Source organism: Enhydrobacter sp. (assembly GCA_025808875.1).
GTDB lineage: Bacteria > Pseudomonadota > Alphaproteobacteria > Reyranellales > Reyranellaceae > Reyranella.
This window is the reverse complement of sequence record CP075528.1, coordinates 3157583-3214363: the sequence shown is the minus strand read 5'-3', so window position 1 is coordinate 3214363 and position 56781 is coordinate 3157583. Positions and strand designations below refer to the sequence as shown.

Sequence of the window (56781 nt, the reverse complement as noted above, 5' to 3'; positions counted from 1 at the left end):
CCACAAGGCCATCGGCCCGGGATTGTCGCGCACGGCCTTGAGCGATGTCGCGATGGCCGTGCCGACACCGACGTTGCGATCGAGCAACAGCGGGAACGACACCACGCTGATCGCCAGCACCGCGATCGCGAACAGGAACCCCGTTCCGACGCCGGCCAGGATCATCGTCCAGCCCGCGTGCGTGGTGACCGCGTCGCGTGCGAAGGCGAGGGCGGAAACCGGGGCGTCGGGCCCGAGGGTGACGGTGTAGATCAGCCACGCCGCCCATAGCCAGAGCGCGAACAGGCCGAGCAGGATGAGGCCCAACGCCAGAATCGAGCCGAACGACGGCGAGCGCGCCACGGCGAAGGCGTCGGACCATCCTCGCGCAATGCCGAGCTCACGCCGCCGGCTCATCTCGTAGAGGCCGACGCCGAACAGTGGCGCGATCAGGGCGAAACCCGAGACCAGCGGAAAGACCAGGGGCAGGAACCCGTAGTCGACGGCCAGGCGCGAGATCACCAGCCCCGCCACCGGATAGATCATGCACAGGAAGACGACGTCGGTGCGGCAGGCGGTGAAGTCGCGCACGCCCCGGGCAAGCGCCTCGCGCAGGTCGGCCACGGCGATCGGTCGGACGACGGGTGGCGCTGCGTCGTGCGTTTCCCACGCGCCGTCGATGCTGCTGGCGGCGTTCTCCAGGACGTGGCCTGTTCCCTTGAGTTGGTCCCAGCCCCATTCGATGGGATTGCGGATGTGGTTTTGCATGGCCATGGCTTCCTCCCGAACGAAAGAGTTCGAAGGGCCGCGGGCCGATCATGGCTGGCTGGCCAGTATGGTCGCCGGTCACGAGGGAGCCGCGATCCAACCACTGGCTTTAGTCTACCCCAGGTCGGCCCGGAGCGACAGGGCTCGGTTCAGAGGCTCAGGGGAAGGCGCAGCGGCGCGGCGTGGCGCGAATCTCGCGGGCGCGCCGTGACGATCCAGCGCAGCGCTGGAAAGCGCCGCTTGGCCGCGAGGTAGAAACTCAAGCCGTTGCCGTCGTCGAGCGTGACGTCGCTGACGATCGCATGCAGCGGATCGTCGCCTTCGGCGAGAGTGTGCAGGTGCGATTGCGCTTCGGCGAGGGAGCGGCACGCAACGACCTGGTCGCGGCAATCGAGCATGTGGCCGACCATCGCGGCGCGCCGGCCGTCGTCGGCATCGATCAGCAGCACGTTGAGGCCGCCGCCGACGCGGCCGTGATCCTGCTCGATGCGCTCGGCAAGGCAACCGATATCGTGGTGGGCCGGCAACAGCACCCAGCGCAGGCCGCGGAAGCGCGCGCCGAGCGCCCGGCGGAACTCCGTGCCGCCCTCGCTCTCGAGATGCTCGGCCATCACGACGACGTCGGCCGGCGTGTCGGGATGCTCGACGAAGCGGACGATCTCGTGCGCTTCCTCGATCGAGCTGGCGGGCGTCACACGATGCCCGCAGGCCATCAGGTGGCGCAGGATGGCGACGCGGCGATGCGCGCTGTCCTCGACAAGCAGGATATTCATCGTGGGTCCGTCCGCTCGAAATGAACTGGATGAATGAGACGATTGAAAATGCGCGACTCGTCCGGCGACGAGGACAATGCTGTGATCAAACTGTGGCAAAGCACGCGGCCCGTTGTCACCAACAAAACGCTCCGAATCGGCGACGAGCACTTTCGCGCCGCGCGAATCTCGCGCGGCGAGCGGAGAAGTTTCAATGCCTGTGATTGTTCTGCGCTACTGAATGAATCGCAGATACTGGGCGACGAAGTCGCAGCCGACGTCCTTGGCGTAGGCGTCGATCAGCTTCTTCGTGACCGGCCCCGGCACGCGCCCGTCGCCGACCGGCGCGCCGTTGAAGCTCTTCACCGGCAGGATGCAGAGGCTCGTCGAGGTGAGGAACATCTCCTCGGCGTTGGCCGCGTCGAACAGGTCGATGTCGCCCGCCGTGCAGGCGATGCCGAGGCGCTTGGCCATGTCCATCGTCATCTGCCGGCTGACGCCCGGCAGCACGTAGCGTTCGGAGGGCGTGAACATCTCGCCCTCGCGTACGACGAAGATGTTGCTGCCCAGGCCCTCGGCGAGGTTGCCGTTCTCGTCGAGCAGGATCGCCCAGGCGTCGGGATTGAGCGCCTTCACCGGCTTCTCGGCCATGATCATGTTGAGGTAGTTGTGCGTCTTGGCGCGCGGGCTGAGCATCGACGGTGCCGTCCGGCGCGTCGTCGTCGTGATCACCTCGGCGCCGTCGCGGAACATGTGGGCGCGCTTGGCGAGCGGCAGCGGCAGCACCTCGATCACCACGTTCGGTCCGGTGTGGTCCCAGCCCTCGTCGCCCACGGCATCGACGCCGCGGCTGACGCGCTGGCCGACCCACCAGTCGCCGACGGCGGGCCGCAGATGCTCGTTGCGTGCCACCACTTCCTCGCTGTGCGCGACCATGTCCTTGGGGCCGATGCCCGGATCGATCTGCAGGTAGCGCAGCGAGCGGTAGAAGCGGTCGATGTGCTCCTTGAGGCGGAATGGCTTGCCCTCGAAGGTGCGAGTCATGTCGAAGGCGCCGTCACCGTACTTCCAGCTGCGGTCGCGGAACGGGATCATGACCTGGTTTTCCGGCATGAACTTGCCGTTGAACCAGGCGATGCGTTGGTTGCTGAGCTGCTGGGCCATGGGGGGGGTCTCCTCGGGGGGCAGGCTATCAGGGCTTGCCGCGCGCGAGAAGCGCATGCAGCAGGATGGCGCCGAAGGTCGCCGTGCCGATGCCGCCCATGGCGAACTCGTGGAACCGGAGGGTAAAGTCGCCGGTCCCGAGCACGAGCGTGATGGCGGCGACGACGAGGTTTCGCGAGCCGAGAAAGCTCGGCACGTGCCCACCGGTGACGACGAAGAAGATCAGGGTCGCGACGCCGGCCATGAGAATGGCGACGTTGGGATCGAAGCCCATGAGCAGCGGCCCCAGCACCGTCGCGCCGAACATCGCGATGACGTGCTGCAGACCGAGCACCGCGGTCTGGGGCCAGGGCAGGCGCTCGCTCGGCGCGACGACCAGGCCGTCGACCGGCTGCCTTATCGTCCATCGAAACATGCTTCCCCCTCGACCGCTTGCGCGGCGCGTCATTGGCGCGAATATGGGGCAGGCACCTGTGGAGAGAGCGATGAATCTGCCCAAGAGGGTCCGACTGGTCGAGGTCGGCCCGCGTGACGGACTGCAGAACGAGGCGCGGCCCGTGCCGGTCGAGGCCAAGGTCAGGCTGATCGACGCGCTGTCGGCCGCCGGCCATGCCGCCGTCGAGGCCGGCAGCTTCGTGTCGCCGAAATGGGTGCCGCAGATGGCCGACACCGACCGGGTGATGGCGCAGATCAGGCGCAAGCCCGGCGTCGGCTATCCCGTGCTGGTGCCCAACAAGCAGGGCATGAACGGCGCGGTCGAGGCGAGGTGTGAGGAGATCGCCGTCTTCACCGCCGCCTCGGAAGCCTTCTGCCGCAAGAACACCAACTGCTCGATCGACGAGAGCTTCGAGCGCTTCACCCCGGTCATGGAGGCGGCCCGCAAGCACGGCATGAAGGTGCGGGGCTACGTCTCGACGGTGATCGCCTGTCCCTACGACGGCAAGGTGGCACCGGCGAAGGTGGCGGAGGTCTCGGACCGCCTGTTCCGCATGGGCTGCTACGAGGTGTCGCTCGGCGACACGATCGGCGTCGGCACGCCGGCGGAATGCGTCGCCATGATCGATGCCGTCGCCGAGAAGGTGCCACGCGAAAGCATCGCGGCGCACTTCCACGACACCTACGGTCAGTCGCTGGCCAACATCCTGGCGGTGATGGAGCGTGGCATCGCCGTGTTCGACACCGCGGTCGCGGGCCTGGGCGGATGCCCCTACGCCAAGGGCGCGTCGGGCAATGTCGGCACCGAGGACGTCATCTACCTGATGAACGGGCTCGGCATCGAGCATGGCGTCGATCTCGAGGCGATCGCGAGCGCCGGCCGCGACATCTGCGCCGCGCTTGGCCGCGAGCCGGCGTCGAAGGTGGCGCAGGCCCTGAAGGCCAGGATGGCGGCGTAGCGATCGTGCGCTTCACCCATATCGGCCGGCCGATGCCCCGACGCGAGACGCGCCGTCTCGTGACGGGCGGCGGCCGCTTCGTCGACGATCATGCGGCGAAAGGCGAGCTGCATGCCGCCTTCCTGCGCAGTCCGTATCCGCACGCCGCTTTCGCCTTCGGCGACCTCGCCGCCGCGCGCGGGTTGGCCGGAGTCGCCGCCGTCCTGACCGCCGCCGACCTGGATCGCGTCTGCCGGGCGTGGCGCTGCGAGTCCAAGGCCTTCCCCGGGCTGGTGTCGCCCGAGCAGCGCCCGCTCGCCCGCGACGAGGCGCTTCATCAGGGCGAGCCCGTCGCGCTGGTGCTCGCGACCTCGCGCGCCGTCGCCGAGGATGCGCTCGAGCTGATCGACATCGACTGGCGCGAGCTGCCATCGGCGACGGACCTCGCGACGGCGCTCGCGGCTGACGCGCCGCCCGTCCAGCGTGGCCTCGGCTCGAATCTCGCCTGGTCGACCGAATGGCACACCGGCGACGTCGACAAGGCCTTCGCCGACGCCGCATTGGTCGTCGAGGAGACCTTCACCTTCGAGCGCCACACCGGCGTGACCCTGGAATCGCGCGGCGCCTTCGCCCGTTGGGATCGCGCCGCCGGCACGCTCGAGGTGCGGCTGTCGCACCAGATGCCGCACCAGATGCAGCTTCACCTCGCGCAGTTCCTCGATCTGCCGATGTCGCGCGTGCGGGTGATCTGCGGCGACGTGGGCGGCGGCTTCGGCGTGAAGATGCACGTCTATCCCGACGAGATCGCCGTCTGCGCCGCGAGCCGGCTGCTCGGCCGGCCGGTGCGCTTCCAGGCCGACCGGCTCGAATCCTTCGTCTCCGACATCCACGCCCGCGAGCACATCGTCCGGGCGCGCATGGCGGTCGACGCCGAGGGCAGGATCGTGGCGATGGACGTCGACGATCTGCAGGGGCTCGGCGCCTATTCGATCTTCCCGCGCTCGAGCACCGCCGAGGCGATGAGCGGGCTGCGCGTCATGGGCGCACCGTACCGGTTCGCCGACTTCCGGGCGAAGCTCCGCTGCGCGCTGCAGAACAAGGTGTCGACCGGGCAGTTCCGCGCCGTCGGCGCGCCGATCGCCGTGTCGGTGACGGAGCGGCTGGTCGACCTGGCGGCGCGCGCCCGCGGCGAGGACCCGCTCGACTTCCGCCGGCGCAACCTGATGCGGCCCGAGGACATGCCCTGCACGGCGGCCGCCGGCAGCCATCTCTTTGGCCTGTCGCACCACCAGTGCCTCGAGAAGCTGGTCGAGCTGATGGACCTGCCGTCGCTGTGCGCCGAGATCGCCGAGGGGCGCAGGGCGGGCCGGTTGCTCGGGCTCGGCTTCGCCAGCGCAGTTGAAATGACCGCGTCCGGCGTCGAGTCCTACGGCCGCGCCGGCGTGCCCGTCGCCTCGATCGACAGCGTGACGGCGACGCTCGAGCTTTCGGGCGAGGTGACCGCGAAGGCATCGGTCAGCGAGATCGGCCAGGGCGTGGTGCAGGGGCTGGCGCAGATCATGGCCGACGCCGTCGGCGTGCCGGTGTCCATGGTGACGGTCGAGAGCGGCGACACGGCGACAGTGCCGCATGGCGGCGGCGCCTGGGCCTCGCGCGGCGCGGCGATCGGCGGCGAGGCGGCGTGGGGCGCCGGTGTCGCCCTGCGCGCCGAGATCCTCGGTGCCGCGGCGGCGCTGCTGCAGGTGACGGTGGACGCTCTCGATCTGCGCGACGGCGAGGTCGTCGATCGCGAATCGGGCGCGCGCCGCATGAGCGCGGGCGAGATCGCCCATCTCGTGACCTTTCGCGGCTTCGAGCTCCCGAAGGGACTCCAGCCCAGGCTCGGCGTCACCCACACCTACCGGCGCGAGCAACATGTCTTCCTGCCCAACAACGGCATCCAGGCCTCGCTGGTCGAGATCGACCGCGCGACCGGGCTGGTGCGGGTGCTGCGGCACTGGGCGGTCGACGATTGCGGCCGCATCGTCAATCCGTTGCTGGTGGACGAGCAGATCCGCGGCGGCGTCGTGATGGGATTGGGCGAGGCATTGCTCGAGGCCTGCCGCTACGACGCGGCGGGCCAGCAGATCAATGCCACGCTCGCCGACTATCGCGTGCCGATGGCGGCCGAGATGCCCGACATCGCGGTGGCGCATGTCGAGACGCCCTATGCCGGCTCGGTCGTCGGCGCCAAGGGCGCTGGCGAAGCCGGCACCTGCGCCGCACCGGCCGCCGTGCTCAACGCGGTGAACGACGCGCTGGCGGGGGCGGGTGGCCGGATCGCGCACCTGCCGATCGATCCGCTCCAGGTGCTGCGCGCGCTCGGCGAGCTCGACGAGGAGACGGCGCCGTGAAGCCCGCGCGGTTCGACTATGCGCGACCGGCAAGCGTGAGCGAGGCGGTGATGCTGTTGGCGCGGCACGGCACCGACGCCGCGGTGCTGGCGGGCGGCCAGAGCCTGATGCCGATGATGGCGATGAGGCTCGCGACCCCCGGCCTGCTGGTCGATATCGGACGGCTGCCCGATCTCGACCGTGTCGAGCCGAAGGACGACCACCTGGTGATCGGCGCGCTCGCGACCCATGCGGCGCTGCTGGCGTCGCCGCTGGTGCGCGCCAGCGCGCCCTTGTTGGCCGAGGCCTTGCCTCACGTCGCCCATCCCGCCATCCGCAACCGCGGCACCCTGGGCGGCAGCCTGGCGCTCGCCGATCCCGCCGCCGAGTTGCCGGCCTGCATGGTCTGTCTCGACGCCGAGATCACGCTCGTCTCGCTGCGCGGCGAGCGCGTCGTGCTGGCTGGCGACTTCTTCCGCGGCGTCTACGGCACCGACCGCGAGCCCGACGAGCTGCTGGTGTCGGTGGCGGTTCCGGTCGCGCGCGAGGGATGGCGCTTCTCCTTCGGCGAGGTGGCACATCGTCACGGCGACTTCGCCCTGGCGGGCCTCGCCTTCGGCGCGCGCCGGGAGGGTAGACGAATCGTCGAGAGCCGCGTCGCCTATTGCGGCATCGAGGACGCGCCGCGCCGGCTGCTCGCCACCGAGTCGTGCCTCGCTGCGGGCCGATCGTTCGTCGAGGCGCGCGAAGTCGCACGGCGGGAGCTCGAACCGGGATCGAGCCGCGATGCGCCCGCCGCCTGGCGACGTCGGCTCGCCGGCGCGCTGCTGGAGCGGGCAGGGAGGACGGCATGAGGAAATCCGGCGAACCCGCGCTCGACATCGCCTGCGAGGTCAACGGCCGGCCGGTCGAGGCGCGCGTGCCGGTGCGCCGCTCGCTGGTCGACTGGCTGCGCCACGATCTCGGCCTGACCGGCAGCCATGTCGGCTGCGAGCACGGCGTGTGCGGCGCCTGCCACGTCGTGGTCGACGACAAGGTGGTGCGCGGCTGCCTCATGCTGGCGGTGCAGGCCGACGGCCGCTCGGTGCGGACAATCGAGCAGGCCGATGCCTCGCCGGTGGTGCGCGCCCTGCAGGACGCCTTTTACGAGCGGGCGGCGCTGCAGTGCGGCTACTGCACGCCCGGCATGATCCTGCAGGCCGCCGAGCTGCTGGCGGCAAGCCCGGCGCCGGACCGTGCCGAGATCCGCGAGGCGCTGTCCGGCAACTACTGCCGCTGCACGGGCTATCACGCCATCGTCGATGCGGTGGAGACCGCGGCGCGGCGGCTGCGCGGAGGTTAGCGGCTCAAGCCGACGTGCTCGACGATGCGCTGGAACCGCGGTTCGCCGCGCAGCGGATGGAAGGACGGATAGGCATCTACGTAGACGAGCGAATCGGCGTGGATCGCGATGCAACGCTCGAGTGCATCGAGCGTGCCGCTCGTGTCGCCGATCGCCATGCGCTGGATGGCGACCTCGTACCACTGGTCGAGGCGCTCCAGCAGGGCAATCCACTCCAGCATTGCCGCGCGATGGCCCTCGCTCCGCATCACCGTGTCGAGACGCGCCGCGAAGGGCGCATGGTCGAACAGTTCGAGCCAGATCCGGCGCTCGGCCATCGCCTCCTCGGGACGGCCGAGCTGGTCGAGGACGAACATGCGGCGGAAACGCGGGCGTCGCGCTTCGGGGTCGATCGACGTCGCTTCGGCCAACGCCGTGAGCGCGCGCTCGCCGTCGCCGGCCATCCAGTGGGCGAGGCCCAGATGCTCGATGATGTCGCGCCGCAGCGGATCGAGGCGTCGTCCGCGCCGCAGGTTCTCGACCGCTTCGTCGGGGTGACGCCGCGCCAGAAGAAACAGGGCAAGCGCGAAGGCGGCGTCCGCCGATTGGGGTGCGAGCGCGACGGCACGTGTGAGATCCGACTCGGCGCCGGCCCAATCCCACTCGTAGATCATCTTCAGCCGGCCGAGCACGCCCAGCGCCTCGCCGTTCGTCTCGTCCAGCACCAGCGCGCGATGCGCCGACTCGCGGGCGAGACGCACCGACTCGTCGATCGGCAGCGGCCGGCGGATCGTCGTCGAGGCCATCAGCAGGTAGGTCGAGGCCATGCCGGCATGGCAGTCGGCGTCGTTGGGATCGAGCGTCAGGGCGCGCTCGAACAGCATCAGCGCGCGCAGCGCCGGCAGCCGCTCGACCTTGTTGAGGTTGGCGCGCGCCTCGGCTTTCAGGAGCTGATGTGCCGTGGGCGCCGCGCGATCGTCCGGCGCGCCCACCGGATCCAGCAGGCGCACCGGCATGGCCAGGCGATAGCCCGCCTTGGCAACGGTCTCGATGCAATCGGTGCCTGTCGACGTGCCGTTCAGGGCCTTGCGCAGCATGGCGACCTGCACCGTGAGGTTGCGTTCCTCGACGGCGACCTCGGGCCACAGACGCGACGTGAAGGTTTCGCGCTCGACCAGCCTGCCTTGGGCTTCCACCAGCAATCGCAGCACCTCGAAGGTCTTGCCGGTGACGGCGAGCCGCCGGTCGCCGCGCTTCACGAGCCGCTCGGAAACATCGATCACGAAAGGACCGAACGCATAGACCGCCACGGTGCCAGCCCCCGCTTAACCGAGCCTTGATCTTTTTTTGATCTCCAACTGCACGCGTAGAGAAATTGCAGTCGCTAGTCTAGCGAGCAATTCGCATGGCACTTTGCTATGTCAGCAGCCCGACAACCTTGCATTGAAAATGCGCAAACATTCGGGGGAGCAACGACGAATGTCGGGTGGTGAGCCTGCGGCGTTGGCCGGTTGTCGGCGGCTGATGGCGATCCTGTTGACCGGAACATGCTTGACGCCGTGCGCCGCGGGTGCAGTCGACTTCAACGTCAATACGGAAGCAGGGCTGCGCACCGCCATCACGTCGGCGGCGAGCGGCGATCGCATCGTCTTCACCGGCAACATCACGCTGACGGCCGACCTGCCGATCGTGCAGACCAACGTCACCATCGTCGGCAACAACAACACGCTCTCGGGCAACAACCAGTTCCGCGGCCTGCTCATCGGCGCCTTCACCGGCAGTACCCAGACGGCGGTGTCGGTCACCGTGCAGGACCTCACGATCGCCAATGCCCGGGCGCAGGGAGGCAGCGGTTCGACGGGTGGCGGCGGCGGTGCTGGCCTTGGCGGCGCGCTGTTCGTTGCCAATCAGGCCACGCTGACCGTCAGCAATGTCACCCTGTCCGGCAACTCGGCGGTCGGTGGTAGCGGTGGCGCGGCCGGCGCGAGCGGCGGCGGTGGCGGTATGGGCGGCAACGGAGGCAGCACCGTCGGTGGTGGTGGCGGTCTTGGCGTCGGATCAACCGGCGGCAACAATGCCACAGCCGGCTCGGCCGGCATCGCGACCGGCGCGACCGCGGGCGGCACCGGCGGAACGGGCGGGCGGCGGCGGCACGGCCGGCGGCAGCGCGGGCGGCGGCGGCGGCGGTGCCGTTTCCGGAGGTGGTGGCGGCAGCAGCCGGCGGCGGGGTTGGCGGCGCGAACGGCGTCAACGGCCTGGCGCGTTCAACGGCGGCGCCGGCGGCTTCGGCGGCGGCGGCGGCGCCGGCAATGCGGTGCCACGGTCGGCGGCGCCGGCGGTTTCGGCGGCGGCGGCGGCGCCAACACGAGCGGGGGCGCCGGTGGCTTCGGTGGTGGTGGCGGCACCGGCGGCGGTGGTTCTGCTGGTGCGGGCGGGTTCGGCGGCGGCACCGGCGGCTCCGTCGGCGGTGGCGGCATCGGTGGCGGCGGAGGGGCCGGCCTCGGCGGCGCCGTCTTCGTGCAACAGGGCGGCACGCTCAGTATCGCCGGCGCCTTCAATGTTTCGGGTGGCACCGTCACGGCCGGCACGGCCGGTGGCGGTGTGGCCACGGCCGGCTCGGCCTTCGGCACCGGCCTCTTCCTGCAAGGCAACGGCACCATCACCTTCTCGCCGGGAGTGGGGGTGAGCCAGACGATCGCCGACGTCATCACCGACCAGACCGGCTCGGGCGGCACCGGCGGCAACGCCGGCAGCTACAATCTGGTGAAGAGCGGTTCGGGCACGCTCACGCTCTCCGGCGTCAACACCTACTCCGGCACCACCTCGGTGACGGGTGGTCTTCTGGCGATCAACGGCAGCATCGCGAGCAACGTCACCGTGGCCTCGGGCGGCACCTTGGGCGGCACGGGCACGATCACAGGCCTCGTCACGAACAACGGCATCGTGGCGCCGGGCAACTCGATCGGCACGCTCAACATCACCGGCAACTACGTGCACAATTCGGGTTCGACCTACCAGGTCGAGGTCAATGCCGCGGGCCAGAGCGACCGCATCAATGCCACCGGCACGGCGACGATCAACGGTGGCACGGTGCAGGTGCTGGCGGCCTCAGGCACTTACGGACCCAGCACGACGTACACCATCCTCAACGCCACGGGCGGCGTCACCGGCACCTTCTCGAGCGTCACCAGCAACCTCGCCTTCCTGGCGCCGAGCCTCGGCTACGACGCCAACAACGTGTTCCTCACCCTGATCCTGCGCACGAATGCTTTCTCGTCGGCGGCGCAGACGCCGAACCAGTTCGCCGTCGGCACCATACTCGATCTCTTGGGGACATCGGCGCCGGGCGACTTCGGCACCGTGCTGAACGCGCTGTTCGGCCTCGACACGACGCAGGGCCCGGCGGCGATGGACGCGATCAGCGGCCAGCCCCATGCGAGCTTCGGCACGGCGAACACGGCAATGGGTTATTCCTTCGCCAACGCCGTCGGCAACCAGATGAACGGCGGCCAGCACGGCGCCGGCCAGCGCGTGGCCCTGGCGGAGGCATGCGACACCACTTGCGATATGGGTCCGTCGCGCTGGGGCGCCTGGCTGAGCGGGCTCGTCGGCACCGGCTCGGTGCTGGGCAGCGGCAACAACTCGGGTGCGTTCACCTATAACTACGGCGGCACGGCGGTCGGGCTCGACCGCCGCATCGACGAGCGATTCCTGGTCGGCGTCGGGCTCGGCTACAGCAGCGGCAGCCAGTGGGTGAACGGGTTCTCGGGCCGCGGCACGGTCGATGCGTTCAGCGGCAGCCTGTACGGTTCCTTCACCGAGGGCGCGCTCTACGTCAGCGCGCTCGCCGGCTATTCGCGCGCGAGCAACCGCATGACGCGCACCATCGTCATTCCCGGGCTGGCGCCGCGCACTGCCTACGGCCAGACCACGGCCGACCAGTTCCTGGGTCAGGTCGAGGGCGGCTACCGGCTCGAGGTCGGTCCTGGCTCGATCACGCCGTTCGCCCGCCTGCAGGGCTCGACCGCCAACCAGGCCGGCTTCACCGAATGGGGTGCCGATTCCTTGAACCTCACGGTGGCGCAGCAGACCACCAACTCGCTGCGCACGGTGCTGGGGGCGGAGCTGCAGGGCGAGCTGGGGCCGTTGAACCTGCGGCTGCGCTTGGGATGGCAGCACGAGCTGGCCGACACGGCGCGGCCGATGACGGCCTCGTTCGCCGGCGCGCCGGGCAATGCGTTCACGGTCTACGGCGCCACGCCGCAGCGCGACTCGGCGGTGCTCGGCTTCGCCGGCCGGTACAGGGTCGGCGAGATGACCGAGTTCTACGCCCGCTACGACGGCGAGGTCGGCGGCGGCACCGACAATCACGCCTTCAACGCTGGACTACGCTTCATCTGGTAGGGCGATACCCGTCGCCCCCCAATTCCGCCTGTGGATGAGTGGACTCCGAGGACTGCAGGGGACTGTGAGGACTCGAGGACGAATCGCGTTGGATGTCGACGGCATCGGCATCGGAGCCATCCACACGGGAGTGGACTGGGCGGGGACGGCGGTCTTCGGGCGACTTGCCCGCGGGCGGGGCCGCTTCTCTAAGGTCGTCGCACGATCTTCACGGTCACCGCGCTCGAGCGCCCCCGCTCGTCGACGACGGCGACGCGGGCGCTGCCCGTGGTGTCGGGCGTCCATTTCGTGCCGTCGATCGGGCGGCCGTCGACCAGCCAGCGCAGGCGGCCCTCGCCGCCATGGGCGGTGAGCGGCACTGCCTCCCTGACGCCGAGCTCGATGCGCGCGTCGGGCAGCGGGTAGGCGATGCGAGGGCCGCCAGCCGTCTGTGTGGCGGCCGACAAGGTGCGCAGCCGCGGTGGCAGCTCGCGCCAGGAGCCGACGCGGATCGTGTCGCCGGGCGGCGGCGCGGCGCGGTTGTCCTCGGCGGGCAGGCGGTCGAAGGCCTTGAACAGGATCGGCAGCGCGGCGAGCCGGCCGAGCTGGCCCGGGCGCGGCGTGCCATCGGCGTGACCGACCCAGACCACCACCGTCCAATGGTTGCTGTAGCCGGCCGCCCAGGCATCGCGGAAGGCGGCCGAGGTGCCGGTCTTGTAGGCGATGCGCCGTTCGCGCAGGCCGGGCCGCAGTGACGCGAAGCCCTCGGGCAACGGCGCCTCGGCGAGGATGTCGGCGACGTACCAGGCGGCCGTTTCGCCGACGAGCCGGATGGGCTCGATCGGCGCGCGGTCGCGGCGCACGCGGGGCGGCGCGAACCGGCCGCCCCGCGCCAGCCCCGCATAAAGTCCGGCGAGATCCAGCGGCGAGATCGAGGCGCTGCCGAGGGCAATGCCGAGCGAGTTGCCCGCGTCGCCGGGCGCCAATCCCAGGTCGGTGCCCGCGGCACGCAGGGTGGCGACGAAGCGCTGGGCGCCGACCTTCTCCAGCGCCAGCACCGCCGGCACGTTCAGCGACTGCTGCAGCGCGCGGCGCACCGTGACGGCGCCCTGGTGGTCGCGGTCGAAGTTGCGCGGCGCCCAATCGCGAAAGCGCACCGGCACGTCGTCGACCAGCGAGTCGGGATGGACCGAACGGTCGTCGAAGGCCATGGCGTAGATCAGCGGCTTGAGCGCCGAGCCCGGCGAGCGCTGGGCGCGGACCAGGTCGACCTGGCCGGCGCGGCCGAAGAACTCCGTGCCGCCCTGCCACGACACGACCTCGCCGCTGCGATTGTCGATGGCGATCAGCGCGATCTGAGGCCGGTCGGCGAGGTGGCGTCGCTCCTCGGCGAGGAGCCGGGCGAGGGCGGCCTGCAATTCGAAGCGCAGCGTCGTCGGCACGATCGATCCGGGCGACTGCGCGGCGAGCCAGCCCGCGAGGTGCGGCGCGTGCATCGGCAGCGCGAGGCGCCGCGTCGGCACCGGCCGGGAGGCGGCGAGGTCGAACAGCACCCGGTCGATCGATCCGTGCCCGAGCGCGCGCGCCAGCACGCGGTCGCGGCCGGCCTGCGCCATCTCGGGCGCGCGGTCGGGACGGCGGCGCTCCGGCGATTGCGGCAGGGCAACCAGCAGCGCCGCCTCGGCGGCCGTGAGTTGCGTCGGCTCCTTGCCGAAATAGGCGAAGGAGGCGGCGCGCACGCCCTCGAGGTTGCCGCCCATCGGTGCCAGCGTGAGATAGATCGACAGGATCTCGCGCTTGGAATGGCGCCATTCGAGCTGCAGGGCGCGCGCCGCCTGGATGGCCTTGGTCCGCAGCGTGCGCGGCCGGCGCGGCTCGAGCAGGCGCGCCGTCTGCATCGACAGCGTCGAGGCGCCGGAGACGATGCGGCCGCGATCGATCCACTGCCACGCCGCGCGCGCCGCCGCCAGGGGGTCGATGCCCCAATGGTCGTCGAAGCGGCGATCCTCGTAGCCCTTGAGCAGGGCGAGATAGAGCGGATCGACGTCGTCGGGCGTGGTGGCCAGCCGCCATTTGCCGTCGGCCGTGGTGAAGGCGCGCAGCAACCGGCCGTCGGCATCGACGACTTCCGTCGAGCGCTCGCGATAGCGCGAGAGATCCGGCGGGAACAGCCGGTCGAGCGCCAGCGCCGTCGTCGCCAGCACGGCGAAAAGGCAGGCGAGGCGGGCGAAATGCCTCATGGGCGCTCCCTCACCGGGGCTCGATATGCACCTGGCCCATGGCGCTGCGTGCGTGGATGCGCGGGGCGTACATGTCGGAGACGTTCACCGCCGGCAGGGCGAAGCGGCCGGGTGTGACGGCGCGCACGATGTAGGCGAGGTTGAAGGTGTTGCCGAACTTCTGCGCGTCGGGCCACCAGGAGCGATAGGTTCGGGTGCCGAGGTCGAAGGCGGCGAAGAAGCGGTCGTCGCGCGCCTCGGCGATGCGCACCGGCGTGAGCTTGCCGACGAACGGGAAGGACTTGGCGGTGTCCTCGTCCAGCACCGTCTCGATCTCGAAGCCGGCCGGCAGCAGGTCGAGCAGCGCCGCCTCGTGATAGCCGCCGTCGAGGCTGCGGCCGCGCAGCGAGACCACGAGACGATCGTTCTGGCGCAGCGCGGCGAGATCGGCCGGCTGGCCCTGCAGGGTGAAGTAGCGGCGCTCCACGCCCAGGCCGCGCGACGCGGCCGGCAGCGGCTCCGTCGGCACGCCGCGCGCGGTGACCTGCAGCCAGACGGCGCCGCTTCCCTCGTTCCTGATTGCGATGCCGCGCGCGACGGCGCTGGAATCGGGGTTGAGCACGACGGGATCGGTGGTGGCGGTCCGCCTCTCGCCGTCGACGGCATAGGCGATCTCGCCGCCGCCGCCCAGCGCACGGGCCGCGAGCAGCAGCCAGGCCTGCTCCTGGGTCGTCGTCTCCTCGACGCGCGCGACGAGGCCCTCGCGCACCGAGCCGACGAGAGTCGCCAGCCCGTCGCGACCGCCGGCCTCGGAGGCGAGCGCCAGGAGGGCGGCGCGATCGCGCAGCGGCGAGCCGTAGTAGTCGTCGCGGTCGCGGTCGCCGACATGGCGGCGGGCCGTCTCGAAGGCGAGACGCGCGCGGCCGGGTTCGCCCACGAGGTTGAGCGCGGCGGCGAGCTGCGCCCACGCCAGCCCGCCCTTGATCTCGCCGCCCTTGGCGTCCTGGAAATATCGCACGCGGCCGGGATCGGCGAGGCCCGTCTTGCCCAGCACGTACCAGGCATAGGCCTGCGCGTTGGGCGAGAAGCGTTCGGCCGAGCGGTTGAGCCAGGTCAGCGCGCGCTGCAGCGAGGCGGCAGGCACCGCCATCTGCTGGTCGCGGGCGCGCACCAGGAAGTCGAGGGCGTAGACCTGCAGCCACTCGGCGGCGGGTGACGAGAAGGGACCCCACATGCCGAACGAGCCCTCGCCCGCCTGCATGTCGACGATACGGTAGATCGCCTCCTGCACGCGGTCGCCGATCCGCGGATCGGTGGGGCCGTACCCCAGCAGGGCGACGTCGTTGTAATAGAGCAGGGGCAATGCGCGGCTGGTCGTCTGCTCCAGGCAGCCATAGGGATACTTGTCGAGCGCGCGCAGCAGGGCCGCGACGTCGATGCCGGGCGTGCGCGACAGCGAGACGCTCACCTGTGCGGTACCGTGGGCGAAGCCGGCGGTAAGATTGCGATCGACCGTCAGCTCGCGCGCCGGCTGGAGCTCGGAGACGGTGTCGACCGCGCTCGGTGTCTGCGCGGGCCGCACCTGCATCTCCCATTCGCGACGAACCGAGAAATTGCCGGGACCCTGGACGGCGACGACGACCTTGGCGAAGCCCGGATCGCGGGCCTGCAGCGGCCAGGCGAGCAGTTCGCGCTGATTGGCGGCGAGGCGGCGCGTCTCGGAGACGGGCCGCTCGAGAGCGACCGAGCCGGAGGCCTCCAGGGTGACGCGATAGTCGCCCGGCGGGCCCTCGACATTGTGCAGCGACAACGCCACGCGGCCGAGGTCTCCGGGTGCCAGGAAGCGCGGCAGCACGACGTCGGCCGTGACCGCGTCGCGCACGAAAAGGCGTGCCTCGGCGGCGCCGACCCTGCTGCCGTCGTAGGCAACGGCCATCAATCGGACCTGGCCGATGAAGTCGGGCATGTCGAGGGCGATGCGCGCCTCGCCCTTATCGTCGAGCTTCACCGGGCCGCTGAACAGCGAGACGATCCGCGTCGGCACGACGTCGAGCCCGCCGATGTCGCCCGAATCGCCGCCCGCGCGGATGCGGCCGACATCGTCGGCGCGGCCGTCGAGCAGGCGGCCGTAGTCGTCGCGCATGTCGAGGCCGAGCCGCCGCTTGCCGAAGTAGAAGGCCGCGGGATCGGGCGTGCGGTACCTGGTGAGCTGCAGTATGCCTTCGTCGACGGCGGCCAGCGTGACGTAGGCATCGCCGCCGGCGAGGTTGGCGACCCGTACCGGGATCTCGATCCTTTGGCGTGGCGCCATCTTCTCGGGCGCGACCATGTGCACGCCGAGCGTGCGCAGGCCGGGATCGAGGCCGAGCCAGACCGCGCCGATGACGCGCGGCGGCGTGCGGTCGGTGGTGGCGGCGGACAGTGGCCGCCAGGCGGTCACGAGCGCGTAGGCGCCGGGGCCCCATTCGGCGCTGACCGGAATATCGATGGTAGTGCCGTTCGGGTCGACCCTGGCGGTGTAGGTTCGAAGCACGCGGTCGGTGGCGATGGCGATCAACGCCTCACCGGCGAACGGCGCTTCGATGCGCAGCTTCGCCGTCTCGCCCGGCGCATAGTTTCCCTTGTCGCTGGCAAGCCGCAGCGTATCGGGAGTCTCCTCGCCGTCGGCGCCGCCGTACCAGCCGACATAAAAGGTGAGGCTGCTGACGGTGTTGGCCGCGTGGTCGGTGATCGTGAGGCGGTGCGGTCCCCATTGCAGGCGGCGGGCGAGCCGGGTCGGCGCATCCGCCTTGAAGTCCAGCGTGTCGGCGGCGACCAGCCGCTCGCTGGTCACGGTCTGCCAGCGCCAGCGGCCGTCGAGCTGGTACCATTGATAGGAATGCACGATGCGCTCGATCGTGTAGTCGACCGAGGGCCGCGCGACCTGCCGGCCTTCCGCGTCGACCGCGACGAGGTCGAACGCGGTCTCCGTGCCTTCGGCGGCGTAACGGCCGTCGAAGGTGGGCCGGATGCCGAGATAGACGTCGCGCGTGCGCAGCGGCAGCGCCTTCTCCGTCCTCGTCGCCCGGCCGTTGCCCGGCTCGAAGACGCGCGCCTGCACCTGGACCTTGAGCGGCAGATCGGTGTCCTTGACCTTGTCCGGGATCCACTCCAGCCGCGACTTGCCGCGCGCGTCGGTCGCGGGCGGCGTGAGCGTGATGAAGGGCGGCTCGAATGCCTGGCGCTCGGCCTCGAAGCCGAATGTGTACTTCGCGAAGGCCGGGAAGGGGGCGGCATCGACCGTGACCCTGAGGTCGCTCTCGACGTTCAGCTCGGCGGCGGGGGCCCCATAGAGAAAATCGGCCGAGATCGTGAAGCCGTTGGCCGCAAGGCGCAGGATCGGTGCGTCGGACTCGAGCTCGACCTTGAGCTTCTCGGGCACGAAGTCCTCGACCGAGAACTCGACCCGCCCGACCGCGGGTCCCTTGGGATCGATATGCGCGTTCGCGGTCCAGCGGCCGCGCCGCGAGGACTTGGGAAGCGCGATCGGCTGGTGCAGCGCGCCCGAGGCGCCGAGCGCCAGCACGAAGCGCGTGAACTCGCTGCCGTCCGGACGGCGCACGATCAACGTCACCGGCATGTCCTTGAGCGCGTTGCCCGAATCGTCGCGCAGGAGTGCCATGAGCTGGACGGTCTCGCCGGGGCGATAGACGCCGCGCTCGGTGTAGAGGAAGGCGTCGACCGGACCGGGCTGCGCGCGACCCTCGATGCCGCGGTCCGACAGGTCGAAGGCGGCTTTGGTGAGTTCGATGCGCGAGAATTCCTGGCGGGCGCCGTCGAGCGCCATGACGGCGATCGCCTCCGCGCCGCCCTGGCCCTTGAGGAGGTCGGCGGGGAAGGTGGCGCGCCCGTCGGCACCGGTAACGGCCTTGCCGAGCGGCTCGTTGCCGCGCGACAGCAGCACCAGCTCCAATCCAGGCAAGGCTTGAGCCGTCTGCAGCGAACGGGCGAAGACATTCAACCCGTCCCGGCCGGTGAGGGTAGTGAGCGCGATGTCGGTGTCGACGACCCACATGCCGGTGACCTCGGCGGCCGAGCCGTCGTCGGGTTCGTCGCCGCCGTCGGGTGGCGTCACGGCGTTCCAGGCAACGACGAAATAGGCGCCGGGCTTCCAGTCGCCAATCGTCTGGCGGATGGGGAACGCGGTCACGACCGGCTGGTTGAACGCGCTGCGCACGTCCATCGTGCCGCGCCAAACGAGGGCTCCGTTGCTGCCGCTCAGCCACCAGCGTGCCGACCAGGAATCCCGCGAGGCGTTGTTGGGAAAGGAGTCGTAGTAGCGGTCGACGAAGCGATCGAGGCCGCGCTCGCTGACGCGATAGACGGCAATGCCGACCTTGGCGACGTTGATGGTGGTGATCGGCAATCCCGCCGCGGTGCCGCGCGGCAGGATGAAGCCCTTTCCCGGCAGCGACACGACGGCCGGCCGCGCGCCCAGCGCGACGTCGACCGCCTGGTCGGCCTCGAGCTTCGAGCCGTCGCGGCTCGGCAGGCCCTCGAGCAAGGTGACAGTATAGTCCTGGCCGTAGGCGAGGCCGCCGATGCACAGCCGGTCGTCGACGGCGCGCACCGCAGACTTGGCCGCCGGGTCGATGTGGACGAAGTCGCCGTACTTCACGCTGGCGTCGCCGACGAGGGGCTTGTTAAAGTAGAGGCAAGCCTCGCCCTCGGGGCGGCTGCTGTCGATACCGGTGCGGCGATAGGCGAAGGCTTCGGCAGGTGCCGCCGCGGGCTGGCCGGCCTGGGCCGGCGTCGGCGCGGGCGTCGGGCTCGCCATTGGCGCCGGAGTCGGTGCCGGCGCGGCGACCTGCGGTGGAGGGGATCGTTCGAGCAGCTCGGCGGGCTTGCCGACCAGGTAGCCGGCGATGCCGGAGCCCAGCATCAGGGTCACGATCAGGGCCGCCAGCGTCGAACGAGTCATCGCGTTTTCCCCCGCAGTATCGGCACCAAGCCTATCGCGCCGATTGTGCAAACACTGTGGAGGTTGGACGGCGGATGCCGAATCGTCCAGAGCTGTGGCGCGCGCGCCACGCTTGCGCTACCAAGCGGCGGCGATGGTGCTGCATCTGATCAAGCTGGCGGTCGGCGTCGACGACCTTGCCCACATGAAGAAGCTCCAGGCCGCGAGGCGCAAGCAGCGCCGCCAGAGTCCACGCTCGCCGCACTGGGTCTATACCCGCAACACGCCGCGTCGTGCCGAGGAGCTGCTCGGCGGCGGCTCGCTCTACTGGGTGGTGCGCGGCGTCATTTCCTGCCGGCAGGAGCTTGTTGGGTTCGAGGAGCACATCGACGAGGAGGATGGCCGCAAGTACTGCCGCATCAAGGTCAAGCGCGGTCTGGTGCGGACCGCTCCGCGCGCCTGCAAGGCCTTCCAGGGATGGCGCTACCTGAAGCCCGACAGCGCGCCGCCCGATCTCGCCAAGGGTGACAGCGGCGACATGCCGCCCGAGATGGCGGCGGAGCTGCGGCGACTCGGCTTACTCTGAGGGTCGCGCCGCATCGCATCGCTCAGCGGTTGGTGAGCTTCAGCTCGATGCGCCGGTTGCGGGCGCTGTCGATGATCGACAGCGGCTGGTACTCGCCGTAACCCGCGGCGGCAAGGCGCTCGTTGGGGATGCCCTCACTGTGCAGGAACTTGACCACGGCGATGGCGCGGGCGGCTGACAGTTCCCAATTCGAAGGAAAGGCACGGGTGTTGATGGGCTTGTTGTCGGTGTGGCCGTCGACCTGCAGCACCCAGTTGATGTCCTTGGGGATGCTGGCGCTGATCTCGATCAGCCGCTGCGCGACTCTGGCGAGCTGCCGCGCGCCGGCCGGCTGCAACTCGGCCGAGCCCGACGGGAACAGCACCTCCGACTGGAATACGAAGCGGTCGCCGACGATCTGGACGTCGCGCTGACCGGCCAGCGCCTCGCGCAGCTTGCCGAAGAATTCCGAGCGGTAGCGCGCCAGCTCCTCGACCTTGCTGGCGAGCGCGCGATTGAGCTGGCGGCCGAGGTCGACGATCTGCGCCTGCTGCTCCTTGGCCTTGGCGTCGGCCGCCTCGAGGACGACGTTGAGCTTGGTGAGTTCCTCCCTGAGCGCGTTGAGCTCGGCGGTCATGCGCACGACCTTGGCCTTCTCCTCGGCGGCAAGCTTCTGCTCCTCGGTGAGGTCCTGGAAGAGCTTGCCCTTCTCGTTGTTGGCAGCCGCAAGGGAGGCGGCGAGCCGGGTCAGCTCGAGCCGCTGACGCTCGATCTCCTTCTCGAGGTCGGCGGCCTTGGCCGCGGCGACCCTGGTGTTTTCCTGCAAGGCGGCGGCGAGCCGGTCGCGTTCGGCGAGCATCGAGGTCAAGCGCTCGCTCAACTGGTCGCGTTCGACCTTCAGCGTGTCGGACGTGCGGCGTTGCGCGGCAAGATCGGCGCTCAGCCGGTCGCGCTCGGCGCGCGCCTGGCCGATCTGCAAGGTCAACTGCTCGATATCCTTCTGCAGGGTCTGCGTCGAACGCTTCTCGATGGCGAGCTGCTCGGCCAGCGCGCCGATCTGGCGGTTGAGCGAATCGATCGCGGTGTCCTTGTTGCTCAGCGCGTCCGACAGGGTGAATTGGGCGACGCTGAACACCGACAGCAGGAACACCAACACCATGAGCAGCGTCGTCAGCGCATCGACGTAGCCCGGCCAAGTGTAGTCGGCACCCCCGGACCGTCGGTGCGAGATGGCGGCCATCGGCTAGGCTGGACCCAGGCTCGGCCCCGGCGGTGCATCGGGGTCGGGCGCGCGGCTGGCCGCGATCGTGCGTGCCAGCAACCTGATCTCGCCGCGCAGCTCGTCGGCAAGGGCGCTGCGGTTGTGCGCGGTCTCCTCGGCAAGACGGGCGAGATGGGCGTCGATGTTGCGCTGATGGGCCGCCATGGCGTCGCGGTCGGCGTCCACCGTCAGCATGCGGTCGACGGCACCGCGGATCTCCTGCACCAACTCGACGCGTCCGTGCGTGCCATCGTCGGCCAGCCGAGCGATCTGCGCCTCGATCCTCCGCTGTTGCTCGAGCAATGCCTCTCGGTCGGCGTCGGCGGCCGTCCGATCGGAAACGCGCGCGGCGAGCGCGCGAAGCTCCTCGATCAGTTCAACGCGACTGCGCGTCGATTCGTCGGCGAGCCGCGCCACATCCGCTTCCAGTTTGCGTTGCGCCACGAGAGCCGCCTCGCGGCCCTCGCCCGGCGCCTGCTGCTCGGTCAGCTTGGTGACCGAGCCGCGGAGGTCGATCGACAGCTCGGCCAGCCGCGCCAGCAGGAGTTGCTGGGCCCGCATGGTCTCGGCCAGCGCGCCCAGCCGCTCGACCAGTGTGGCGTTGCTCGCCGTCGAAGTCTGTCGGCTCTCCTCGATGTGCTGCAGCGTACGCACCAGCCCGTCCACGCCCTCGGCGTTGCGTTCCAGCAGCGCCTCGACATAGGCCGACACGTTGCCGCCCGGAGCGGGCGCGCCGCTGGCGATGCTCGTCGCGCTGGCCAGCCACTCCTCCAGTTCGGTATGGAAACGGCCCTGCGCCTGGCTCGCTTGCAGTTCGAGGAAACCCAGTACCAGCGAACCCGAGAGGCCGAAGAGCGAGGCGCCAAAGGCGATCGACATGCCCTTGAGCGGTCCCTCGATGCTGGCCTTCAGCTTGGCGAACATCTGCAGCGAATCACCGGCCGTCACCTGCAGCCCGGCGATCGCGTCGGCGACCGCACCGATCGTCTCGAGCAACCCCCAGAAGGTGCCGAGCAGGCCGAGGAAGATCAGGAGCCCGATCAGGTAACGCGCCAGCTCGCGACGTTCGTCGAGTCGCGTTGCGATGCCGTCGAGCAACGCTCGCGCCGCCGTGGGCGACAGCCGGAACTGGTCGTGACGCGTGCCCAGCATGGCCGCCATCGGTGCGAGCAGGTTGACCGAGTCCGCGGGCGGAGGCGGTGCGTCGCCCTCGCGCTGCTGGAAGCGGCGCAGCCACTTCACCTCGGGCCACAGCAGCAAGACCTGCCGGAAGACGAAGAAGATGCCGAGCGCCAACACGCCCATGATCACGCCATTGAGGATCGGCGTGTTGAGGAAGACCCGCACCAGGTCGTGCTGCAGCACGTAGACGAGCCCCCCGACCATCGCAAGGAAGATCAGCATGCGAATCAGGTAGGGAAACGGGCTGCTCATGCCGGGGGCCGGGGGCCGCGAAAGGCCGGTGCCATCACAGAGTCGGCGTCAGGATGTCGACGCGCTCGCTTGGGCCGCTGTTGCCCTGCGCGGCGTTGGCGCCAATCTCGATGCGGGCCTTCACGCCGATGTCGATCAGATAGCTGCGCACGGCGAGGGCACGAGCCAGCGCCACCTTGCGGGCATCCGCCGGATCGGGGCCGGCGGCGAAGGCTCGAAGCTCGATGTGCCGAATGCCGTTCAGACTCTTGGCGACCCGCTCGAGTTCGGCGCGCGAGGCAACGGTGATCTCGGCGGATTGCGGCGAGAAGATCAGGGTCGCGATCGGCGGCGCGCGTGGCGCCGGCGGCGTGGGCGGCGGTGCGGTCTCGCGTGGTGGCGGCGCCACGGCCGCCATGGCACGCGGCAGCTGTTGCGGCGGCTGTGGGGGAGGCTCGGTAGTCGGTAGGCGCGGCGGTGGCGAGGAGGTGGTCGCGGCCGGCGGCGGCGCTGCAGTCGCTGGTACGACGCTCACCACCGGGGGCGGCGTGGGCGCCGGAGGCGTCGTCGTCGCGGCATGCGTGGTTACCGCAGGCGTCGGTGGCGGTTCGGTCTCGGCGACTTGCGGCGTCGTTCTGGCGCGCGGCTTGCCGCGCGGCTCGCCGATTTCAGGCACGGCGACGATCCGGCTGCGGATCGGGCCGGGCGGCGGTGCCGGCAAAGCACTGTCGTACGGCTGGTAGGACCTGTAGTCGTACGGCAATGGCGCAACGGGCGCCGACGCCGGCCCCGCCGACTGAGGTGTCAGCGCAAGGGTTGCCGGACGCCAGGGATTGAAGGCGAGGCCGCCGGCGGCCGGCGATGGCGGATCGATGAAAGCTGGCGCCACGGTGCCGGGGATCGCCGTTTGCGGACCGCCCGGAAGTCCCACGCCGTTGTAAGGATTGAAGGCTGTGACGTTTTGCGCCTGCGCTGGGCTCGCTGCGGCGCACACGCCGAGCAGAGCCACCACGAGGCTCCGGGCCGCGACCGAAGAGAGGGGCATAAGACATTGCCTTTCAAAGCGATTTCGCGCTTGCAGGATAACCAAAGCGCCCCTTCCACTCAACCATCGGGCGGGGGACAGTTGACGACGTTCAGGCCAGGATTTCGACCATGGCGTCGCGCAGGGCGGCATTGCTGGCCAGCAAAGCGGGCCCGCCGAGCGCATAGGGGCCGCCTGCCGTGTCGCTGATCAGGCCGCCGGCCTCGCGGACCAGCAGGATGCCGGCGGCCACGTCCCAAGGCGCAAGGCCGTACTCGAAGAAGGCGTCGTATCGACCCGCTGCCACGAAGGCGAGATCGAGCGCTGCCGAGCCCCAGCGGCGCACGCCCGCCGTGCGTCCCATCACGGCGCCGAGCTTGACCTGATAGGCGGCATGGTCGCCGCGGCCGATATGCGGGATGCCCGTGCCGATCAGTGCGCGTGCCGGATCCTTGCGCCCCGACACGCGCAGACGGCGCGAACGGGCGTTCGGCGTGTCGATGAAGGCGCCGTTGCCCTTCTCGGCCCAGAACAGCTCGTCGGAAATCGGCTGATAGATCACCCCCGCCACGATCTCGCCCTCGCGCTCGAGCGCCAGGGAGATGGCGAAATGCGGCACGCCGTGCAGGAAATTGGTGGTGCCGTCGAGCGGATCGGCAATCCAGCGATTGCGGCCGTCGCCCTTGGTCTCGCCCCCTTCCTCTCCGAGGAAGCCATACTCCGGTCGCGTGCGCGCGAGCTCGGCGCGCAGCGTGCGCTCGGCCTGCATGTCGGCGCGGCTGACGAATTCGGCCGGTCCCTTCTCCGAGACCTGCAGGTTCTCGACCTCGCCGAAATCGCGCTTCAATCCCTTGGCGGCGGCAAAGGCGGCGCGGATCATGACGGTGATGGTGGCCGAGCGCGGCGCCAGCGACTTTCGTTCGGGCGGGCCGGAGCGCTCACGCCCCATGACGAGCGGCCCACGGCCTACGCGCGCAATGGGACGATGAGTTGGGGGGCGCGCCATTCTGTTGCTGCTCAGTCCTTCGCGCGTTCCATGTAGCTGCCGTCTTCGGTGTTGATCACCAGCTTGGTGCCGACGGCGATATGGGGCGGCACCATGACACGGATGCCGCCTTCGACGACGGCCGGCTTGTAGGACGACGAGGCGGTTTGACCCTTCACCACCGCATCGGCTTCGATCACGGCGAGAACCACCGACTTCGGCAACTCGACGCCGACCGGCGTGCCTTCATGGAGCGACACGTTCACTTCCATGCCGTCCTGCAGCCAGCGTGCCTGGTCGGGATCGAGCACGTCGGAGCCGACGGTGAGCTGCTCGTAGTTCTCCTTGTCCATGAACGTGTAGCCATTGTCGTCCTTGAACAGGTAGGTCGCCTCGCGCTCCTCGATATGGGCCTGCTCGATCGTCTCGCCCGAGCGGAAGCGCTCCTGCAGCTTGTTGCCTTCTCTCAGCGCCTTGGCCTCAATGGCGACGAAGGCGCCGCCCTTGCCCGGGCTGATGTGCTGGACCTTGGAGGCGACCCAGAGCTTGCCGTTGTATTCGATGACGTTACCGGCACGGATGGAGTTGACGGGAACTTTCATAGGGCTAACCGCTTGGTCGGATTGAATGATTTAGGCCTCGCCCGCGGAAAGCAGGTCGAGGCCGGCGCGGGCTTGTATCAAAGGCCGGTAGGGGTGGCAACGGGGCTCAAAGTCCCAGAGCCGTACGCGTCCTCTTGGGCAGAGCGGCCGCGATCACGGCATGCGCGCGCCTGAGATAGGCCTTCATCTCGGAATCGGTCAGGGACTTGGGGTCGTCGACCGAGACCCACTTTGCGCGGGCGAGATACGGTGCTGGCCGGAAGCCGGGTGACCTGCTGAGCGCGTCATAGTGCTCGGGCGCCGACTTGAAGGAGATGCGGCCGACCGAGTGGTCCTTTGGGGCGATCAGGCAGAACATCTTGCCGCCGACCTTGAAGACGATCACGCCCTCCCACTGCACGGTGCGGGTCGCCGCCGGCAGCTTGCCGCAGAAGGAATCGATCTGTCGGGGAGTCATCGCCATCGGGTCAGCCTACACGCCACGCGCCCGGCATGCGAAGGTCGGGCATGACCGAATGGCGTCCCGACAGGCTGGCGCGGCGACTGCCGAGGCTCGAGGCGCGCGCGCGCCTGCAGACGGCGATCCGGCAATGGTTCCTCGACGAGGGCTTCGTCGAGGTCGAGACGCCGATCCTGCAGGTCGCGCCGGGTGCGGAGGTCCATCTCGCGGGCTTCGAGACCGACTGGGAGCTGCCGGATGGCGAGGAGCGCGGACGCTGGCTGCACAGCTCGCCCGAATTCGCCATGAAGAAGCTGCTGGCCGGCGGCGTGCCGAAACTCTTCCAGTTCGCCCGAGTCTTCCGCAACGCCGAGAGCTCGGCGCTGCATCATCCCGAGTTCACCATGCTCGAATGGTACCGTACCGGCGTCACCTACGACGCGGTCATGGCCGATTGCGCCAGCTTGCTGCGCCTGACGGCTGCGCAGGAGCTGCGCTGGCAGGGACATGTCTGCGATCCCATGGCCGAGCCCGAGAGGCTGACGGTGGCTCAGGCGTTCGAGCGTCACGCCGGCGTCGACGTGCTGGCGACGGTCGGCAGCGCCGAAAAACTCGCGAACGCCTCAGGCATTGCCATGCATGCCGGCGACACCTGGGACGACGTGTTCTTCCGCATCATGTTCGAGAAGATCGAACCTCATCTCGGCATGGGCCGGCCGACCATGCTCTGCGAGTATCCGATCTCGATGGCCGCACTGGCGCGTGCCAAGCCGGGCGATCCGCGCGTTGCCGAGCGCTTCGAGCTCTATGCCTGCGGCGTCGAGCTCGCCAACGCCTTCGGCGAGTTGACCGACCCGCAAATCCAGCGTGAGCGGCTGCAGGCCGACATGGACGAGAAAGAGCGTCTCTACGGCCTGCGCTGGCCGGTCGATCCTGACTTCCTTGCCGCGCTGGATCACGGCCTGCCCGACAGCGCCGGCGTCGCGCTCGGCTTCGACCGGCTGGTGATGCTGGCGACCGGCGCGGGTCACATCGAGGAGGTGTTGTGGCTGCCGGTGCGTTGAGCCTCCTTCCAGGAGCCCGCCGCCGAGGCCCGACGACACTCGCGACGTATCGATGTCCTGTAGTCCCGTCGGCCGGACGCGAGCAGAGCGTCCTCGGCGAGTCCTGACCGGCGAGGACGGCTCGGATGCCGATGCCATCGGTATCGGAGGCGATTCGTCCTCGAATCCTCACAGTCCCCCGCAGTCCTCGGTGTCCACTCATCCACAGGCCGATGTCTCGTGCTGTCTCATCTCCGACACCCGCCGAAATCGCGGCAAGTTCCTGGCGCCGGCAAGATCGGTCCCTAGGGTGGGCCCGCGAAGAGGGCGTTGAAGGCCCGCACGGCCGCCTGCGGGCCGTTCTTGTGGTTCCATACGCCGCCCGCCACGGCGAGGAAGTCGGCGCCTGCTTCGACGAGCGGTCGGCAGTTGTCGACGGTGATGCCGCCGATCGCCACGCAGGGGATCTCGAACAGTTCGTTCCACCAGCGCAGGATCGCCGGATCGGCCGGTGTGGTGACGGTCTTGGTCGTCGAGGGAAAGAAAGCGCCGAAAGCGACGTAGTCGGCGCCGGCTTCGGCCGCCTCCATGGCGAGGTGGCGCGACGCCTTGCAGGTGACGCCGACCTGGCGGTCGGGACCCACGATGCGGCGGGCCTCGGCACAGGACATGTCCTCCTGGCCGACATGCACGCCGTCGCAGTCGAGCTTGACCGCGAGATCGGGCCGGTCGTTCATGATGAAGGCGACGTCACGCTGCTGGCAGACCGGCCGGAGCGTGTCGGCCACCCTCGCGATCGCCGCGTCGTCGACGCCCTTCAAGCGCAGCTGGAAGGCCGCGACGTCGCCGCCGTCGAGCGCCGCGCGTAGCTCTCCCGCGAAGATCGACGGATGATCGATCCGCTCGGGCGAGATCAGATAGAGACGCGAGACCAACTCGGACGCGACGCTTCAGGGGCAGGGCAGCTCGCGCAGCACGCCGTCGTAGGGCGCCGTCAACTCGCGCAAGGTGCCGTCGCGGCGCGCGGTGAGTTCGCGAAGCGAGCCGTCGCGACGGGCGGTGAGTTCGCGCAGGGTGCCGTCGCGCCGGGCGGTCAGCTCGCGCAAGGTGCCGTCGCGGCGCGCGGTCAGTTCGCGTAGCGTTCCGTCCCGCGGCGCGGTGAGTTCGCGCAGCGTGCCGTCGCGGCGCGCGGTGAGCTCGCGCAAGGTGCCGTCGCGGCAGTCTCGCCCCGAAACGCCGCGGCAGCTCTCACCGGCTTGCTCGCCCAGGGTGGCGACGCTGGTGCCGCCGTCGGCGCAGGCCCCGAGTGCCAGCAGCGCCGCCAGCAGGGCAGACGTCGGCAGCCGCCGCCTCATTGCTGCTTCCTCAAGCTGAGGGCGGCGTACCAAGTGCCGAAGCGGGCATTGCAGGCCAGAGAGCCGCCGCGGATGATGCAGTCGAGGTCGGTGTTGCGCGATCGAATCTGCAGCATGTCGTTGGCGATCGTCGCTCGCTGTACGACGTCATATGGGCCCCAGAACTGCACCATGCCGTCGGGCGCCACGTACATCGTCACGCGTTTGGTCAGATCTACGGAACCGTGCCAGCGGCCGGCGGCGTCGCTGAAGTCCTTGATCGGCGTGACCGTGACGGCCGGGTTCGGGCGTGCCGCGGTGTCGGCAGCCGGCGGGGCCGGCGACTGGGCTTGCGCGCCGGCGCAGACGGCGATCGACAGCGCCGCGAGTACGGCCGCAACGAGACGATGGTGCATGACGTGATGACTCCCCGAGCCGGAGTATAGCTCGCTCTTGCGCAACCGACAGCCGGAGGCGGCGGATTTCTCGCGTCCGGTCATCGTTTGTTCGCGGGGAAGGCAGCCGTGCAAATTGATTCATCGGGCTCTCGGGGTGTCGGACATGGTCAAGTCCCGCGCTATCGACTAAATTCCGCAAGGGGGAGGGTTCCGTGAGGATCACGCTTGCTGTTTTGGCCGTGCTGGTGCTTGCCGGCTGTGTGGATCGGTCTCAAACGAGGTACTACACGCGCGAACCGTTCCAGACGGGCAGTGTCGCCTGGGCGATGGGAACGGGGTCGAACTCGCTGACCGGCTCCGCCGTGTTCAAGCACGGCGGAGGAGAGGCGCGGCCGTGCACCGATGTTCCGGTGCGGCTCGTTCCGGACTCGGCCTATGCGCGGCTGCGGCTGCAGGAACTGTTCGGCAGCGAATTGGCGGGTACGACCACGGGCTCGGGCTTCGGCATCTACGGTCCTGAGAGGTTCGACGCGGGCTGGCTCGAGGCGGCCAAGACAGCGAATTGCGGCGTCCAGGGCAGCTTCGCCTTCGACAGCGTGCCCGACGGCACCTGGTACGTCGTCAGCACGTGGGTCGCCTGGGACAAGGACGGGCGCGGCTCGACCATGTTCAAGCGCGTCGATCTCAAGGGCGGCCAGGCCGTCACCATCAACCTGCCCTGACGCCAAAGAGAAATGGTCTGCGCGCGGCTGCGCGGCAGGCCATTTCGTCGTCTGGCAGCCGGTCGGCTACATCTTGCCCTGATAGATGCCGATGATCTTGTCGAGCATGTCGAGCGCCTGATCGCGCGGGCGCTGGAAGGTATTGCGGCCGATGATCGAGCCGTTGGCGCCGCCGTCGCGCAACCCGCGGATCTCGGTGAACAGACCCTCGAGGTCCTTGGCCTCGCCGCCCGAGAACACGACGATGCGCCGGCCGTTGAAGGCGGCCTGCATGACGTGCTTGATGCGCGCCGCGAGCGTCGACTTGTCGACATTGGCTTTCTCGTAGGCGGCCTTGGCCTCGGGCTGCCACAGCACGTCGGTCGGCGGCTTGACCTTGATGATGTGGGCGCCGAGCAGGGCGGCCATGTGGGCGGCGTAGGCGCAGACGTCGAGCGCCGTTTCGCCCGCCTTGTCGAGCTTGCCGCCGCGCGGATACGACCACATGACGACGGCGAGGCCGACCGACTTGGCCTCCTCGGCCATGGCGCGGATTTCCTCCATCATCTCGTACTGGTCTTCCGAACCCGGATAGATCGTGAATCCGATCGCCGAGCAGCCGATGCGCAGCGCGTCCTTCACCGAGGCGGTGACGGCCTGGTCCTTGTTGGTCGACAGAGAATTGGCGGAGTTGACTTTGAGGATGGTCGGGATGGCGCCGGCGAAACTGTCGGCGCCGGCTTCGAGCGGGCCGAGCGGGGCGGCATAGGCGTTCAATCCGGCGTCGACTGCGAGCTGGTAGTGATAGTGCGGGTCGTAGGCGTCGGGGTTTGGCGCGAAGGAGCGGGCAGGACCGTGCTCGAAGCCCTGATCGACGGGCAGGATCACCATCCTGCCCGATCCGCCGAGCCGGCCGTGCATCAGGATGCGGGCGAGGTTCGCCTTGGTGCCCGGATTGTCGCTCTCGTAGTTGTAGAGGATCTTCTTGACGGTACGGCTGATCTTCACGGCCTGGGCTCCCTCTGTCCGTTCGGACTCGAATTCGGCCGGTGATAGCGGCGGCGGCCAGTCGGTTCAAGCCCTCGGCCGGCCGCCCTGCGGGACGATTATCCCTTGCGTCGTTGACCCGGCCCTGAGGAGCCAACAGGTTAGGCGCCTCGCCGGAAGCCTCCGGCGAAACGAACACCAGGATGTCACCGCAATCCCGCGCTCCCTCGCCGCTGGTCGGCCGTCTGCCTTTCTTCTACGGCTGGGTCGTCATCGCCATTGCCTTCGTCACCGTGGCGCTCGGCGTGACGGTGCGGACGGCGTTTTCCCTGATGTTTCCGCCGATCGTCGACGAGTTCGGTTGGCATCGCGGCCTCGCCGCCGGAGCCTTTTCCTTCGGCTTCCTCGTCTCCGCCGTGGTGAGTCCCGTGGTGGGCAAGCTCATGGATGTCCGCGGGCCGCGCTTCGTGATCGAGGCGGGCGTGCTGATCACGGCTGCGGGCCTGCTCGGCGCCACCGTCATCGAGACGCCGTGGCAGCTCTATCTGACGCTCGGCCTGCTGGTCGGCATCGGCGCCAACTGCATGGGATATTCGGTCCATTCGCAGTTTCTGCCCAACTGGTTCATGCGCCGGCGCGCGCTCGCCATCGGCATCGCCTTCTCGGGCGTCGGCGTGGGATCGATGACCATCCTGCCGTGGCTGCAGTCGGTGATCCTGCAGGACGGCTGGCGCACGGCGTGCTGGTTGCTGGGCATCGGCACCCTCGTCGTGCTGCTGCCGCTCAACCTGCTCGTCACCAAGCGACCGCAGGATCTCGGCCTGCTGCCCGACGGCGAGCGCGGCGATGCCGCCGGCGCTGCGGCCGCGCAACGCAAGTCGAACATCGTCGACGCGGCGTGGGCGGCCACCGAATGGACGGTCCGGCGTGCCACCCGAACCGCGCGCTTCTGGTGGCTGGCGCTATGCTTCTTCAGCGGCGGCTACATCTGGTACGCCGTGCAGGTCCACCAGACGAAGTACCTCGTCGAGATCGGCTTCGCGCCGATGGAGGCGGCGTGGTCGCTGGGCGCCGTCGCGATGGTGGCGATTCCCGGCCAGATCGTGCTCGGCGGCCTGTCGGATCGCTACGGGCGCGAAATCGTATGGACGGTATGCTGCACGGGCTTCGCGATCTGCTACGTCGCGCTGCTGCTGCTCGCCGCCGCGCCGTCGCAGGCGCTGCTCTGGCTGATGGTGCTGTCGCAGGGCGTACTGGGCTACGCCTTCACCGCGGTGATGGGCCCGATCGTGGCCGAGATCTTCGAGGGTCCGCATTTCGGCGCGATCTTCAGCCTGCTCATGGCGTCGCTGATCTGCGGCGGCGCCGTCGGGCCGTTCGTCACCGGCCTGCTTCATGACTGGACCGGCGCCTACGACCTCGCCTTCGCCCTGGGTGGTGTTTTCAGCGTCGTCGGCGCCACCACGGTCTGGCTGGCGGCGCCGCGCAAGGTGCGCATCGTGGCGGGCCGCGTCGCCACTATTCGTTGAGGCCCCTGCCCGAATACGGGTGCGTCGCGATCCAGTGCCTGGCGATGTCGATGCGCCGCGTGATCCACACGCCCTGCCGGGTCTGCAGGTAGTCGAGCAGGCGCCATAGTCCGGCGGCGCGGGCCGGATGGCCGATCAGGCGCATATGCAGGCCGACCGACATCATTTTCGGTGCCCGGGCGCCCTCGTGGTAGAGCACGTCGAACGCATCCTTCACCAGCGTGAACCACTGGTCCGAGGTCGCCATGGTAGCGGCGTACTTGCCGTCGTTGTTGGTGAGCGAGTAGGGGACGATGAGCTGCGGCTTGCCCTGCACCGTCTGCCAGAACGGCAGCTCGTCGCCGTAGTAGTCGGAATCGTAGAGGAAGCCGCCATGCTCCATCAGCAGGCGGCGCGTGTTGACGCTGGGACCGTAGCGGCAGTACCAGCCGGCCGGCGACTGGCCGACGGTCTGCTGGAACGACTTGACCGCCTTGGCGATGTGCTCGCGCTCCTCGGCCTCGCTCAGCTTGAAGTGCTTCACCCAGCGCCAGCCGTGCGAGCAGACGTCGAAGCCCGACGCCTTGATCGCCTCGGCCGCCGGCGTGTTGCGCTCGAGCGCCAGCGCGCAGCCGAAGACGGTGAGGGGCAGGCCGCGCTCCTGGAAGGCGCGCATGATGCGCCAGAAGCCGACCCGGCTGCCGAACTCGAACATGCCCTCGCCGGCGAGATCGCGGCCGTCGAGCCCGATCGACGAACTGGTCGATTCGGTGAGACCGGTCTCGGTGTAGCCCTCGCCGTCCTGGATGGAGGGTTCCGATCCCTCCTCGTAGTTCATCACGAAATTGACCGCGACCCGCGCGCCGCCGGGCCATCTCGGATCGGGCGGCCGGGCGCCGTAGCCCACGAAGTCGCGTGTCGGTTGCCAGCTCATGCGGGTCTCCTCACCAGTTCGGCGCCCATTTGGCGGGCGATGTCGGCCACCTTCTCGTTGGGCGGCTCCATCGAGATCAGCTTCACGCCGGCCCGCAGGCAGGCGAGCGCGTGGCCGGCCGCGTCGCCGCAGTCGACGATCAGCCGGAACGGCACGTCGGGGAACTCGCGCCGGGCGCGGTCCTGCAATGCGCCGAGGTAGCCCGCGCCCTGCAGGGAAGCCGCGCCCCTCGGAGTCACGAGCGTGGGCGCCGTCCCCGCGGCGCGCGCCGCAAGCAGCGCCGCCTCGGCTTCACGCCAGTCAGCCACTTCGATCACGGGCCCGTCCGCCTTCGCGGCGGATACTACTCATTGAGGCCCTTGCCGGGATAGGGATGGGTCGCGACCCAGTGGCGTGCGATGTCGATGCGTCGCGTGATCCACACGCCTGCGTGCTTCGTCATGTGGTCGAGCAAACGCTCCAGGCCGACCGTGCGTGCCGGCTGGCCGAGGATGCGGCAATGCATGCCGATCGACATCATCTTGGGCTGGGTCGCGCCCTCGCGATAGAGCATGTCGAAGGCATCGCGCACCAGGGAGAACCATTGGTCCGACGTGCCGACCGAGCCGCCGGCATACTTGCCGTCGTTGGTGGCGAGCGAGTAGGGCACGACGAGGTGCGGCCTGCCGTCGACGGTCAGCCAGAACGGCAGCTCGTCGCCGTAGTAGTCCGAGTCGTAGAGGAAGCCGCCTTCCTCGACGAGCAGTCGCCGCGTGTTCACGCTCGGTCCGTAGCGGCAGTACCAGCCGAGCGGCCGCTCGCCCGTCATCCTGCGGATGGCGGCGACGCCTTTCGCGATGTGCTCGCGCTCCTCGGCCTCGCTGAGCTCGGGATGCATGATCCAGCGCCAGCCGTGCGAGCAGACGTCGTGGCCGGCTCGAACGATGGCGGCCGAGGCGGCGGGATTGCGCTCCATCGCCAGCGCGCAACCGAACACCGTCATCGGCAGGCCGCGCTGCTCGAAGACGCGCATCAGCCGCCAGAAGCCGACCCTGCTGCCGTACTCGAACAGGCCTTCGCCCGCGAGATCGCGGCCGCTGACGACCTGGCCGAGTCCCATCGCCTCGGTGAGCGCCAATTCGGTGCGGCTCTCGCCGTCCTGCACCGAGGGCTCCGAGCCTTCCTCGTAGTTCATCACGAAATTTACGGCGATGCGCGCGCCGTTCGGCCATTTCGGATCGGGCGGGCTGGCGCCGTATCCGATGAAGTCGCGGCGAACGTCGTAGGCCATGCGGGGCTCCGTCAGGGAATGCGCACGACGAAGGGCTCGACCGGCACGAACTCCTCGTCACCCTTGCCGCCGTCGCGCCACATGAAGACGGCGAAGCGGCCGGGCCGGTCGAGCACGGTGAGTCCGTGGTGCCAGGTGTTGGGCCTGTAGGTGATGCCCTGCTTGCCCGTGGCAATGAAGGCCCTGACGGCACCGACGTCGGGGCCGCCCTGCGGCGCGTGCGGCGCCACCATGACCAGCCAGCGAGCGACGTCGAGCGGGATGAAGGTCTGCGACGAGAACTCGTGGCGCTCCAGCAGCTCCGCGCGCAGCGGCCGTTCGGAAGTCTCGCCCTTCAGGCTCACCGACAGGCTCGGCCAGGCTCCTGGCCTCAGGTTGCCGAGCGCTTCCTCGTAGTAGTTGCGGCCGGGCTGGTCGGGCACGTCGATGACGTCGCCGAACGGTGCGAAGGCCTCGCGCGTGAGCGGCTGCGGCAAGATCTCCATGGGCACTCCCTAGTCGCGCATGCGGCGGGTGAGGCCCACCGTCCATTCCATGACCAGCATCAGCAGAAAGGCCGCGGCGATCAAGACACCCGACACCGCGGCGATGCGCGGATCGAGCGTCGATTCCATCATTCCCCACATGCGGATCGGCAGCATGTCGGTCCGCGCCGTCGACAGGAACAGCGAAACCGGCACGTTGTCGAGTGAGGCCATGAAGGAGAGGAAGGCGCCGGCGGCGATGCCGGGCAGGATCAGCGGCAGCACGACGCGGCGCATCGTGTAGAACCAGCTCGCGCCGAGGCTGCGCGAGGAATCGAGCAGTGCGGGGTCGAGCTGCGACAGGCTCGCCGTCGTGGTGCGCAGTATGAACGGCACGGTCACGATCATGTGCCCGGCGACGATCAGGTTCAGCGAGGGTCTGAAGCCGATCAGGGTGAAGTACATCAGCGCCGCCAGGCCGAAGGTGAGGCCGGGCAGCACCAGGGGCGACATGAACACGCTGTCGGCGACGCGCGCGGCGGCGTGCCGGTTGCGCGTCAGGCCGAGCGCGGCCATGGCGCCGAGCAGCACGCCGAGCGCGGTCGACCAGGCGGCGACCTCGAGCGAGTTGGCGACGGCGCGATGGATCGGCCTGGAGCGGACCGGATCGAAGAGCTGCTCGTACCACTGCAAGGAAAAGCCCTGGGGCGGAAACTTGAGTGAGCGGCCCTCGGTGAAGGAGGTCATCAGCACGATGACCACCGGCGAGACGATGATGACGACGGCCAACAGCGCCAGTCCGCCGACGACCAGCGCGTAGGAGAGGTCGGCGAAGCTGCGGCGCCTACCCATGGAGATTCCCGCTCGAGCGGCGGCCGAGGAAGGAGAGGGCGGCGATGACCGACAGCACGGAGATCAGCAGCGACAGCGAGGCGACGGCGGCGAAGGGCCAGTTGAACACCACCAGCGACTGCTGCCAGATCAGCAGCGGCAGGTATATCAGCCGCACCCCGCCGATCACGGTCTGGGAGATGAAGGCGGTGGTGGCGCTGGCGAACACTAGCAGGCAGCCGGCGATCAGGCCCGGCATGCTGAGCGGCACGATCACGGTGAAGAGCGTGCGCCAGCGCGAGGCACCGAGCGAGGCCGAGGCGTCGCGCAGGTTGGGGTCGAGCCGCGACATGACGCTGATCAGCGGCAGCAGCATCAGCGGCATCTCGATCTGGGTCAGCGAGATCACCAGGCCGAGCTCGGTCTGCAGCAGGCGAAGTGGCTCGCTGATGACGCCGAGTCCGATCAGGAGCTGGTTGACGACGCCCTCGCGGCCCAGCACCACGATCCAGGCGAAGGTGCGCACCACGACGGAAAGCAGCAGCGGCATCACGATGACGAACAGGAGGACGCGCTGCAGGCGGCTCGGCAGGTCGATGAAGACCAGTGCCAGCGGATAGCCGATGACGACGGTGGCGAACACCGCCTTGGCGCCGAGCAGCAGGGTGTCGGCGATCACCTTGTAGTGGAAGGGGTCGCCGAAGAACTTGATCCATTGGCCGAAGCCGGGCTGCGTGATCCTCTCGTCGTTGAAGAAGCTCACGCCGACCAGAAGCAGCAGCGGTGCGGCGAACAGCGAGGCGAAGGCAAGGCCGAGCGGCAGCGCGAGCTGCCACTCGGCCGGCCTCCATCTCACTTCGCCATTTCCTTGTTGAACTTCTCGATCCAGCCCGCGCGCAGCGGATTGATCTTCGACCAGTCGTGGCGGACGTAGGTCGCCATCTCGTCGAGGTTCCGCATCGGCAGCGACGCTGGCAGCACGACCTCCTTGTTCACCGGGATGAAGTTGTGCGGCGGCTTGCAGAGAACGTCGCCGACCGCCTTGCTGACCACGGTGTCGAAGTACTTGTAGGCGTTCTCGGCGTCCTGCGACCCCTTGGCGATGTGCATGGTGGTGAAGAAGGCCACTGCGCCGCTCGCCGGCTTGACGAACTCGATGTCGACGCCGCGGCTCTTGAGGATGGCGACGGTCTGGATGTTGGTGTAGGTGATGTCGCACTGGCCCTGCTGCAGCAGGCCGGCCATGGCGGCGGGGTTGCCCACTGCAGCGATCTTCGGCAGCGCCTTCTTGAGCTCGACGAGAGCTGGCTCGACGTTGGTTTCCGAACCGCCGAACGCCTTGGCGATCTCGATCAGCGACACCGTGCCGAAGGTGGTCTGGAAGCCCGTAATGCCGAGCCGCGACACCCACGGATCGACCAGCAGGTCCTTCCAGTCCTTGGGGGGCGGCAGCTTCTTGGGATTGTAGCCGATGCCGACCACCTGCGCGCCGACGCAGATGCCCCATTCGTCGATCATGCCGGCGGGCAGCTTGGAAGCGTTGGTGATCTTTCGGCCGTCGAACTTCTCGAACAGGCCGCCCTCGATGCCGGTGATGCGCGGCCCCGGATCGAGCACGAAGGCGTCGAACGGGGGTGCGCCGCGCGCGGCCCGTACCTTGGCGATCTGGTCGACGGCATAGAGCGGCTGCAACTCGAGATCGATATCGTGTGACTTCTTGACCGCCGGCGCGACGACAGTGCGGTAGGCCTCTTCCCAGCTGCCCGGATAGGTCGCGGCGATGACGCTGCCCTTGGCGTGGGCCAGCGAGGGAAGAAGGGCGGCGCCGCCGAGCGCGCTGGCGCCGGCGAGCAGGTTTCTGCGGGTGAACATCTGGCTCTCTCCTCGGGTTATGACGGGACACGCGGAAACAGGGACGGGCGCGCGTCGGTCGCGAGCGCGCAGTAGACGCGCCCTGCCGGGCTGGAAGCGGCGGTGCGCGGTTCGACGATCTTGAGGGGTGTGCCGTCGGCGGTGCGCGCCTCGTGCACGAGCTGCGCGCCGAGCGGCAGGCTGAGGCCGGGTTCGACGCGCCAGGTGTCCGGTCCCGGCATCGACGACAGCACGAGTTGCTCGGGCCGAACCGACAGCAGCACCGCCGCGCCGACCTCGAGCGCCGGCGGCGCGGACAAGTCGAGCGTGGCACCCGAATCGAGCGTCACCGACGCGGTCTCGCCCCGGCGCGCGGCGATCCGGCCCGGCAAAAGGTTGGTGGTGCCGATGAAGCCGTTGACGAACAGGGTGCGTGGGCGATCGTAGATGGCGACCGGCGAATCGAACTGCTCGACCCTGCCCCCGTTCATGACGGCGATGCGGTCGGCGACGCTCATTGCCTCGTCTTGGTCGTGGGTCACCAGGATGGTGGTGAGACCGAGGGAGCGCTGCAGGCGTTTGACCTCGATCTGCATGTCGAGGCGCAGATTTCGGTCGAGAGCGGCGAACGGCTCGTCGAGCAGCAGGATCGACGGCTCGACGGCGAGCGCCCGGGCCAGAGCCACGCGCTGCTGCTGTCCGCCCGAAAGCTGGCGCGGCAGGCGCTGGCGGAAGCCACCGAGCTGCACGATGTCGAGAAAGCGCGAGACGCGGGCGAGCACGTCGGGCCCGCGCATGCCCCGGGCGCGCAGGCCGTAGGCGACGTTCTCCTCGACGGTCATATGCGGGAAGAGGGCGTAGTTCTGGAAGACGATGCCGACATTGCGCTGGTTGGCCGGCAGGTGGTCGATCGGCGTGCCGTCGACCCGGACCCTGCCGGCGGCCTGGCGGACGAAGCCCGCGACGACGCGCAGCAGGGTGGTCTTGCCGCAGCCCGACGGCCCGAGCAGGGCGACGACCTCGCCGGGCTCGATGGAGAGCGTCACGCCGTCGACCGCGAGAGCCTGGCCGTAGCGCACGGTCAGATCCTCGACGTCGAGGGTCAGTGCCGCCTTGGTCTGTCGCGCTGCCTGCACTCACCCCTCCGTCGCACGGGCGACGCAAGCGGCGTGCCAAGCGATCTTCCGGAGAGCGCGCGCGTCACGGTCCGAAGTCGAGCGGAATGTGCACATTTATTGACAAAATGTGCACATTATTTTATCAGGGTGTACCGTGACGCCCGATAGCCGCAGGAAGACCAGGCCGCCCCGCAAAGGCGACGTGGCCGCCGACAAGGCGGTCTACGACTCGATCCGGCGCGCCATGCACATGGGCCGGCTGCCGCCCGGCGCCCGGCTGCAGGAGCCGGTGCTGGCGCGCGTGCTGAAGGTCAGTCGCGAGCGCGTCCGCAAGGCGTTGCACCGGCTGGTGCACGAAGGCTGGCTCGAGGCCGTCCCCAATCGCGGCACCGTGGTGCCGGCGCTGTCGGTCGACGACATCCGCGAGATCTACGAGGTGCGCGCGCTGCTGGAGGCCGGCATCGTGCGCCGTCTGAGCGCCGCCATCGCGCCGGATCAGAAGCGAAAGCTGAAGGCGCACGTCCGGCAGGAACGGGTCGCCATCCGGCGCGACGACCGCGCCAGCCTGTTTGCGCTGTCGGGCCGGTTCCATGTCCTGCTGGCCGAACTCTGCGGCAACGCGCAGCTTGCGCACCTGCTGGGCGGCCTGCTGGCGCGGTCGACGATGCATTTCTCGTTGTCGGCGCCGGCCCGGTTCCACAACTGCGCCGGTCCCCACGATCACGGCGACATCGTCGCGGCGATCGCGGCGGGCAAAACGGAAAGGGCGAGCAGGTTGATGCTCGCCCATCTCACGGGTCTCGTCGAAATGCAGTCGGCGCGGCCGCCGACCCGCGGTCCGGTCGACCTGGCCGAGGCGTTCCGCGGCCTCTAGCCCAGCTTGCCCATCGCCACCGCGGTGTCGGACATGCGGTTGGAGAAGCCCCACTCGTTGTCGTACCAGCTCATGACGCGCACCAGCGTGCCGTCCATCACCTTGGTCTGGTCCATGTGGAAGGTCGAGGAGTGGCTGTCGTGGTTGAAGTCGATCGACACGTTCGGCGCGTCCGTCCAGCCCAGGATGCCCTTGAGCTGGTTGGCGGCGGCGAGCTTGATCGCCTTGTTGATCTCGTCCTTGTCGGTCTTCTTCCTGGCGACGAACTTGAAGTCGACGACGGAGACGTTCGGCGTTGGCACGCGGATCGCCACGCCGTCGAGCTTGCCGTTGAGCTCGGGCAGCACCAGGCCGACCGCCTTGGCCGCACCCGTCGAGGTCGGGATCATCGACAGCGCCGCCGCGCGGCCGCGATAGAGATCCTTGTGCATCGTGTCGAGCGTCGGCTGGTCGCCGGTGTAGGCGTGGATGGTGGTCATGAACCCCTTGTCGATGCCGACCGCGTCGTTCAGCACCTTGGCGACGGGCGCCAGGCAGTTGGTCGTGCACGAGGCGTTGGAGACGACGACGTGATCCCTGGTGAGCTTGTCGTGGTTGACGCCGTAGACGACCGTGAGGTCGGCGTTGTCGGCTGGAGCCGAAACCAGCACGCGCTTGGCGCCGGCGGCGACGTGCGCGGAGGCCTTGTCCTTGCTGGTGAAGATGCCGGTGCACTCCATGGCGATGTCGACGCCCAGCGCCTTGTGCGGCAGCTTTGCCGGATCGCGCTCGGCGGTCACCTTGATCTTGCCGCGACCGACGTCGAGCGTGTCGCCGTCGACCTTGACCTCGCCGTTGTACTTGCCGTGCACCGAGTCGAAGCGGAAGAGATGGGCGTTTGTCTCTACCGGGCCGAGATCGTTGATGGCGACGACCTCGATGTCCTTGCGGCCGGACTCCATGATGGCGCGCAGCACGTTGCGGCCGATGCGCCCGAAGCCGTTGATTGCAACTCGAACTGCCATGTCTTCCTCCGTTAGCCTGTCAGCCGACGCGCCGCCGCCGCGATCGCCTCGGCGGTGATGCCGAAATGCCTGAAGAGATCGCCCGCCTTGGCCGACGCCCCGAACCCCTTCATGCCGACGAACTCCCCCCTGGCGCCGAGCCAGCGCTCCCAGCCGAAGCCCGTAGCCGCCTCGCAGGCGACGCGCGCCGTGCCCTCGGGGCCCATGACCTGCCGCCGATATGTGTCGTCCTGGACGGCAAACAACTCCCAACTCGGCATGGACACAACCGCCGACTGGATGCCGTCTTTCGCCAGGAGATCGCGGGCCGCCAGCGCGAGATGGACCTCCGAGCCCGATGCGATCAGGCGCACCGGCGCGGCGCCATCGCCGGCCAGGATGTAGGCGCCGCGGCGGCACGGATTGTCGTCGCCCCCTTGAACCGACGAGGCACCGCGCACCGTCGGCAGGTTCTGCCGGGTGAGCGCGATGACGCTCGGGGTCGTGCGGCTTTCGAGCGCGATCTGCCAGCATTCGGCGGTCTCGATGGTGTCGGCCGGCCGCATCACCAGCAGATTCGGGATCGCGCGCAAGGCCGGCAGGTGTTCGACCGGCTGGTGCGTCGGGCCGTCCTCGCCGAGCCCGATCGAGTCGTGCGTCATGACATAGATCACGCACAGACCCATCAGTGCGGAGAGCCGGATCGACGGGCGACAGTAATCGGTGAAGACCAGGAACGTGCCGCCGTAGGGGATCACGCCGCCATGCAGGGCCATGCCGTTCATGGCCGCCGCCATCGCGTGCTCGCGGATGCCGTAATAGACGTAGCGCCCGGCCGCATCGGTGCGGCTCGCGCCCTTCAGGGTCGCGGTCTTGGTGTTGTTCGAGCCGGTGAGATCGGCCGAGCCGCCGACCGTGTCGGGCAGCACGGGATTGATCACCTCGAGCGCCTCCTGGCTCGACTTGCGCGTGGCCCACGACGGCTTCTCGCCGGCGATCTTCTCCTTGAAGGCGGCGATCGCCTCGCCGACGGCGGGCGGGATGTCGCCCTTGATGCGCCGATCGAACTCGGCGCGATCGGGCTCGGCCATCGCGGCGTGGCGCTTGACCCACTTGCGGCGCTGCGACTTGCCGCGCGCGCCGACCTTGCGCCAGGCGGTGAAGACGGGCTCCGGGATGTCGAAGGGCGCGTGTGCCCAGCCGAGCTTCTCGCGCGCGCCGGCGATCTCGTCCTTGCCGAGCGGCGAGCCGTGCGTGGCGGCGGTGCCGGCCTTGGTCGGCGCGCCGTAGCCGATCACGGTCTTGCAGGCGATCAGCGACGGCTTGTCCTCGACCTTGCGCGCCTTGCGGATGGCGCGGGTCACCGCCTCGGGATCGTGGCCGTCGACGCCCTGCACGTGCCAGCCGGCGGCGGCGAAGCGCTTCTTGTGGTCCTCCGACGTCGACAGCGAGGTCGGGCCGTCGATCGAGATGCCGTTGTCGTCGAACAGCACGATCAGCCGGCCGAGGCCGAGATGGCCGGCCAGCGTGATGGCCTCCTGGCCGATGCCCTCCATCAGGCAACCGTCGCCGGCGATGACGTAGGTGTAGTGATCGACGACGTCGCGGCCGAAGCGCTGGGCGAGCAACCGTTCGGCCAGCGCGAAGCCCACCGAGTTGCCGAGCCCCTGGCCGAGCGGTCCGGTCGTGGTTTCGATGCCACTGGCATGGCCGTACTCGGGATGGCCGGCGGTGCGGCTGCCGAGCTGGCGGAAGCGCTTCAGCTCGTCGAGCGTCATGTCGGCGTAGCCAGTCAGGTGGAGCAGCGAATAGAGCAGCATCGAGCCGTGGCCGGCGGAGAGGACAAAGCGATCGCGGTCCGGCCAGTGCGGATCGGTTGCGTCGAACTTCAGGAACCTGGCGAACAGGACCGTGGCGACGTCGGCCATTCCCATCGGCATGCCGGGATGGCCCGAATCCGCCTGCTGCACGGCGTCCATGGCCAGGGCCCTGATGGCGTTCGCCATGTCGCGATGGGCAGCGGCTTGTTCGGTCATCTTATGCGGGTGCCGTGTGGTTTTTTGAATGGCGCGCAACATGACGGCCACGTCCCGGAGCGTCAATGCGCAAAACCCGTCGCGGCGCCAAGATGTTGCGGGCGTCGTTGCTCCACAGGGACCACATGTTGACCGTCCACCGACGCTGCACTTAAGGTGACGCACATGGAGCAGACGATGCCGAAGCCTGCGAATGCGACCGATCGCGTGGACTTCGCGCTCAATCGTCTCGAATCGATGGTCGACCAGCGGTTGGCCGCCGAGAGGGCCCGCGCAGAGGACCTGGCCCGCCGGCTGAGTCGCCTCGAAGAGCAGCACGAAGAACTGAAGAAGGTGGCGGCGGAAGTGGAGGGTCGCCTGGAGCGCGCGATGGAATACATCCGCTCGCTGCTGGCGGCCGATCAACAGTGACGGCGGAGCCGTCGTCGAAGTAGACTTCAATCCCCCTCGAACGCCCGAAAACAGGGCGCAATAAATGGAGAAGCGGAAATGCCGCAGGTTTCGATTCAAATCGCCAATCGCACCTACGAGCTCGCCTGCGGCGCAGGCGAGGAAGAGCGCGTTCAGGAACTGGCCGCCTATGTCGACGAGAAGGTTTCGGCGTTGCGACTGCAGATGCCGCCGGGCACGCCCGAGGTGAAGCTGCTGGTTTTCGCCGCCATCCTGCTCGCCGAGGAGAGTCGCGAGGCGCGCGGCATCGCCCGGCAGGCCGAGACGGCGCGCGCCAGCGCGTCGGACAGTGCCGACACCCTGGCGACCGCCCTCGAGGAACTGATCACCGCCCGGGTCGACAAGATGCAGAGAAAGGTGAGCGGCGCGGCCTGATTTTGGCGGATGTGCCGGATTGCGGTGGCCGCGTCGAATGCCTAGATTCGGTGCGGGGCGGAATTCTGCGCGGTGCGTGGTTCGCCTAAAAACCCCGGGGCCAATAAAGATCTCCTGGGAGCTGTCCCTGACCTTGGCCGTGGCCTTGGTCACACGGCGCCCACCTGCTTTTGCAGGCCTTGGAGGTTTTTACGACCACGGCCTATCGTGGAGCCGCCCCACCTTGCTCCCCGCTCGTCATGACCCTCGCTGAAAAGCGCACGCTGCGGGCGACCATGCTCGCCTGGCGCGCCGCCCTCGACGCCGACGAGCGCGGCTCGGCCGCGCAGGCGCTCGTCGCCACGTTTCGCGACGAGCGGCCGTTCGCCTCGCCCTGCTGCGTTGCGGGCTTCTGGCCGATGCGCGAGGAGATCGACGTGCGGCCGTTGATGATCGAGCTGATCAACGAAGGCTGCGAACTCGCGCTCCCCGTCGTGCGGGAGAAGGGACAACCCTTGTCGTTTCGCGTCTGGCGTCCCGGAGATTCGCTCGAGGCCGGCCTGTTCGGCACCCTTCAACCGACGGCGCGCCGCGCGATCGTGCAGCCCGACGCCCTGCTCGTGCCGCTCCTCGCCTGCGATCGGCAAGGCTGGCGGCTGGGATATGGCGGCGGCTTCTACGATCGGACGCTCGTGCATTTGCGCGCGCGGCGTGCGCTGACCGCCGTGGGAGTCGGCTTCGATGCGCAGTTCCTGCCCGAGGTGCCGCACGAGCCGGACGATCAAAGGCTCGATTGGCTGTTGACCGACCGGCGTGCTTGCGCCTTTGTCTGAACCATGAAGATTTTGTTTTGCGGCGACATCGTCGGCCGCTCCGGCCGCGAGGCGGTGATCGGCAACGTGCCGCGCCTGCGTCGCGAGCTCGGTCTCGACTTCGTCGTGGTCAACGGCGAGAACGCCGCCGCGGGCTACGGCATCACCGCCAAGATCTGCGGCGAACTGCACGAGGCGGGCGTCGACTGCATCACCACCGGCAACCACGTCTGGGATCAGCGCGAGATCGTGCCCTACATCGCCCAGGACAAGCGGTTGCTGCGGCCGGTGAATTTCCCGCCCGGCACGCCGGGCTGGGGCGTCAACCTGTTCGAGACGGCGCGCGGCCAGAAGATCGTGGTGATCAACGCCATGTGCCGGCTGTTCATGGACGCACTCGACGATCCGTTCCGGGCGGTCGAGGCGGAGCTCGCGCGCTACACGCTCGGCCGGTCGGCGCACTTCATCCTGGTCGATGTGCATGGCGAGGCGACCAGCGAAAAGCAGTCGATGGGCCATTTCTGCGATGGCCGCGTGTCGGCCGTCCTCGGCACGCACAGCCACATCCCCACCGCCGACGCCTGGGTCCTGCCCGGCGGCACCGCCTACCAGACCGATGTCGGCATGTGCGGCGACTACGATTCGGTGATCGGCATGAAGAAGGACATCGCCATCCAGCGCTTCATCCGCAAGGTGCCCGGCGAGCGGCTGGTGCCCGCAGACGGCGAGGGCACCCTTTGCGCCGCGATTGTCGAGAGCGACGACAAGACCGGGCTCGCCAGGTCGATCCGGCCGGTCCGGATCGGGGGCCGGCTGGCGGCCACCGCCTGATTGCAGCATCTTGTATCCCGCAACGGGCATCCGTACCTATTAGAGGTACTTGAAGGCTTTCGTTGACGGCCTGGGGAAAATCCGGCATCCTTTTGATGTTAAAGGATTTTTCGCCGTGTCGGCGAACTGTCTTCAAGGTTAGAGGGGGCGTCGGAATCTAGGTTCCGACGTTTTTTAGCGGGGGCTTCGGCCCCCGCCTTTTTTTGTGCCGATGGCCAAAGCGTCGTCTCTAACACTCCCAAAACCCACGAGAAGTGGTATAGGCGCCCGATCAACTCACCGAATCTGGTTGTCGGGCCATGGCGGGCCATTCGCAGTTCAAGAACATCATGCACCGCAAGGGGCGCCAGGACGCCCAGCGGGCCAAGATCTTCACCAAGCTGATCCGTGAAATCACGACGGCGGCGCGTCTGGGATCGCCCGATCCGGCGTCCAACCCGCGACTGCGGGCGGCGATGATCGCGGCGCGCGAGGCCAACATGACGCGCGACACCATCGATCGCGCCATCAAGCGCGGCTCGGGTGCCGATGCCGACGCCAACTACGACGAGGTGCGCTACGAGGGGTACGGGCCGGGTGGTGTTGCTCTGATCGTCGAGGCGCTGACCAACAACCGCAACCGCACGGCCGGCGAGGTGCGCTCGATCTTCACCAAGCACGGCGGCAATCTCGGCGAGACCAACAGCGTCTCCTTCATGTTCGACCGGGTCGGCGAGTTCCGCTTCCCTCTCGCGGCCGGCACCGCCGACCAGGTGATGGAAAAGGCGATCGAGGCGGGCGCCGACGATGTCGCCACCGCCGAGGGCGAGGGTGGCGGCCACGAGGTCATCGCCGCCCAGGACAGTTTCAGCGTCGTGCGCGAAGCGCTCGAGAAGTCGCTGGGCGAGCCGTCGTCGGCCAAGCTGGTGTGGCGGCCGAAGACGACCGCGCCGGTCGAAGGCGACGTGGCGCGGACCCTGCTCGACATGATCGCGGCGCTCGAAGACAACGACGACGTGCAGAACGTCTACGCCAACTTCGAGCTGTCGGACGACGCTCTGGCGAAGTTCGCGGCCTGACCGGGGCCATGAGACTGATCGGCCTCGATCCCGGTCTTCGCCTGACCGGCTGGGGCGTGATCGACGTCGACGGCAATCGCCTGCGCCACGTGGCGCACGGCGTGATCAAGGTGGCGGGCGACCGCAGCCTCGCCGAGCGGCTGGCCGATCTGTTCGACGGCGTCGCCGGCGTGATCGCCGCCCGGCGTCCGTCGGAAGCGGCGGTCGAGGAGACATTCGTGAACGTCAATCCGGGTTCGACTCTCAAGCTTGGCCAGGCGCGCGGCGTGGTGCTGCTGGCGCCGGCGCGGGCCGGATTGCCGGTGTTCGAGTATGCCGCGCGGCTGGTGAAGAAGTCGGTGACCGGGGTGGGCCAGGCCGACAAGCGGCAGATCGCGATGATGGTCGGCCGTCTGCTGCCCGGCGTCGACGCCACGGCCGACGCCGCCGACGCACTCGCCGTCGCCATCTGCCACGCCCATCACCGCGCCACGGCGCGCCGCATCGAGGCCGCCCCGTGATCGCGCGACTGAAGGGCATCGTCGAATCGATCGACGGCGACAGCGCCGTGATCGACGTATCGGGCGTCGGTTATCTCGTCGCCGCATCGGCGCGCACCCTGCGCGACCTCGTGGTTGGCGGGCCGGTGACGGTGCTGGTCGAGACGATCGTGCGCGAGGACGCGATCGCGCTCTACGGCTTCCTCGACACCGCCGAGCGCGACTGGTTCCGCATCCTGACCACCGTCCAGGGTGTGGGCGCCAGGGTTGCGCTGTCGATCCTCTCGACCTTGGCGCCCGACGAGATCGCGCGTGCCATCGCCGCGCAGGACCGTGCCACGCTCAGCCGGCCCGCCGGCGTCGGGCCCAAGCTCGCCGCGCGCCTGGCGACCGAGTTGAAGGACAAGGCCGCCGTGTTCGGCGTTGCGTCCGCCGCCAGGTCCGAACAGGCCGCCGCGCCGGTTCAGGCCGGCTCGATCAACGAGGACGCCGTGTCCGCGCTGGTCAATCTCGGCTACCGCCGGGTCGAGGCGTTCGGCGCGGTGGCGCGTGTCGCTCAGCGGCTGGGCGCCGAGGCCAGGCTCGACGCGGTGATCCGCGCCGGCCTGCAGGAGCTGTCGCGGTGAACGGCGAGCCCGAACGCCTGGTCGCGTCCAGGCGGGCCGAGGAAGACGCCGCGGAGCCGATGCTGCGTCCGCAGGCGCTCGACGAGTTCATCGGCCAGAAGCAGGTGCGCGAGAATCTCAGGATCTTCATCGCCGCGGCCAGCGCCCGCGGCGAGGCGCTCGACCACGTGCTGTTCCACGGCCCGCCCGGCCTCGGCAAGACGACCCTGGCGCAGATCGTGGCGCGCGAGATGGGCGTCGGCTTCCGCGCCACCTCGGGACCGGTGATCCAGAAGGCCGGCGACCTCGCCGCCCAGCTCACCAACCTGCAGCCGCGCGACGTGCTCTTCATCGACGAGATCCATCGGCTCAATCCGGCGATCGAGGAGATCCTCTATCCCGCGATGGAGGACTTCCAACTCGACCTGATGATCGGCGAGGGGCCTGCCGCCCGCTCGGTGCGCATCGATCTGCCGCCCTTCACCCTGGTCGGCGCGACCACCCGTTCGGGATTGATGACCCGACCCTTGCGCGAGCGCTTCGGCATTCCGCTGCGCATGGTGTTCTACGAACCGGCCGAACTCGAGACGATCGTGCGTCGTGCCGCGCGCGTGCTGAAGCTCGAGCTGGCGGGCGATGGCGCGGCCGAGATCGCCAAGCGCTCGCGCGGCACGCCGCGTGTCGCCAACCGCCTGCTGCGGCGCGTGCGCGACTTCGCCGCCGTCGCCGGCCACAAGGCGGTCGATGCGCGGGCGGCCGACGCGGCGTTGACGCGGCTCGAGGTCGACGGGCGCGGGCTCGACGCCATGGATCGTCGCTATCTCGCCTGCATCGCCGAGAACTACGGCGGCGGCCCGGTCGGCGTGGAGACGCTCGCCGCCGCGCTCTCCGAGCAGCGTGACGTCATCGAGGACGTGATCGAGCCCTACCTGATGCAACTCGGCTTGCTGATGCGCACGCCGCGCGGGCGGCTGCTGGCCGAGGGTGGCTATCGTCATCTCGGACTCGCCATGCCCAGGGAGCAGCGGCATCAGCTCGACCTGCTGTCGGGCGATGGGTCGGTGGAGGAGGCGTGAGCAGCGAACCGACGTCGGGGCGCTTCGTGGACGGCGCCCACATCCTGCCGCTGCGGGTCTACTACGAGGACACGGATGCCGCCGGCATCGTCTACTACGCCAACTGGCTGCGCTTCCTGGAGCGCGGCCGCACCGAGCTGTTGAGGCTGCTGGGGCAGGAGCACAGCGCGCTGCGCGACGAGCGGGGCGTGAACTGGGTCGTGCGGCGCTGCCTCATCGACTACCTGCGGCCGGCCCGGCTCGACGAAACCATCGAAATCGTCACCACCTGCGGCGAACTGCGCGGGGCGTCGCTCGACATGCTGCAGCAGGCTCGGCGCAGCGGGGATGTCCTGGTCCGCGCCGAGCTGACGGTCGCCTGCATGGGCGCGACCGGCCGCCCGGTGCGGTTGCCGCCGCACCTCAGGACGGCCTTGGCGCGCGTCGGCGCCGCCGACCCGCCCCGCTCACGCCATATTCACGTATGACCCTTTGAACCAACGGAGAAACGAATGAACGCCTACGCGCAGGTCGCCGGTACCCCCCTCGGCGGCAGCACGCCACCTTTGGATATGTCCATCTACGGCCTCTTCCTGCAGGCCGACTGGGTTGTGAAGGCGGTGATGATCGCACTCCTCCTGGCTTCGTTCTGGTCGTGGGCGATCATCTTCGAGAAGATGTTTCGGCTGCGCTCTTTGAAGAAGTCGGCGCAGTCGTTCGAGGACACGTTCTGGTCGGGCGTCTCGCTCGAGGATCTCTACGACCGCGTCGGCTCCAAGCCCGAGGATCCGATGTCGAGCGTGTTCTCGGCGGCGATGCGCGAATGGCGGCGCTCGCTCTCCAAGGGCCTGGCCGCCAGCGCGACGGCGCGCGCCGCGCTGCGCCAGCGCATCGAGCAGGTCATGAGCGTCACCATCCAGCGTGAAATGGAAGCCATCGAGAAGCGGCTCGGCTTTCTCGCGACGGTCGGCGCCAACGCGGTGTTCGTCGGCCTGTTCGGCACGGTGTGGGGCATCATGAACAGCTTCGGCCACATCGCCCAGTCGAAGAACACCTCGCTCGCCGTCGTCGCGCCGGGCATCTCCGAGGCGCTGTTCGCGACGGCCATCGGCCTCGTCGCCGCCATCCCGGCGGCCAGCGCCTACAACATCCTGTCGGGGCAGGTGATGCGCTACTCGCAGCAGCTCGAGGCCTTCGCCGGCGAGTTCATCACCATCCTGTCGCGTCAGCTCGAGGAGCAGGGCTGATGGCCGGCATCGTTCCCTCGGCAGGCGGTCCCCCGTCCGGCCGGTTCCGGCGCCGGCGCTTCGCGCCGATCGCCGAGATCAACGTCACGCCGCTGGTCGACGTGATGCTGGTGCTGTTGATCATCTTCATGATCACCGCGCCGCTCATGCAGGTCGGCGTCCCGGTCGACCTGCCCAAGACGAGCGCCCAGCAGGTCGGCGGCAAGGACGAGCCGATGGTGGTCAGCGTCAACAAGCAGGACGAGGTCTTCCTCGGCGAGACCAGGTACGAGCTCGGGGACCTCGCCGAGAAGCTCAAGGCCGTCCACGCCGAGAAGCCGGACCAGCGGGTCTTCATCCGCGGCGACAAGGACATCAACTACGGCCGCATGATGGAGGTCATGGGCGTCGTGATCGATTCCGGCTTCCGCCAGCTCGGCCTGCTCGGCGAGCAGGCGCAGCCGCCCGCGGCGGGAGGACGGCCGGCGCCGGCACCTCAGCCGGCCCCGAGGCGTTAGGGCAGGCGAGTACCGCATGTTCGACGGCGCCCCCGCCAGCATCGAGATGCGCACGCCGGCAGTGCTGTCGGCGGCGGTGCATGTCGTTGCCCTGGCGGCGGCGGTGGCGAACTTCAACTTCTTCAGCCGGCCGCCGGTCGAGCCGGAGCCGGTGATGGTCGAGTTCGAGGCGATCGACAAGAAGGCGGCGGCACCGACCGTCGGCAATCCGCCGCCCCAGCCCAAGGACGCCAAGATCGACACCGAAACTACGAAGGCGCCGCCGCCCAAGACGGCGGACCCGATCCCGGCGCCGGAGCCGCCGAAGCCGGACGTGGCGGAGGCCAAGCCGGTCGCGCCGAAGCCCGAGGTCAAGCCCAGGCCCGAACCGCCCAAGCCGGCCGAGGAGCTGATCGCGCTCAAGCCCAGGGAGCCGGACCCGCCCAAGGTCGAGAAGCCCCCCGAGCCGCCCAAGCCCGAGCCGCCCAAGCCCGAGGTGAAGAAGGTCGAGCCGCCCAAGCCCGCGCCGCCGAAACCCGCGCCGCCCAAGCCGAACGTCGATTCGATCGTCGACAGCCTGCTCAAGAACCAGGACTCCAAGACCAGGGTGCAGACCCCCGAGCAGCAGCCCAAGCCGGTTCAGCAGGTCACGCGACAGGCACCGCAGGCGCCCAACCTCGCCGCCGTGGTGACGGCGAGCGAAGTGGAAGGCGTGCGGCAGAAGATCCGCCCGTGCTGGAATTTCCCCGTCGGCGTGAAGGGGCAGGATCAGCTCGTCATAACGCTCGTGGTGCAGATGAACCAGGACGGCACGCCGGTGAAGGCCGACCTGCGCGAAACCGGCCGCTACAACAGCGATCCCGCCTACCGGGCCGCCGCAGACGCCGCGCATCGCGCCATCATGAACCCGCGTTGCCAGCCCTGGCCGTTGTCACCGGATAAATACAACGCGTGGCGCACGATCACCTTCAATTTCGATCCCCGCGACTACTGACAGAGAGCTCCGCGATATGACTCCGCTCCTGACCAAGAGGTTGGACATGCAGTTGCCCCGTCGAACGATCCTGGCTGCCTTGCCGATGGCGGTTCTCGCCGCTCCCGCGCGGGCGCAGCTCACGATCGACATCACGCGGCCGAACTTCGAGCCCAAGCCGATCGCCGTCGTCGACTTCGCGGGCGACCGCGTCGGCGCGGAGATGGCCACGGTGATCCGCAACAACCTGCAGAATTCCGGGCTGTTCCGCTCGATCCCGCCGGGCGCCTTCATCCAGCGCGAGATCAACCCCAACGCCGCGCCGCGCTTCCCCGAATGGCGCACCGCCGGCGCCGAGGGGCTGGTGGTCGGGCAGGTCACCCAGGTCGGCGGCAACATCAAGGTCGACTTCCGGCTGTGGGACGTCGTGGTCGGCCAGCAGCTCACCGGCTTCTCCTACACCAGCCAGCCCAACAACTGGCGGCGGCTCGCCCACATCATTTCCGACGCCATCTACAAGCGCGTGACCGGCGAGGAGGGCTACTTCGACACGCGCGTCGCCTATGTGTCGGAGACCGGGCCGCTCAACAACCGCACCAAGCGCATCGCCATCATGGATCAGGACGGCGCCAACAACCGCTACATCACCGACGGCCGGACGATTGCCATCACGCCGCGCTTCTCGCCGACCTTGCAGGAGATCGTCTACATGGCCTACGGTGAGCGCAACACGCCGCCGCGCGTCTACCTGCAGAACGTCGACAGCGGCCGTCGCGAGCTGCTCGGCGATTTCCCCGGCATGAGTTTTGCTCCACGCTTCTCGCCCGACGGCACCAAGGTGGCGATGAGTCTTTCCCAGGATGGCCGCACGAACCTCTACGAGATGGATGTGCGCGGCCGCAATCTGCGTCGGCTGACCAACTCGCCGTCCATCGACACCTCGCCGTCCTATTCCAACGACGGCACGCAGATCGTGTTCAATTCCGACCGCGGCGGCACACAGCAGCTCTACGTCATGAGTTCCAGCGGCGGCGGCGAGAAGCGCATCAGCTTCGGCGACGGACGCTATGCCACGCCGGTCTGGTCGCCGCGCGGCGACTACATCGCTTTCACCAAGATGACGGCCGGAACCTTCGGGATCGGCGTCATGCGGCCCGACGGCAGCGGCGAACGCATGCTGGCGAGCGGGTTCCTCGTGGAGGGCCCGACCTGGGCGCCCAATGGAAGGGTCCTCATGTTCTTCCGCCAGCAGCCCAACTCCGGAGGCCGGGCGGGTTCAGTGACACTGCATTCCGTGGATATCACCGGTCGCTTCGAGCGACAGGTGCCGACCCCCACGGACGCGTCCGATCCGGCGTGGTCACCCTTGATTCCGCAATAGCGGGGGATATCATCGCGCACCGGCCCGGGCGCGCCATCGCTCGGGTCGTTGCGTCTGGAAGTTGTGCAACCGAGAGGAGCGCGCCGGCGAGAGCCGGGGCGAATGAGGAATGAAGGCTTTCAAGGCAATCGCCGCCATCGCGGCACTGCTCGTCGCCGCCGCGTGCAGCAGCGAACAGCCGCCGGCTCCCGCCAGCACCACCGTGACGCCAGGCTCCGTCGCCGACTTCCGCCAGAATGTCGGCGACCGGGTGTTCTTCGACACCGATCAATCGGTCATTCGCCCCGACGGCCGCGAGACATTGAACCGGCAGGCCGAATGGCTGAAGAAGTACACCAACTATCAGATCATCATCGAAGGCCATTGCGATGAGCGTGGCACGCGCGAGTACAACCTCGCGCTCGGTGAGCGCCGCGCCAACGCCTCGCGCCAGTACCTGATCGCGCAAGGCATTCCGGCCCAGCGCATCAAGACCATCAGCTACGGCAAGGAGCGCCCCGACCCGGTCGGTTCGGACGAGGGGGCTTGGGCGCGCAACCGCCGCGCCATCACCGCCCTGCAGTAAGCCGCCGCGCCTGCGGGCATGGCAGACGCCGGCCGCTTCGCGGCCGGCGTTTTCGTTTGGAGTCGCGCCCGGCATGCCCGAAAATGGCCCGCTTTGACGTCGAACATCGAGCCTCCGATGAGAAGCCAGCTTTGAGAACCCAGCTTTCCGCCATCCTTCTCGTTGCCGCCTTGGCCCTGCCGAACGGCGCGCACGCGCAGCGCGTGGACCCGGTCTACATCGAGGACCGGCTCAACCAGCTGCAGCAGGCGATCACGCTGCTCACCGGCCAGGTCGAGCAGTTGCAATATCGCAACCAGCAGCTCGAGCAGCAGATGGAGAAGATGCAGGCCGACTACGAGTTCCGCCTCGAGCAGCTCGAGAAGGGCGGCGCCCGTCCCGGCGGGCCGGCGGCGGCCCGGCCCGGCCAACAGGCGGCGTCGCAGACCCCGCCGGCGGCCCGGCCGCCCGCACCTGGCGCGGCGCCTCCCGCGGCGCAGCCCGGCGCCGACCAGCTCTACCACGACGCCTTCAAGAAGCTGCAGGACGGCGACTACGCCGGTGCCGAGCAGGGCTTCAGGACGTTCGTGCAGCGCAACCCGCAGCACGTGCTGGCGGGCAACGCGCAGTACTGGCTGGGCGAGACCTACTACGCGCGCCGCGACTACCAGCAGGCCGCGGTCGCCTTCGCCGAGGGCTACAAGGTCTACAAGGCCAGTCCGAAGGGGCCGGACAATCTGCTCAAGCTCGGCATCACGCTCGCCGCGATGAACAAGAAGACGGAAGCCTGCACGATGTTCACCCGGTTCACGCAGGATTATCCGCGGGCCACCGATCTGCAGAAGCGGCGCGTGGCGCAGGAGCGCCAGAAGAACGGGTGCGGTTGAGCGCGGGTGCCGCGCTGCCGCTGTCGGCGCGCGAGTTCGCCGAACTGATGTCGCCGTTCGAGCCGTTCGAACGGCCGCCCGTGGTGGCGGTGGCCCTGTCGGGCGGGCGCGATTCCACCTGCCTCGCGCTGCTGGCGCATGAATGGGCCGTCGTGCGCGGCGGTGCCGCGTTTGCCCTGATCGTCGATCACGGCCTGCGCGCCGAAGCCGCCGCCGAGGCCGATGCAACGCACCGCCGGATGGAGAGCCTCGGCATCGCCGGCGAGGTGCTGCGCTGGGTCGGCGCCAAGCCGGCGCAGGGCATCCAGGAGGCGGCGCGCGTTGCGCGCTACGCACTGCTGTCCGAGGCGTGCGTCAGGCGCGGCATCCTTCATCTGCTCGTCGCCCACCACGCTGCCGACCAGGCCGAGACGGTGGTCATGCGGCACGAGCGCGGCAGCGGGCCCGACGGTCTGGCCGGCATGGCGGCGTTGGTCGAGCATCGCGACGTGCGCCTTCTGCGACCGTTGCTCGGCGTGGCGCGCGAGCGCTTGACCGCGACGCTCGAGGCGCGGGGTGTCGGTTGGGTCGAGGATCCGTCGAACGCCGACCTTCGTTTTGCCCGGTCGCGACTGCGCGCCGCGCCGCGGCAAGGGCGGACGCCGGTCGTCACCGGTGATCGCGGCGAGACCGAACGCCGGCTGGCCGAAACCGCCGTCGCGATCCTGGCGTTCACGCCGGATGGCAGCGTCTCGGTGGATTGCGAAGGGGTGGCGCGCCTCGACACTGCCTTGGCGGGCCGACTGTTGAGCCGGGTCGTTCAGGCGGTCGGCACGCGCGACCATCCGCCCCGCCGGGAGCGGCTGGAGCGCGCCGTGGCGCGGCTTTCGCGGGTCGAGGGGCGGGGACGGACCGGAAAAAGCCGCGATTTCACACTATCCGGCTGCCGGCTGATGCTGCGCAAGGCGCCGGGCGACGGTCGGCTGTGCTGGATTGTCCGGTGCGAAAATGGCAGGAAAAGCGGTAAGAACCGGGGGCAACCCCTCATCCCGGCCGCTTTTTTCGCTTGCGGCACGCCGGTTGGAACCCATCTAGACTGACAACTCCCTTCGACGGATTTCGCCCCTGTGAACCCCTTCAATCGTAACGCCGCCCTGTGGATTGTCATCGTCCTGCTGCTGGCGCTTCTCTACAGCGTCTTCCAGGGCGGAACGACCCGGTCGGCCGGCAACACCGTCTCCTATTCGGACTTCGTGCGCGCCGTCGAGCAGCGCCAGGTCCAGGACGTGCGCATCTCCGGCAACACCATCACCGGCACCTTCCGCGAGCCGCGCAACGGCCTGCAGAAGTTCGCGACCTACATCCCGAGCACCCCGCCCGACGATCAGCTCATGCCGATGCTGATCAAGAACGTCGACCGGGTCGAGGCCGGGCCGGCCGAGGAGGGCGTCAATCTCGGCAGCATCTTCGTCAGCTGGCTGCCGGTGCTGGTGCTGGTCGGCGTCTACATCTTCTTCCTGCGCCAGATGCAGAGCGGCACCGGCCGCGCCATGGGCTTCGGCAAGTCGCGCGCGCGCCTGCTCACCGAGAAGCACGGCCGCGTCACCTTCGAGGACGTCGCCGGCATCGACGAGGCCAAGGCCGAGCTCGAGGAGATCGTCGACTTCCTCAAGGATCCGCAGAAGTTCCAGCGCCTCGGCGGCAAGATTCCCAAGGGCTGCCTGCTGGTCGGTCCGCCGGGCACCGGCAAGACCTTGCTGGCGCGCGCCATCGCGGGCGAGGCCAACGTGCCGTTCTTCACCATCTCGGGCTCCGACTTCGTCGAGATGTTCGTCGGCGTCGGCGCCAGCCGCGTGCGCGACATGTTCGAGCAGGCCAAAAAGAACGCGCCCTGCATCGTCTTCATCGACGAAATCGACGCCGTCGGCCGCCATCGCGGCGCCGGCCTGGGCGGCGGCAACGACGAGCGCGAGCAGACGCTCAACCAGCTGCTGGTCGAGATGGACGGCTTCGAATCGAACGAGGGCGTCATCCTGATCGCGGCGACCAATCGTCCCGACGTGCTCGATCCGGCGTTGCTGCGCCCGGGCCGCTTCGACCGCCAGGTCATCGTGCCGAACCCCGACGTCGGCGGCCGCGAGAAGATCCTCAAGGTCCACATGCGCAAGGTGCCGCTGGCGCCGGACGTCGATGCGCGCGTGGTCGCGCGCGGCACGCCGGGCTTCTCCGGCGCCGACCTCGCCAACCTCGTCAACGAGGCGGCGTTGCGCGCCGCGAGGGTCGGCAAGCGCCTCGTCACCATGGCCGACTTCGAGTACGCCAAGGACAAGGTGCTGATGGGCACCGAGCGCCGCTCGATGGCGATGACCGACGAGGAGAAGAAGCTCACGGCCTATCACGAGGCCGGCCACGCCCTGGTCGCGCTGCACGTCCCGAAGTCCGACCCGCTGCACAAGGTGACGATCATCCCGCGCGGCCGCGCGCTCGGCGTCACCATGCAGCTGCCGGAGCGCGACCATCTCAGCCACACCAAGCTCTACCTGGAATCGCGGCTCGCCATCCTGTTCGGCGGCCGCACCGCCGAGGAGATCATCTTCGGACCGGAGAACGTCACGACGGGCGCCGCGAGCGACATCCAGGTCGCCACGCAGATGGCGCGCGGGATGGTCACGGCCTACGGCATGTCCGACAAGCTCGGCCGCGTGCGCTACCAGGCCAACGAGCAGGAAGTGTTCCTCGGCCACGCCGTGACCCAGCACCAGAACGTGTCCGAGGCGACAGCCCAGCTGATCGACCAGGAGGTCCGGCGCCTGATCGAGCAGGCCGAGGGGCAGGCCAAGCAGATCCTGACCGATCGCATCGACGACCTGCACAGGATCGCCAAGGCGCTGCTCGAATACGAGATGCTGAGCAACGACGAGATCGGCCAGGTCCTGCGCGGCGAGCCGATCGTGCGTGACGAGACCGGCGGTGCGGGCCACGGCCACGATCGGCGCCGCCGCGCCTCGGTGCCGACCACGACCGGCCCGGCGCCGGGGATCGATCCGGCGCCGCAGCCCGGCGTTTGATCCGGCGCTTCGCGGGCGTCGCGCTCGATCGCCCTCGGCTGATGGCGATCGTCAACGTGACACCCGATTCCTTTTCCGACGGCGGCGAGCGCCTCGATCCGGCACGCGCCGTCGTCGACGGCCTGCGGTTCCTGTCGGAAGGCGCCGACTTCCTCGACATCGGCGGCGAATCGACCCGGCCGGGCGCCTCGCCCATCTCGGTCGAGGAGGAGTTGCGGCGCGTGCTGCCGGTGGTCGAGAGGCTGGCGCGGCGCGGCGCGCCCGTCTCGATCGACACGCGGCGGGCCGAGGTCGCGCGCGCCTGCCTCGATGCCGGTGCCCGCATCGTCAACGACGTCTCCGCGTTGCGCGACGATCCCGACATGCTGCCGCTGGTGCGCGATCGCGCCGTCGCCGCCGTGCTCATGCATCGCCGCGGCGAGGCCGGCGACAGGTACACCGGCGCGCCCTATGCCGATGTCGTCGAGGACGTGCGCGGCTTCCTGATGGAGCGCGCCGCCGTCTGCGAACAGGCCGGTATCGCTCACGACGACATCGCGATCGATCCGGGCGTCGGTTTCGGCAAGAGCGTCGAGGAGAATGTCGCGCTGATCGCCGGAACCGGCCGCCTTGCCGCCGCCGGCTATCCGGTTCTCGTCGGCACCTCGCGCAAGGGCTTCATCGGCACGCTGACCGGCGTCGAGGAGCCGAA

General features: G+C 69.1%; 55 protein-coding genes and 1 other RNA gene (2 of these 56 only partly in view). 29 read left to right on the top strand and 27 right to left on the bottom strand.

Translation table 11 applies throughout. From position 1 onward, the window contains the following. From KIT25_15930 to KIT25_15915, 4 genes are all read right to left on the bottom strand, one after another. Positions 1-747, bottom strand: the 5' portion of a protein-coding gene (locus KIT25_15930) for a DUF2189 domain-containing protein (GenBank protein UYN97959.1). It extends 126 nt beyond the left edge of the window; only the first 747 of its 873 coding nucleotides appear in the window; its start codon is at positions 745-747; the stop codon falls past the left edge of the window. A 149-nt stretch (positions 748-896) separates the two neighbouring features. Continuing rightward, a complete protein-coding gene (locus KIT25_15925) occupies positions 897-1520 on the bottom strand; it encodes a hypothetical protein (protein ID UYN93537.1) in 624 nt (207 codons plus the stop codon). Between the two features lie 213 nt (positions 1521-1733). Further along, positions 1734-2663 carry an aminotransferase class IV gene (locus tag KIT25_15920; protein UYN93536.1) on the bottom strand — a complete coding sequence of 310 codons (930 nt, stop codon included), beginning with the start codon at positions 2661-2663 and terminating at the stop codon, positions 1734-1736. Between the two features lie 28 nt (positions 2664-2691). Further along, positions 2692-3078, bottom strand: coding sequence for a hypothetical protein (locus KIT25_15915; GenBank protein UYN93535.1), 387 nt, complete (start codon positions 3076-3078; stop codon positions 2692-2694). 70 nt (positions 3079-3148) lie between these two features. Here KIT25_15915 and KIT25_15910 point away from each other — a divergent pair, with 70 nt between their 5' ends. The 4 genes from KIT25_15910 to KIT25_15895 are packed head-to-tail and all read left to right on the top strand — an operon-like array spanning position 3149 to position 7750. Continuing rightward, a complete protein-coding gene (locus tag KIT25_15910; protein UYN93534.1) occupies positions 3149-4057 on the top strand; it encodes a hydroxymethylglutaryl-CoA lyase in 909 nt (302 codons plus the stop codon). Between the two features lie 32 nt (positions 4058-4089). Beyond that, positions 4090-6429, top strand: a complete 2340-nt coding sequence (locus KIT25_15905; GenBank protein UYN93533.1) for a xanthine dehydrogenase family protein — start codon at positions 4090-4092, stop codon at positions 6427-6429. Continuing rightward, complete coding sequence (locus tag KIT25_15900; GenBank protein ID UYN93532.1) at positions 6426-7262, top strand: FAD binding domain-containing protein; 837 nt, start codon at positions 6426-6428, stop codon at positions 7260-7262. The genes KIT25_15905 and KIT25_15900 overlap by 4 nt, the downstream gene beginning before the upstream one ends. Next, positions 7259-7750: a (2Fe-2S)-binding protein gene (locus tag KIT25_15895; protein ID UYN93531.1), complete on the top strand. Its 492-nt coding sequence runs from the start codon at positions 7259-7261 to the stop codon at positions 7748-7750. Before KIT25_15900 ends, KIT25_15895 begins: the two co-directional genes overlap by 4 nt. Here KIT25_15895 and KIT25_15890 read toward each other — a convergent pair. After that, positions 7747-9012, bottom strand: coding sequence for a winged helix-turn-helix domain-containing protein (locus KIT25_15890; protein ID UYN93530.1), 1266 nt, complete (start codon positions 9010-9012; stop codon positions 7747-7749). The two genes, KIT25_15895 and KIT25_15890, sit on opposite strands and share 4 nt — an antisense overlap. Before the next feature lie 196 nt (positions 9013-9208). Here KIT25_15890 and KIT25_15885 point away from each other — a divergent pair, with 196 nt between their 5' ends. After that, the gene (locus KIT25_15885; protein ID UYN93529.1) at positions 9209-12133 is read left to right on the top strand and encodes an autotransporter domain-containing protein; all 2925 of its coding nucleotides are present in this window, start codon (positions 9209-9211) and stop codon (positions 12131-12133) included. A gap of 188 nt (positions 12134-12321) precedes the next feature. Here KIT25_15885 and pbpC read toward each other — a convergent pair whose 3' ends face one another. Both pbpC and KIT25_15875 read right to left on the bottom strand, forming a co-directional pair. Further along, positions 12322-14352 carry a penicillin-binding protein 1C gene (gene pbpC / locus KIT25_15880; protein UYN93528.1) on the bottom strand — a complete coding sequence of 677 codons (2031 nt, stop codon included), beginning with the start codon at positions 14350-14352 and terminating at the stop codon, positions 12322-12324. A 10-nt stretch (positions 14353-14362) separates the two neighbouring features. Next, positions 14363-19291 carry an alpha-2-macroglobulin family protein gene (locus KIT25_15875; protein UYN93527.1) on the bottom strand — a complete coding sequence of 1643 codons (4929 nt, stop codon included), beginning with the start codon at positions 19289-19291 and terminating at the stop codon, positions 14363-14365. A gap of 133 nt (positions 19292-19424) precedes the next feature. Between KIT25_15875 and KIT25_15870 the strand changes: the two genes are divergently transcribed. Beyond that, positions 19425-19856, top strand: coding sequence for a DUF1489 domain-containing protein (locus tag KIT25_15870; GenBank protein UYN97958.1), 432 nt, complete (start codon positions 19425-19427; stop codon positions 19854-19856). Between the two features lie 22 nt (positions 19857-19878). Here the strand turns inward: KIT25_15870 and KIT25_15865 are convergent, their stop codons facing one another. The 6 genes from KIT25_15865 to KIT25_15840 all read right to left on the bottom strand — a co-directional run bounded on the left by KIT25_15865 (position 19879) and on the right by KIT25_15840 (position 25583). Beyond that, positions 19879-21075 carry a peptidoglycan -binding protein gene (locus KIT25_15865; protein ID UYN93526.1) on the bottom strand — a complete coding sequence of 399 codons (1197 nt, stop codon included), beginning with the start codon at positions 21073-21075 and terminating at the stop codon, positions 19879-19881. Between the two features lie 3 nt (positions 21076-21078). Beyond that, entirely contained in the window at positions 21079-22530 is a 1452-nt protein-coding gene (locus KIT25_15860; GenBank protein ID UYN93525.1) for a flagellar motor protein MotA, read from the bottom strand. Positions 22531-22564: 34 nt separating this feature from the next. Next, on the bottom strand, positions 22565-23518 hold the full coding sequence (locus KIT25_15855) for a hypothetical protein (GenBank protein UYN93524.1): 954 nt from the start codon (positions 23516-23518) through the stop codon (positions 22565-22567). 127 nt (positions 23519-23645) lie between these two features. Further along, complete coding sequence (locus tag KIT25_15850) at positions 23646-24443, bottom strand: inositol monophosphatase (GenBank protein UYN97957.1); 798 nt, start codon at positions 24441-24443, stop codon at positions 23646-23648. Positions 24444-24550: 107 nt separating this feature from the next. Beyond that, the gene (gene efp / locus KIT25_15845; protein ID UYN93523.1) at positions 24551-25120 is read right to left on the bottom strand and encodes an elongation factor P; all 570 of its coding nucleotides are present in this window, start codon (positions 25118-25120) and stop codon (positions 24551-24553) included. 106 nt (positions 25121-25226) lie between these two features. Next, on the bottom strand, positions 25227-25583 hold the full coding sequence (locus KIT25_15840; protein UYN93522.1) for an MmcQ/YjbR family DNA-binding protein: 357 nt from the start codon (positions 25581-25583) through the stop codon (positions 25227-25229). Positions 25584-25612: 29 nt separating this feature from the next. Here KIT25_15840 and genX point away from each other — a divergent pair, with 29 nt between their 5' ends. Beyond that, positions 25613-26623: an EF-P lysine aminoacylase GenX gene (gene genX / locus KIT25_15835; GenBank protein ID UYN93521.1), complete on the top strand. Its 1011-nt coding sequence runs from the start codon at positions 25613-25615 to the stop codon at positions 26621-26623. Positions 26624-26907: 284 nt separating this feature from the next. Here the strand turns inward: genX and thiE are convergent, their stop codons facing one another. Genes thiE through KIT25_15820 form a run of 3 tightly spaced genes read right to left on the bottom strand, consistent with a single transcriptional unit; the run spans position 26908 to position 28352 of the window. Further along, positions 26908-27537, bottom strand: a complete 630-nt coding sequence (gene thiE, locus KIT25_15830) for a thiamine phosphate synthase (protein UYN93520.1) — start codon at positions 27535-27537, stop codon at positions 26908-26910. 15 nt (positions 27538-27552) lie between these two features. After that, positions 27553-27957 (bottom strand): hypothetical protein, encoded by a 405-nt coding sequence (locus KIT25_15825; protein ID UYN93519.1) that lies wholly within the window; start codon positions 27955-27957, stop codon positions 27553-27555. After that, positions 27954-28352 carry a hypothetical protein gene (locus KIT25_15820; protein ID UYN93518.1) on the bottom strand — a complete coding sequence of 133 codons (399 nt, stop codon included), beginning with the start codon at positions 28350-28352 and terminating at the stop codon, positions 27954-27956. The genes KIT25_15825 and KIT25_15820 overlap by 4 nt, the downstream gene beginning before the upstream one ends. Positions 28353-28546: 194 nt before the next feature. Here KIT25_15820 and KIT25_15815 point away from each other — a divergent pair, with 194 nt between their 5' ends. Further along, a complete protein-coding gene (locus KIT25_15815) occupies positions 28547-29056 on the top strand; it encodes a hypothetical protein (protein ID UYN93517.1) in 510 nt (169 codons plus the stop codon). Between the two features lie 66 nt (positions 29057-29122). On the opposite strand, the gene KIT25_15810 is transcribed toward KIT25_15815, so the two are convergent. Further along, complete coding sequence (locus KIT25_15810; protein ID UYN93516.1) at positions 29123-30043, bottom strand: class I fructose-bisphosphate aldolase; 921 nt, start codon at positions 30041-30043, stop codon at positions 29123-29125. 182 nt (positions 30044-30225) lie between these two features. Between KIT25_15810 and KIT25_15805 the strand changes: the two genes are divergently transcribed. Continuing rightward, on the top strand, positions 30226-31551 hold the full coding sequence (locus tag KIT25_15805; protein ID UYN93515.1) for an MFS transporter: 1326 nt from the start codon (positions 30226-30228) through the stop codon (positions 31549-31551). On the opposite strand, the gene KIT25_15800 is transcribed toward KIT25_15805, so the two are convergent. From KIT25_15800 to KIT25_15765, 8 genes are read right to left on the bottom strand one after another with little or no spacing between them, the layout of a single operon-like run. Further along, the gene (locus KIT25_15800; protein ID UYN93514.1) at positions 31541-32464 is read right to left on the bottom strand and encodes an allantoinase PuuE; all 924 of its coding nucleotides are present in this window, start codon (positions 32462-32464) and stop codon (positions 31541-31543) included. The two genes, KIT25_15805 and KIT25_15800, sit on opposite strands and share 11 nt — an antisense overlap. After that, positions 32461-32781, bottom strand: a complete 321-nt coding sequence (locus tag KIT25_15795; protein UYN93513.1) for a hypothetical protein — start codon at positions 32779-32781, stop codon at positions 32461-32463. The genes KIT25_15800 and KIT25_15795 overlap by 4 nt, the downstream gene beginning before the upstream one ends. Before the next feature lie 26 nt (positions 32782-32807). Continuing rightward, entirely contained in the window at positions 32808-33734 is a 927-nt protein-coding gene (locus KIT25_15790) for an allantoinase PuuE (protein ID UYN93512.1), read from the bottom strand. Positions 33735-33745: 11 nt separating this feature from the next. Further along, positions 33746-34219 (bottom strand): ureidoglycolate lyase, encoded by a 474-nt coding sequence (locus KIT25_15785; protein UYN93511.1) that lies wholly within the window; start codon positions 34217-34219, stop codon positions 33746-33748. A 9-nt stretch (positions 34220-34228) separates the two neighbouring features. Then, positions 34229-35050 carry an ABC transporter permease gene (locus KIT25_15780; protein UYN93510.1) on the bottom strand — a complete coding sequence of 274 codons (822 nt, stop codon included), beginning with the start codon at positions 35048-35050 and terminating at the stop codon, positions 34229-34231. Then, complete coding sequence (locus KIT25_15775) at positions 35043-35885, bottom strand: ABC transporter permease (protein ID UYN93509.1); 843 nt, start codon at positions 35883-35885, stop codon at positions 35043-35045. Before KIT25_15775 ends, KIT25_15780 begins: the two co-directional genes overlap by 8 nt. Beyond that, positions 35882-36901, bottom strand: a complete 1020-nt coding sequence (locus KIT25_15770) for an extracellular solute-binding protein (protein ID UYN93508.1) — start codon at positions 36899-36901, stop codon at positions 35882-35884. Before KIT25_15770 ends, KIT25_15775 begins: the two co-directional genes overlap by 4 nt. Positions 36902-36918: 17 nt before the next feature. Beyond that, positions 36919-38016: an ABC transporter ATP-binding protein gene (locus KIT25_15765; protein UYN93507.1), complete on the bottom strand. Its 1098-nt coding sequence runs from the start codon at positions 38014-38016 to the stop codon at positions 36919-36921. Between the two features lie 136 nt (positions 38017-38152). Between KIT25_15765 and KIT25_15760 the strand changes: the two genes are divergently transcribed. Then, positions 38153-38872, top strand: a complete 720-nt coding sequence (locus KIT25_15760) for a GntR family transcriptional regulator (GenBank protein UYN93506.1) — start codon at positions 38153-38155, stop codon at positions 38870-38872. Here the strand turns inward: KIT25_15760 and gap are convergent. Both gap and tkt read right to left on the bottom strand, forming a co-directional pair. Next, positions 38869-39876: a type I glyceraldehyde-3-phosphate dehydrogenase gene (gap, locus tag KIT25_15755; protein UYN93505.1), complete on the bottom strand. Its 1008-nt coding sequence runs from the start codon at positions 39874-39876 to the stop codon at positions 38869-38871. The genes KIT25_15760 and gap overlap by 4 nt on opposite strands. Before the next feature lie 11 nt (positions 39877-39887). Next, positions 39888-41891 (bottom strand): transketolase, encoded by a 2004-nt coding sequence (tkt, locus tag KIT25_15750; protein ID UYN93504.1) that lies wholly within the window; start codon positions 41889-41891, stop codon positions 39888-39890. Positions 41892-42056: 165 nt separating this feature from the next. On the opposite strand from tkt, the gene KIT25_15745 reads away from it, so the two are divergent. The 19 genes from KIT25_15745 to folP all read left to right on the top strand — a co-directional run. Beyond that, on the top strand, positions 42057-42302 hold the full coding sequence (locus KIT25_15745; GenBank protein ID UYN93503.1) for a hypothetical protein: 246 nt from the start codon (positions 42057-42059) through the stop codon (positions 42300-42302). Between the two features lie 78 nt (positions 42303-42380). Continuing rightward, on the top strand, positions 42381-42716 hold the full coding sequence (locus KIT25_15740) for a cell division protein ZapA (GenBank protein ID UYN93502.1): 336 nt from the start codon (positions 42381-42383) through the stop codon (positions 42714-42716). A 59-nt stretch (positions 42717-42775) separates the two neighbouring features. Further along, a non-coding RNA gene (gene ssrS / locus KIT25_15735) (6S RNA) lies at positions 42776-42934 on the top strand. Between the two features lie 21 nt (positions 42935-42955). After that, a complete protein-coding gene (locus tag KIT25_15730) occupies positions 42956-43528 on the top strand; it encodes a 5-formyltetrahydrofolate cyclo-ligase (GenBank protein UYN93501.1) in 573 nt (190 codons plus the stop codon). A 3-nt stretch (positions 43529-43531) separates the two neighbouring features. After that, complete coding sequence (locus tag KIT25_15725) at positions 43532-44338, top strand: YmdB family metallophosphoesterase (protein ID UYN93500.1); 807 nt, start codon at positions 43532-43534, stop codon at positions 44336-44338. Positions 44339-44637: 299 nt separating this feature from the next. After that, a complete protein-coding gene (locus KIT25_15720) occupies positions 44638-45396 on the top strand; it encodes a YebC/PmpR family DNA-binding transcriptional regulator (GenBank protein ID UYN93499.1) in 759 nt (252 codons plus the stop codon). An 8-nt stretch (positions 45397-45404) separates the two neighbouring features. Continuing rightward, positions 45405-45896, top strand: coding sequence for a crossover junction endodeoxyribonuclease RuvC (gene ruvC, locus KIT25_15715; protein ID UYN93498.1), 492 nt, complete (start codon positions 45405-45407; stop codon positions 45894-45896). Then, entirely contained in the window at positions 45893-46501 is a 609-nt protein-coding gene (ruvA, locus tag KIT25_15710) for a Holliday junction branch migration protein RuvA (protein UYN93497.1), read from the top strand. Before ruvC ends, ruvA begins: the two co-directional genes overlap by 4 nt. Next, positions 46498-47556 carry a Holliday junction branch migration DNA helicase RuvB gene (gene ruvB / locus KIT25_15705; protein ID UYN93496.1) on the top strand — a complete coding sequence of 353 codons (1059 nt, stop codon included), beginning with the start codon at positions 46498-46500 and terminating at the stop codon, positions 47554-47556. The genes ruvA and ruvB overlap by 4 nt, the downstream gene beginning before the upstream one ends. Then, positions 47553-48023 (top strand): tol-pal system-associated acyl-CoA thioesterase, encoded by a 471-nt coding sequence (ybgC, locus tag KIT25_15700; GenBank protein ID UYN93495.1) that lies wholly within the window; start codon positions 47553-47555, stop codon positions 48021-48023. Before ruvB ends, ybgC begins: the two co-directional genes overlap by 4 nt. A gap of 24 nt (positions 48024-48047) precedes the next feature. Next, positions 48048-48782, top strand: coding sequence for a protein TolQ (gene tolQ, locus KIT25_15695; GenBank protein ID UYN93494.1), 735 nt, complete (start codon positions 48048-48050; stop codon positions 48780-48782). Beyond that, positions 48782-49279 carry a protein TolR gene (gene tolR / locus KIT25_15690; GenBank protein ID UYN93493.1) on the top strand — a complete coding sequence of 166 codons (498 nt, stop codon included), beginning with the start codon at positions 48782-48784 and terminating at the stop codon, positions 49277-49279. Before tolQ ends, tolR begins: the two co-directional genes overlap by 1 nt. 16 nt (positions 49280-49295) lie before the next feature. Then, positions 49296-50252, top strand: a complete 957-nt coding sequence (locus tag KIT25_15685) for a hypothetical protein (protein ID UYN93492.1) — start codon at positions 49296-49298, stop codon at positions 50250-50252. A gap of 46 nt (positions 50253-50298) precedes the next feature. Continuing rightward, positions 50299-51612 (top strand): Tol-Pal system protein TolB, encoded by a 1314-nt coding sequence (gene tolB, locus KIT25_15680; GenBank protein ID UYN93491.1) that lies wholly within the window; start codon positions 50299-50301, stop codon positions 51610-51612. Positions 51613-51721: 109 nt separating this feature from the next. Then, positions 51722-52177: a peptidoglycan-associated lipoprotein Pal gene (pal, locus tag KIT25_15675; protein ID UYN93490.1), complete on the top strand. Its 456-nt coding sequence runs from the start codon at positions 51722-51724 to the stop codon at positions 52175-52177. Between the two features lie 170 nt (positions 52178-52347). After that, a complete protein-coding gene (gene ybgF, locus KIT25_15670) occupies positions 52348-53043 on the top strand; it encodes a tol-pal system protein YbgF (protein ID UYN93489.1) in 696 nt (231 codons plus the stop codon). Beyond that, complete coding sequence (tilS, locus tag KIT25_15665; GenBank protein UYN93488.1) at positions 53040-54122, top strand: tRNA lysidine(34) synthetase TilS; 1083 nt, start codon at positions 53040-53042, stop codon at positions 54120-54122. Before ybgF ends, tilS begins: the two co-directional genes overlap by 4 nt. Before the next feature lie 27 nt (positions 54123-54149). Then, entirely contained in the window at positions 54150-56090 is a 1941-nt protein-coding gene (ftsH, locus tag KIT25_15660; protein ID UYN93487.1) for an ATP-dependent zinc metalloprotease FtsH, read from the top strand. Between the two features lie 41 nt (positions 56091-56131). Beyond that, positions 56132-56781, top strand: partial view of a dihydropteroate synthase gene (folP, locus tag KIT25_15655; protein UYN93486.1) — the 5' portion only. Its footprint extends 124 nt past the window's final position; 650 of the gene's 774 nt are visible here — the first part of the coding sequence; the start codon lies at positions 56132-56134; the stop codon falls past the right edge of the window.

Bases quoted from the DNA above. Each gene is read 5' to 3' on its own strand.
- KIT25_15925 (UYN93537.1), bottom strand. From the start codon at position 1,520: ATGAATATCCTGCTTGTCGAGGACAGCGCGCATCGCCGCGTCGCCATC.
- KIT25_15920 (UYN93536.1), bottom strand. From the start codon at position 2,663: ATGGCCCAGCAGCTCAGCAACCAACGCATCGCCTGGTTCAACGGCAAG.
- KIT25_15915 (UYN93535.1), bottom strand. From the start codon at position 3,078: ATGTTTCGATGGACGATAAGGCAGCCGGTCGACGGCCTGGTCGTCGCG.
- KIT25_15910 (UYN93534.1), top strand. From the start codon at position 3,149: ATGAATCTGCCCAAGAGGGTCCGACTGGTCGAGGTCGGCCCGCGTGAC.
- KIT25_15905 (UYN93533.1), top strand. From the start codon at position 4,090: ATGCCCCGACGCGAGACGCGCCGTCTCGTGACGGGCGGCGGCCGCTTC.
- KIT25_15895 (UYN93531.1), top strand. From the start codon at position 7,259: ATGAGGAAATCCGGCGAACCCGCGCTCGACATCGCCTGCGAGGTCAAC.
- KIT25_15885 (UYN93529.1), top strand. From the start codon at position 9,209: ATGTCGGGTGGTGAGCCTGCGGCGTTGGCCGGTTGTCGGCGGCTGATG.
- pbpC (UYN93528.1), bottom strand. From the start codon at position 14,352: ATGAGGCATTTCGCCCGCCTCGCCTGCCTTTTCGCCGTGCTGGCGACG.
- KIT25_15875 (UYN93527.1), bottom strand. From the start codon at position 19,291: ATGACTCGTTCGACGCTGGCGGCCCTGATCGTGACCCTGATGCTGGGC.
- KIT25_15870 (UYN97958.1), top strand. From the start codon at position 19,425: ATGGTGCTGCATCTGATCAAGCTGGCGGTCGGCGTCGACGACCTTGCC.
- KIT25_15865 (UYN93526.1), bottom strand. From the start codon at position 21,075: ATGGCCGCCATCTCGCACCGACGGTCCGGGGGTGCCGACTACACTTGG.
- KIT25_15860 (UYN93525.1), bottom strand. From the start codon at position 22,530: ATGAGCAGCCCGTTTCCCTACCTGATTCGCATGCTGATCTTCCTTGCG.
- efp (UYN93523.1), bottom strand. From the start codon at position 25,120: ATGAAAGTTCCCGTCAACTCCATCCGTGCCGGTAACGTCATCGAATAC.
- KIT25_15840 (UYN93522.1), bottom strand. From the start codon at position 25,583: ATGGCGATGACTCCCCGACAGATCGATTCCTTCTGCGGCAAGCTGCCG.
- genX (UYN93521.1), top strand. From the start codon at position 25,613: ATGCGAAGGTCGGGCATGACCGAATGGCGTCCCGACAGGCTGGCGCGG.
- KIT25_15825 (UYN93519.1), bottom strand. From the start codon at position 27,957: ATGAGGCGGCGGCTGCCGACGTCTGCCCTGCTGGCGGCGCTGCTGGCA.
- KIT25_15820 (UYN93518.1), bottom strand. From the start codon at position 28,352: ATGCACCATCGTCTCGTTGCGGCCGTACTCGCGGCGCTGTCGATCGCC.
- KIT25_15805 (UYN93515.1), top strand. From the start codon at position 30,226: ATGTCACCGCAATCCCGCGCTCCCTCGCCGCTGGTCGGCCGTCTGCCT.
- KIT25_15800 (UYN93514.1), bottom strand. From the start codon at position 32,464: ATGAGCTGGCAACCGACACGCGACTTCGTGGGCTACGGCGCCCGGCCG.
- KIT25_15790 (UYN93512.1), bottom strand. From the start codon at position 33,734: ATGGCCTACGACGTTCGCCGCGACTTCATCGGATACGGCGCCAGCCCG.
- KIT25_15785 (UYN93511.1), bottom strand. From the start codon at position 34,219: ATGGAGATCTTGCCGCAGCCGCTCACGCGCGAGGCCTTCGCACCGTTC.
- KIT25_15780 (UYN93510.1), bottom strand. From the start codon at position 35,050: ATGGGTAGGCGCCGCAGCTTCGCCGACCTCTCCTACGCGCTGGTCGTC.
- KIT25_15770 (UYN93508.1), bottom strand. From the start codon at position 36,901: ATGTTCACCCGCAGAAACCTGCTCGCCGGCGCCAGCGCGCTCGGCGGC.
- gap (UYN93505.1), bottom strand. From the start codon at position 39,876: ATGGCAGTTCGAGTTGCAATCAACGGCTTCGGGCGCATCGGCCGCAAC.
- tkt (UYN93504.1), bottom strand. From the start codon at position 41,891: ATGACCGAACAAGCCGCTGCCCATCGCGACATGGCGAACGCCATCAGG.
- KIT25_15745 (UYN93503.1), top strand. From the start codon at position 42,057: ATGGAGCAGACGATGCCGAAGCCTGCGAATGCGACCGATCGCGTGGAC.
- KIT25_15740 (UYN93502.1), top strand. From the start codon at position 42,381: ATGCCGCAGGTTTCGATTCAAATCGCCAATCGCACCTACGAGCTCGCC.
- KIT25_15730 (UYN93501.1), top strand. From the start codon at position 42,956: ATGACCCTCGCTGAAAAGCGCACGCTGCGGGCGACCATGCTCGCCTGG.
- KIT25_15725 (UYN93500.1), top strand. From the start codon at position 43,532: ATGAAGATTTTGTTTTGCGGCGACATCGTCGGCCGCTCCGGCCGCGAG.
- KIT25_15720 (UYN93499.1), top strand. From the start codon at position 44,638: ATGGCGGGCCATTCGCAGTTCAAGAACATCATGCACCGCAAGGGGCGC.
- ruvC (UYN93498.1), top strand. From the start codon at position 45,405: ATGAGACTGATCGGCCTCGATCCCGGTCTTCGCCTGACCGGCTGGGGC.
- tolQ (UYN93494.1), top strand. From the start codon at position 48,048: ATGAACGCCTACGCGCAGGTCGCCGGTACCCCCCTCGGCGGCAGCACG.
- tolR (UYN93493.1), top strand. From the start codon at position 48,782: ATGGCCGGCATCGTTCCCTCGGCAGGCGGTCCCCCGTCCGGCCGGTTC.
- KIT25_15685 (UYN93492.1), top strand. From the start codon at position 49,296: ATGTTCGACGGCGCCCCCGCCAGCATCGAGATGCGCACGCCGGCAGTG.
- tolB (UYN93491.1), top strand. From the start codon at position 50,299: ATGCAGTTGCCCCGTCGAACGATCCTGGCTGCCTTGCCGATGGCGGTT.
- pal (UYN93490.1), top strand. From the start codon at position 51,722: ATGAAGGCTTTCAAGGCAATCGCCGCCATCGCGGCACTGCTCGTCGCC.